Source organism: Tenacibaculum litoreum (assembly GCF_964513915.1).
Taxonomy (GTDB): domain Bacteria; phylum Bacteroidota; class Bacteroidia; order Flavobacteriales; family Flavobacteriaceae; genus Polaribacter; species Polaribacter litoreum.
Genome location: NZ_CAZEQS010000004.1, coordinates 342,672 through 400,342 on the forward strand (window position 1 = coordinate 342,672; position 57,671 = coordinate 400,342).

Genomic DNA, 57,671 nt, shown 5'->3' on the forward strand with positions numbered 1-57,671 from the left:
TTTGTAAATACTCATCTAATGATGATTTGTCTTGTAAAAACACATCACTTACTCCAAAGTCTTTTACTTCTTTATAAACTTGCTCTGATGCTTTAAGTGCTGTGTTTGCCAAATCGTTTAATCCTTCATTATTTGCTTTTAAATCACCTTCAAAAAACTGATCATTTAATGAATCGTAACTATAGGTTGCTAAAGTAGGATTATACGTTTTGGTTTTAATTTGTAGTTCTTTTAAATCTTTACTGTATTCTAGCTCTATTGGTTTTTGACCTTCAGATTCTGGTTTACCAAAAACGACATCTACTCCATCAAAATAAAACCATTCATTATACTGATATGCCAATCTTTGAAGGTATTTATAATCGCTCTCTGCATATTGGCATTGGTAAGGAATTACTGTGGTATATGCTGGATTAACCTTGTTTTTAATTGCAGTAGCATCTATGATTTCTGAAACAATACTTCCTAAGTCTTTTTCTAACCAAGATTTTTGTTGCTTTCCATTTTCTAACAATACTGTTTGAGATAACCCTTTAAGTATTAATTCGCCATGTAATCCTATTTCACTATGACGCATTGATACATCTAACACAACTCCTACAAAAGCTTTACCAGAAACATTGGTAGTAAGCTGTTTACCTAGCCATTCTTTTGACTTATCTAGTGTATAGCTTCCTGCTTCTTCTACAGTTTCTATATCTACTATAACCTCAAAAGTATGATGCTTATATAAAAATTGGTTAATTGTAATTGTTTTGTAGCTCTTTACAAAATCACCATCTATGGTAATTTGCTTATCTAACGCTTCTTCTTTTATCTTGTGCATGGGGGTATTTTTTTCTTTGTTATAATAACTATCAACGCTTTTTTTAAAACAAAAAAAGACCTTCTTTTATAAAAAGAGAAGGTCTTTAATAAATAAATTATATAAAACTAAAAGTTATTTAGTCCTTCTCATTAAGCTACTGGCCAACGGTTATCTAAGTTAGCATTACCAATTAGTAATTCTTCAGCAGAGAAAGTAACTGTTAATTTCATTGGAATTTCGTTGTTTACATCTAAATCTTCTTTGAAGTAAACGATGTAAGCGTTTTTAAATTCCACTTCTTTCATTTTTGAGTCTTCTTCAGTTTTCTTAAAAACAATTTTTCCATCTACAGACTTAAATTGGCTATTTACCATTGCTTCAATTACAGAAGTATCTGATGTTGATTCGATGGTAATAGTAACTCTACCTCCATTTACACTTGAAGATGGTTTACCTTTTGCATCTGTGTTTCTGTTTAAACTGTACTCAGCTTGTAATACGTCGAATTCTTTTCCTCCGAATTCGAAACTTGCTCTAAATGATCCCATAGTTTCTTTTTTTTGGGTTAAATAATTAAATTAAAATACTTTTTAGAGCTTTCTCCATAAAAAAAAGAGAAAGCTTTAAACAATATAAAACCTTCTCTTTTTTTATTTTTTGGCGCCATTCTATAAGAAGAAAGAAGATAACAAATATTGCCTTATGTGATGTAAATGTATATTATAGTTTTCTTACTTCCAAATTTTTATGTAAAAAAATTGTTACTTTTTTAAAATTATTTTTTCAAAAACAACTCACCAATATTATCTAAACAAAGAGTATTACTGGTTAAGTTGCTTTTATGGTATTTAAAAATTATTGGGGCTTTGAAAAGTGTTTTATTTTGAATCCCATATTTTCATACAAAGTAATAAGCTCATCTTTATCATTATGATCTTTAATATCTTTTACTTTCCAACTAACTTTTTCTTTTGTGGTTTCATCAACCAGATTAAATAAATGCATCATTGCAACTTCTTCGAAGCCCTTTTCTTTTCCATTTCTATCTTGCAAAAAAACCTCTTTACTTCTAATTTTATCCCACATCTTCACCCATAACCCAGATTCTTTAACTGAAGGCATGTTCATAGTGTCAATATCAAAAACTTCTATTTCATTTTCTTTGGAATTTATTGCTACTAATACTGCAACCCCTTTATTAGTTGTTTCTATTACACATTTAGCTCCATCTCCTACACGCTCATCTAATAAATACTTAACTTTTTTTAAACGGGTTCTTTCTAGCTCTATTCCTTGTTCTCTCTTTCTTAACTCTTTTAATTTTTTTCTAAATATCAGTTTAAAAATCATATATATAAATTTAATTGAAAAACTGCTATTAACTCGTTTATAGGTTGTAAGAAGAAAGAATTGTATTGTATAAATTAGCAGCTACCATACTATAATTTTATAGGAGCCTTTTTCTTCTTCAAAATATAAGGTTAATCTTTTTTAGCAGCTTCACAAAAGTAGTAAGTTTTTTATATTGACTGACAGTAATTACTAATAATATATATAAAATTAAAGAAGTTAAAGTTTAGTTGCTAATTACAATGGTTCACCTCAGCAAAAACTAATCTTGTAGTATTGTTACCTCAGATTTTTTTTTAATACCTAGAGGTTGAAAATTTATATCTAACTCAATATTATAAATCGGAACTTCTTATGTTTTAGTTATAAATAATCTTATTTTTTTATTTTCTTAAAATAACCTTGGGTATCTATTTTATACTTATTTGTATATATTACTCTTTCAATTTCTTTTTCTTCTTCTATATCGTAACAAGATTGTTCATCAATTGTTGTAATTGTATAATCTTTATCAATTTCAAAGCTCCTATCCCATCCACATTCATAATTCTTTCCTCCTACAACAATCAGTTTATCAACAGTTTTGTTATTACTGTTTATAGTTTGTAACTCAAAATACGGCAGATAATAATCTTGTTCTTTATTTGAATAAATAAATAAAAGCACTTTATACTTATTTTTATCTGGAAACCTCTTATAAAAATATCCTTTTCCTTTATAAGGATAACTATCTTCCTCTTTAGCGTATAAATCCTCTTTTAATTTAAACTCAGTTTTATCAGAAAACAAAAAATTCAACTCCGATTTCTCACTTATTTCATTTTTCTGCTTTAAGCTATCAGTAAGAGCAAATAAAAAATCATTATTATAGTCATACGAATACGTATAAGGTAACTTTTTAATAGAAACAGTATCCCAGTTAAATGCTTGTATACTTTCTACTGAAGGAGCTTGAACAAGCTTTTTTTCGTTATCCTTAGACATTTTACAACTTATTAAAAACAAAGTAGATGTAAAAAATATTATTAAATTGTAGGCTTCGTTTTTTATCATTTTTTTAGTCTCTATTACCATATATCATCATCTCAATTAGCACCATTAAACCTAATAAATCTTATAATCAAAATTTCCACTGCCCAAATAATAACATTAATAGATATATTTCAATTAATTTGAAAGCCTTAAACTTAGCTAAGAGAATTTAACTTTTATATATTCTGAAAAGATATAACTAACTTATTCTTTCTAAGACTTGACTTGGTATTTTACTTTCTTTGTTTTTAGCTTTCATTTGTTCGATATAAATTTTATATGCTTGTTTAGCTTCCTCTTTTTTACCTAAGCCCCAATATGCATCTCCTAAATTAATATATGCAACTGTCCTATTTGGAAACTCTTTTATGATTACTTCAAGAATATAAACAGCTTCTTCATATAGACCCGATTGTTCAAGAAAATAACCTATATCATTATATTTAGATAAATTTCCCTCAGACACATCAATATTGTTTATAATAAAGGCTAAAACTATTTCATTTGATATACTACTCAGAGTGTTTTTTTCATTTCTAGCTTTTTTTATTTTTTCATAGTACTCTTCTATATTTGGAGTCTTATACTCTTGAAAACCTGAAAACTTATAAATTTCGTTATATTCATCTTTTTGTGGTAAAATTCCATTATAATTTGACAAATTTAGGTGTGGAAATGAATAATAAAAAAGCCCTAGCTCATTCCTTGAAGAAGTTTGAATATATACTTTATCTATACTAAATTTTGAAAGTGAATCTTTTTCAAAAAGATGAATTATTTTTTGATAACTATTTCCTATCTCTTCTATAAAAATTACCTTAAAACTTTCTTTGCCACACTCTACATCTATAGTATTTAATTCTCTATATTCATCTAAGTCAATTTTTTTTTCTAAACTAGAATTATCTGTTTTAACACTCAAATATATTTTATCATTATCATCTTCTAATAATGATATTTCAACATTACTCCCACTAACATTACAAATTTTCTTTATTGTTTTTTTTTCTTTTGTTAATACTTTTGTTTCTGAATTACTGTCTCTCTTTTTACATGAAATAACAATAGTAAAAACAATTAAAAACAATTTAATAAACATTCTATTACTCATACCTACTAAAACTTATCTTTCATTTTATTATATCTATTTTTCATATCTGTACCTCTTCTATTAACTCCATAATCATCTAATATTTCTTTTTCATAATCTGAATGACTCTCTCCCCATTCAATAGGATTTTTAGAGATTTTTGTTTTATGTTTAGATTTGTCTTTTTCTTTTTTATTAAATTCTTCGATTTCCTTATTTTTTTTACTAAAAAAATTATCTAAGGCCTTTCCAAAATCTGTTTTTACATAGGCTGGTCTATTTATATGGTGATCCAGGATAGTAGCCTTTCCTAGGTTTGACTTTAAATAGTTATCCAAGCTATAATTATACCCTTTAGGCTTTATAGGTAAAACCTTTTTTTTCAGTCTATCAATAAAATCTTGAACTTGCTTTATTTTGAAATCTTCATCTTTAGAAGCTTTAACTATGGACTCTAATGGTTTACATTTCAACATTTTCTTAAACTCAGTACTCTTGAAGCCTTCTCTAATTTTAAGTTTTAATTTTTTTCCTGTAATCTTAGTTGAGTTTGAATCAGATGGATCTTTATAATACATTATTCCTCCTTCAACTGTCCATCCACAATTTTCAAATAATTCCTTATACTTATTTGGGTTATTTTTCTTAAATTCCTCTACTTGAATAGTAAATTCTCCTTTACCCTTGGAGTTAACAGTCTTTTGCATTGCCCCTACAGTTAAAATCTCACTATCATATGACTGAACAGAGTCTAACTTACCTTCATTTTCCGACATTCCAACTAAAATTTCTTTTTCCTCTTTAGTTACTTTTCTTTCTTTAATTAATTTATCCCAATATTTATAATCTGCTAATTTTTCGCTACCCCAATAAACCGGACCATATGCTGTGCCATACCTAGTACATTCAAATTTTTTATTAAAATCTTCTTCTCCACAATCACATCCTTTCTTCAATTCAAACCACTTACCGTCTATATCTAGCCAATAGTTAGGCGTATTTCGCTTGTCTGGTTCTCCTTCTTTATCTGGATTTTTGCCATTGTATACTACTTTTACATTGTTAGGACTGTGAGCATCTATCAATAAATACATAAATGTCTTTTTCCCTTTTAGTTTATCCAGTGCTTCTCTTTCCTTCTTCGTATCTTTTCCTCCTAACGTAATTTTAAAAATTGCCCAATCTTTAAAATCAGTTTTGTTGGTAATTTTATCATCTTTTGCATAGGCTCCTACAATTGCTTCGGGTCTTGTCAATTCTTTATCTTCTTTCTGTAAAGTCATGGGAGTATCTTTTTCTACAACTCCTTTTTCTTTACCTTGATTAACATTCAACCAAACTTTTTTATTTGCTAAGTTTGATGTTTTTACAACTACATAAACTTCATCGCCCAAATTTGCTGACTTTAAACTCTTAAAAGTCACTTTATCTCCTATTTTTTCTTTTTTAGGTTGTGAACCAATACTTAAAGTTTTTCCTACATAAATAGTATCACTGGTTAAACCGTTATCTGCTTTTATCTTTGCTACTGTAGTACTATACTTCTTTGCTATTTTACTTAGTGTATCACCTGAAACAACTTTATGCTTTACAGGTTCTTTTTCATCACTACTTTTGTATTGAGGTGTATTTATTCTCTCTGCAAAATAAGCATCTAAAACTTTATGATGTCTTATTTTTAATGTATTACTAGGTTTGATAATCATTTTCTTAGCTATTTTTATTCAATATTTATAGGCTCTGGTTGTTGTGCTACAACTTTTAGTTTAAGCTTATGTTCACTACTAGTTACCTTAAAGTCTTTTATAATATCGTTTTCTATAACCTTATCGTTGTATACAAAATCTTTTGTGTGGTTACTTAAATCAATATCTATTGTTTGTCCTATAGCATTTTCTGTTTTCAATACTAAGTATACTTCTTCTCCCGTATATGGTTCTGCTTGTTTATTACCTTCAAGGTCGGTATAATAACAGGTAAAACGTGGTGTTGTATCTTCTTTAGCTTTGTATGGTGCAGATTCTTTTATTGGTATAAAACTTTCTTGCCAGTGTTTTATATAGCGTGTGGTACTTTTTTTACTCCAGCTAGAGTTGTTAAAAAATCGGTAGTCTTGCATGGCTGGAGATATGGTTAAAGTAACCTGCATCCCTAATTGGTTACAAAACTTTTCGTGATAATTTATTAGAGTCGCATCTTTAAAACTATATTCAAAGATTTCTAATCCATCAAAATCATCTTGATAAAAAACAACTTTTCCTTCTCTTAACTGATATAAGTTAAAAGGATATGCTATTTTTTTGTTTTCGGTTCTGTCGGCAATAATCCACTCTAAAAAACTATCGTCATACATTTGCGATTCAAATGTAACCGAGATGGTTCCTCCCATTAAGGCAGAGGTAGGTTTTCCGTTCCAATCAATAAGTCGATCGTAATTTAAATTTGTATTGAAAAGTTCTCGTTCTTCTCCACATACAAATAGCTTTGCTTTAACATTCATTTTTAGGCAATTTTCGGGGTTCTTCCTAACTATTAACTAGGGCAATAGTTCTAAAGGTATAAAGTATACTTCACTTCTATAACCTTCTTCTACTTTTTGCAACTTATTTTTTAAAAATAATTCCTCTAATTTATCTATTTTTTCATATTGTTGAAAATAAAATTTTTCAAAACCATTTTTTCCTACCCTTTTTCTTGGTAGTTTATGTATTCGTAAACAGTAATACCCTTCATGATTTAAGGGGATTCCTGACTTAAAATAAAACAAGTCAGCAATTGTTGCTTTTCTACTTAAAACATATCTATAAGCTGCTTTGTTTAATATTTTTATTTGCTTTTGGTAAAGGCGTTTTATTACTCTTCGTTTTTTTCTTGTTATAGGTTTCGCCATTTGAGGAAATGTACTGCGATAATTTTCAATCAATTCTATGATTTCATCTTTATCAAAAACGTATCCTTTCTTTATAATACTATCGTTAAGTAATGATACTTTTTGGTATAATACTTCGTGTAAATTGTTTCTACTTAATTGGAAGAGTCGTAAACTATCCGTGTTTAACTCTTTATATCTTGTTTTTATCGTAGCACTTGGTTCACTTCTTAAAACTCCTAATTTTTTGTTGAAGTAATTTAAAGAGGATATTAGCTTATTATTGGTTAAAGTAGATCTTTTTAAAACGGTATCTATTGCTCTTTCTAAAGACAAAGGGGTTAAGGAACTTTCTATCCTTGGAAAAATCACTCCTCCATTGAATAAACTATTATCTGGAGCATCATATACATAAATATTATCCTCGTCTGCAGGTATTTTTTTTAGTATATTATTTTCTACTATAATCTCATTATCTACAATAAAGTTTTTAATAAATTCATTATAAAATCTCCCTGTTTTATACAGGAATTCTTTACTCCCTAATATATAGTTTTGAGATCTTACACTTTTATTATTATCTAATTGAGCAAAAATAATTTTAGGTGATTTTTTTGCTATTTTTTCAAAAAAGGCATCTTTTTGTCTCTTAATATCATTTGTATTTTCTTTGCTTGAAGCTATGATAAAAAAGTTATTTTCAAAACGCTTATTCTCATCAGAAAAATTATCTATTGCATAATCAACTGCATTAGGAATAGACATTGTTTTGGCTGTATACTCTAAAGCTAAGTTATTTTGATTACTTTCTATAAAAGATTCAATAAAACTAATCCATTCAGAAAAAGAACTTGTTTTTTCTAATACTACTGTTCCTTTTTTATCAACTAAAATTGCTGAAAAACTGTATTGAGTATCACTAGGCTCTTGAAACAAGGATATATATAAGCTTTGTAAAGAGTTTAGTATTTTTTTTAAATGTTCACTCTCTTCATTTTTAGAAATAAAGTGAAGGTTTACTACCTTCGACTCCTCTTTCATAAACTTTATTTCTTTTGTATAAAAACTGTTTCCTTTTACATTAATCAGTTTGTTTTTATCATGATTCCAAACATGTACTGGAGCTATAAGGTCTTTAGTAACATCTATTTTTAAATTTTTATATCCAGTATATAAGTATTTCGACAACACATCTTCTCCTGTAAGTTGAATTGTATCTTTATTACTTACTGCCAACAAGCTATCGGTATTTTTTACAACGTACACTTGATTTTGTCCTATGCGTGTAATTAAATTTGATGGTATCCAACCTACCGTTTGAGAAATAGAGTCTTTTAAAACAGGCTTATCCGAAACAAATACTGCTTTTCCTTTTTCATCATACTTATAAGGATATACTATTTGATTGGACACTAACTTCTTATTTGACTTTGTTCTAAAAAAAGGGTCTTTAAACACATTTACGGAATCTACTTCCATATAAGGTTTTAAATCAAAAAGCCTTGACGTTTTGTCTGTTCCTACTTTGTATTTTATTGGTTTGTTGTTACAGGTTTCTATAAAAGAATGGTTGTATTCTATCACATTATTGGCTGGTATCCAGCCTAAATATTCTACCTGTTCCGCATCTTTAAAGTTAAATTTATCTCCATAAAACATAGAAAACAATCCTTTAGGTTTCCCTATTTGATCTGGATTAGCTACGACTACTTCATACGAATTTTCTTTTTCATCAATCACATACAACGGAGTTAACATTCCTTTTTTCTTAAACTTTTCTTGAATGTAAGGTCCTTTATAAAAAGAGTTACTTTCTCTATCTGAAAAAACCATTTTTAACGAAGCATCGTGCTTAGTTTTTACTTTTTTAAGATAGTTGAACCTATCTCCTTTTACTTCTTTTACTTTTTCATATTTCCCTATGGTTTGCGATACAATAGGAAAAGAATATAGCGACAGAAAAAAAATAAAAAGTGTTATTTTTTTTTGCATTATTATCTTAATAAACTTTGTGTTACATTTAATCTTTTGAAACATTTAATTGTATCTATTTCAACTTTATTTATAATTATTTTACTTCTTTTCTTATTTTCTAGATAGTGTAAACCTTGACAGTAACTAAAAAAGTCATTATATCTCCCTCCATTAACAATTACAAGTATATCTTCAGCTTGATTACATGTGTAGTTATTCTTTATATAATTTAAGTTCTTATAAAAGGTTCCTCGATCTGTAACCTTACTATCTGCTATTGCTTGAAGTCTTTTTCTAATGTCATTTTGAACAACTCCTAAAGAGTCTACTTTTTCTAATTCTTCAACTTTTTCAAATCTTGGTAAAATTCTAATGTTATGAAATATGGGGTATTTTAGTGTATTTGTTTGAAGCTTTACTCTATAATCACCTGGTTTACTATACCTATAGATCACTTGTTCTTCATAGGCATCAACCGTACCTGTTTCTCCAAACTCCCAATACCAAGTATTTATTCCTTTTCCTTCGGTAAAAAACACTAGTTCTTCCCCCACATAACCTTCATCTACTCCATGTAATGTTACCAAAGAATCTCTAGCTGAAATCTTAGGCAAGGAAACAACTCCTATTTGTTTTGATACAGTGAATTTATCGTTTATTTTAATTGATACAAGATACTTTCCTTCTTTACGATATTTATAATCAATATTACCTGGTTTTACAATAGAATCTCCGTTTCCCATGTGCCATACTACTTTTCTTCCCTCCACTAAACTTGTATCGTTTAAAAGGAAAAATAGCTTTTCACCAACTTCAAACTGATAATTACTATTAGTCTCAGATACGTAAAAATCTAAGTTACTAAGCCTTGATTTATATGGGGCAAATATTGCTAGTATTAAAACCAATAAGGCTATAAAAATTAAAACTGATAATTTAAATCTATTAGACATACTCTTATATTTAAATATTAGCTTTACATTCTTCTAAATTCTCTTTCAAAACTTTATTATTTCTTTTTAAAGCATTGTATTCTTCACTCAAATCGAAAAACATTTTAAGCGTTTTTGATGATTGAACTCCAAAAATGTATCGGTTATTCATATCGTTATCTCTGTATATTTTTTTGTATAGTTGTATTTCTTTATCTAACTCATCTAATACTTGAATTTGAATAACATCAAAAGGTATTTCTTGAATTTTTTTATGTGTTTTTTTTATTCTTTTTGTATACTCTTCTTGAACATCAAAAATTTCTTCTGAAGCATCAATGCTATTCAATAACTCTTTACTTTCTACTACAGGTACTTTAAAAATAAATTTTGTTAGTATTATAAACACTACTGTAGATATTATTATAAACAAAAGAGAGAACCTTATTTTTTCCCAAAAAATTTCATGATTATCCATAGCTTAATCTTTATTTAAATCCTTATTTAAATCTTTATACTTTTCCCTACATTTTTCTAGCTGCTCTTTATTAGCCTCTCTTGTATTAACTTCTTTGTTGTAACTTTCAAGAAGTGATTGTATATTTCTTATTTCCGATAAAAACTCACCGTAAATTTTGTAATAGTTATTTTCTTTTTTTGTACTATCAATACTTTGTCTTATCTCAACTCTAGTTTCGGTAATAATCTTTTGCATTTGCCTATACTCTCCTATATTTCGTCTTTTGTTTTTTAAGCTGTATAAATTTTTAAAAAGTTCTTCCATTTTAAAATTTAACATTGCCTGTTTTTTAAAAACTTCATTATAGTGAGATTGCTTACTCTCAATTAAAACAACTCCTTTTTCTGCAATAATTAAAGTAACGTATAAACAAAAAAATACAACAACTGCTGTTAAAGAAAACGATGCCAAAAACTTAAGTATTTGTTTTTTTCTTTCTTTGTAATTTAAAGCTTTCATAAGAAATTAGTATTAATCAATTATACTCCAAGTACTATTTTTTCCTCTATTTCTATTGAACTGTGAACCTGATTCTTCGTTAATTACGATATTATCTTTTCTTTGTCCTATATACTCTAGCTCGCTCATCTTTTTAAACACTCGCTCTAACATAACTACAAACCTATTTAACACGTCAAAAGTTTCAGCTATTTCTATATGATTGTACTTAACGTTTACAGCATCTACTATAGCATCAAGAAAATCAGAAGGCTTAATATCTGTCCACTGGTAATAATATTGTAACAGCTGTTCTTTTTCTTTATCATCCATAATACTTAAACAAATAGAAAGCTTATTTGCTAACACAACTAACCTATCCACTAAGTACATAGGAGATCTACTAACCGATATATTCTCTAGATTAAAAATATTGTCACTATAATACTCTTGTAGCTTCTCACAAATTGAAAAAGTATTAGCAACTAATTTGTTACTATTCTTTTGCCCATTATTCTTTTTGAAAATTTTAATAGAATAATTTTTAGATTTAATAAGTACTTGTAACAACCCTTTACCAAAACCTTCTAATCTTTCATTTGAGGATAAGTTAACTACAGGAGGAACATAGCCTTCGTCAATTGAAAATAATCCATTAGTCCATAAAACTTTTCCTATAACTAAAAAGTGTTCTTTTAAAAAACTGGTGTTAATTTTTGAAACTGGAAGTGTATGTAACTCTAATTTTGGCAATACATTAGGGTGGTGTAAAGGTATAACCTCAGGATCTGGAACACCTACTGGTAAATACTCAAAAGGAGATAAAGACAACATAATATAAAACTCTTCACTTTCGGTTTTATCAAAATCAGATGTTTTTAAAGTTACAGAAGGTGAATTCGCTCCATACAAATCACGATGATACATAATTCTGTATCCTTTTTCCGTAATTGCATTACACGATTTAAGCTTTATCACTAAAGAATTATCTCCATCACTTAAAACATCTAACTGTAAGTTTTCAAAATCAGCTCCATTTTCAATTAAACCATACTCATAATTTTTAAGAGAAACCGAATTATAATCTTTTATAGTTTCAATTGTATTATTATAATTTTTAAAAAAATGTTCTGCAGATATTTTTACTCCGTCAGTCCAGTTTATAGGTAAATAATCCATTTTGTTATTTTTCTTATTCATCATCAATAGTATTTAGTGCAGTTCTTCTTATGTATATAGTTTGTTTATTTCTTATTCTGTTAAATTTCCCATCTTTTTCAGCATCTAAAACCTTTGTAAATAGTGGGAAGTTAAACCACTTGTTGGTATAGAATATCCATCCAATAGGCTGACCGTCTATGTAAGTGTCAATCATTCTATCAGGAAATCTAAAATTTTGATCTTCAATAAAGCGATTAAACCACATACCAACCGATACTTCCATAGGTAATTTCACTGAAAAAGAGCTGTAGTTTTTATCGTCAGGGTTTCTTTTAATTTTCACTGTAACTTGTATTAGTTTAAAAACATCTACATTATCCCAATACATGTCACTAACTCCGTTATCTGAAACATTCCAAGCTTTATAAAATGGTTTTGATATGTTTAAAAAGTAACCTAAAGACATTGAGTATAATAATGGTAACACAAACCAAATTATTGATAACATAGCCCAAAGTGCATAAGGGAGATCACTTATTTTTTCAAAAATTAAATAATACAACCACCCTGAAAGAACCATTACTATGAAAGCAAAAAACAATGTATGAAATTTGTTATCTAAGCCTATAGACTTGTAAAATTTTGTGTTCTGAAAGAGCATAAAGAATACACCTATGAAGAGATAACACAAAACTGTGAGTATTAATCCTACCCACACAAATTCATACTTTAATAAACTGATTAAAACAGGTGCTATCAAAATAAGGGTAAGTAACAAAACTAAAACAATCGCCTTTTTAATATTAAAAGACTTTTTAGCTTTTACTATATTATTTAACACCATTAAAGAAATAATGGCTATTAATGGTGCTAAAAGAAATTTTAAAAAATATACTATTATTATGTTCATAACTTTTTCTTTTCTTATTTAGTTAAATATGAGTCATATCCTAAAAATCTTTCCGATAAAACAAAGGATTGATCAGAATTTGTTTGATAAGTAATATGAATTTTTCTTGAGGAAATTAAAAAGAAACTTAAGACTTCTTCTATTTGTAAAACACTCTTTTCTAAAACCTTAAAATTTTCAACTTCTTTTTCTAATATTACTACCACCTTCACATCATCTATCTCGCTGTATAGCTCTCCACTTAAACCTAGGTCAACTCCTAAAACTGCATCTCCCAAACTTAAAAAAGGGGACTCATTTATAATACAAGGCACATAGCTAAGTTTTACTTTTAAGCCTAAAACTACTTGTATTAACTTTTCTAATTCAACTAAATTTTCTTTAAAAAATTCAGATTTACATAAATTAAGAAATAGCTTATACAATGACTCATCTGAAACTTGTAAATCAGAGCCTATAATTTGCTTAAAAATATTTAGCAAATTTTGTTTTGATTTTTTATCTGAGAAAAAATTTAAACTTCTGTTATTAATTCTTACCCTTTCTTTAAATATTTCGGTATCAAAAAGAGTAAAAAAGTTAATATCTCCCTTTTCTTTTTCTCTATTCTTACGAATCGTATCAACTACTTCTTTTTTGTTATCTGAATTAACCCCTAAAGAAAGAGGGTAAAATAAAATTTCTGGTAGTTGATGGTATATACTATTTCTACTTAAGTTAACAACTAAGTTCTCTTCAAACCCTGTGTCTTTAGCTATAAAGTTTGAATCTACAGATAAAACATCTTTAGATTGAGCCCTACTATTCATACCGTGATTTTTTACGATTAAGGTCTCAGACACATCTTTATCCAGCAAAAATTCTAGCTCTTCAACAAAAACTTCTCCAATAAAATTAGATGCCATATTACGAACAAGATCGTCAACAACAACATCATTTTCTTTTACACTAGCTCCCATACAAGATTATTATTTTTATAATCTAATAATACATGATCTCCTTTGTTGACTTGTTCAGAAACTATCATTTTAGATATTACTTTTTTCACATATGTTCTTACAACTCCAGCAATAGGTCTAGCTCCATATTTTTGAGAAAAACCTTTTTTCGACAAAAATTCTAAAGCTTCATCAGAAATATCTAACACTATTTGCTTTTGTTGTTCTAATTGCTTTCTTAGTTTATTAAAGTGTATTACTAAAATATCTTGTGCTACTTTTTGATTAATTGGCGCAAAAGGTACTACTTCTGTCAACCTTCCTAAAAATTCAGGTCTAAAGTGTTGTGCCATTACCTCAATTAATTCATTTGAAGTTGGAACTCTTCCTTCTGTTATTTGTTCAGCAATCCATTGACTACCTATGTTAGATGTAAAAATGACAATTGCATTAGAGAAATCTCCTTCTCTACCTAATTTATCATGAATTACACCTTCATCCATTAACTGAAGAAAAACATCGTAAACAGAACTATGTGCTTTTTCAATTTCATCAAATAAAACTACTGAGTATGGGCGTTGTCTTATTTTAGTCACTAACATCCCTCCTTCTTCATAACCCACATAACCTGGAGGCGCTCCATAAAGTAATGCTGCTGAATGTTCCTCTTTAAATTCGGACATATCAAAACGAATCATTGCTGTTTCATCGTCAAACAATAATTCTGCTAATGATTTAGTCAATTCAGTTTTTCCTGTTCCAGTAGGTCCTAAAAAGAAAAAGGAACCAATAGGTTGTTTAGGGTTGCTAAGTCCACTTCGTGATTCTATAATAGCATCAGATAATGTTTGAATAGCATTTGATTGCCCCTTAACTCTTTCTTCTAGTTTTTTATCTATATTTAAAAGACGTTCTTTTTCTTCCGTTTGAATTTTTCCTAAAGGAATACCTGTAATTTCAGAAACAACAGCTTCAATATCTATTTCACTTACGGTATCAATTGGAGTCTTAGCTAGCTCTTTTAACATTGATAAGAATTCATCTACCTTAGATATTTCTTCCTGTAAATCTGGATTATCAGATAATAAACTAAATGACTTGGTTACTTTTGAAGTTTGAATAACACTAACTTTTCTGTAAATAGTATTGTATATCAATTGTAAATCTGAAAAATCAAATTTTTCCGACTCTTTAACTTCATTAAACTCTTTTTCTATTTTTCTAACTTCTCCTAATATCGTAGCATTACTCATCTTTACAGCTGCTACAGTTTTATCTATCAAATCTATTGCTCCATAAGGTAACTTCTTTTCTTTAAAATACCTTTTTGAAAGATGTATAGATTCTTCAATTGCCTTGTCAGAAATTTTAATATCAAAATGTACTTCAAGCCTTTTCTTGTGCCTATGTAAACATTTTAACATTTCTAAACCTCCCAACTCCTCTAGCTTCAATATCTCTAACTTTCCGTCTATCGGATGTCTCTCAAGATTTTTCCTATATGAATCTGAATTAATTGTAAAAATCATATTAATTCGTCCTTCACTTAACTGAGCGTTCAAAATATTAACAATAGCATTTGTTTTGCCAGAAGAATTTTCAAGTAACACATGAAGATCATCTACCACCAGTATAGAAGGGGCGTCTATAGATTCTAGTTTCTCAAATAATTCTGATATTTTCTTATTTACATCATTTTCAGAACTTGCTCCAGCTAATAATTTTGGAACATTGAGTTTAAAAACCAAATGACTTTTCAAATACTCATCTGTACTATTACTCAACTCTCTTACAAAGTAATTTATTGTTCCTGTTTTTCCTATCCCTGAATCTCCTACCAGAATAACACCTTTACTTTCAGACCTTTCAAAATTCTCTAAAATTAATCGTACTTCTTTTTCTCTTCCTAAAATTAAATTCCCTTTTTGAATTACCTCTTGTGTCTGAAGTTCTTCAATATATGAACTTATAGTAGCAATATTTTCTTTGACATTTGACTCTAAAAAAGTAGGAGTATTTGCATTGTAGTGATTAAGAATATCTTGCTCGGTTATTCCTAGTGTTTCTATTTGTTGCCCAGAATACACAACACCTTCTCTTACTACTGCTGTAAAAATACATAGTGCATCAATATTCTCTGTTCCCAATTTAATTTTTGAACGCTCGGATTCTTCAAAAACCTTTGCAACCTCATTATCGGGATTTACATCTCCAGAAGCTTGAAGCGGAGTTGACTTATACATCTCTTTCATTACCTCAAACCATTCGAGAATATAATTAGCATCTTTTCCCATACCGTCAATAATTTCTTCTAAACCTGTAGGCTCATTAATTAATGACGTTATTAAATGGCTAACACCGTAAGTACTTTGGTTTTCTTTGTAAGCAATACTTTTAGCTCTTTTTATGCTTGACAAAGCACTTGAGCTGTAATCTTTTTCTATCATTTTTAAATAAAAAATACTTTATAGGTTATATTTGATATAGATCTCTTTTCCAGTTCCTTCTCTAGATAATAACTGAAAAGGGTTTGTTTCTCTTTAGAAATTAATTCTTCTTTAGTTTTTATATATATATCTGTGGTTCTTATTAACCCTTTTTTCTTTTCTTTTGATATTGTAACTCCATCTTTTATAGAGATTTCATCAACAAAACGCCCTATTTTACTATTTACAAAGCTTTTTACATCTTCTCTTGTTACAATTCTTTCTCTTGTAAGCAATCCATAGCGTAGACCATTTATTTTATCATGTTCTTCTTTTCTAATATAACCCCCAATTGTATCTGTTTTTAGTTTAATCTTACTATCAATAAACTTACCTGTTCTATATTGATTAAAAGTATAATTTGTATTAATACCATTTGCATGATTAGCATTAGTCAACCAATATTGAAACTCGTAATTAAAAGCCTCTTTATGCGGGTAAGTCAACAAAAAAGTTTTATCATTATTTGCATTTACCTCACCAAACTCTAAATGAATTTTCTTGTCTATTTCATCTAGTTTCTCATGCAAATCATCTAAATATGCTTGTATAATATCATAACCAATAGAAGAAAAAGCACTACCTTCTTCTCTAACTGTTTGAGAAGTTTTACTCAACATCATTTTAGCACTTCTGGTATCAAACCTACCTATATCTCCAAAATAAAGAGAATAACCTCCTTCAAGACTTTCAGTTGAGTTTTCTATAACATTTGCATAACTATTTCCTTTATCATCGTTTAAACTTTCAATATTTAAAAAGTAGTCTACACCTTTGCTAAGTACTGATAAAATCCTACCATTTTTCCTAAAATTATGTTGCTTGTACTCTAGCTTTCTATTAACTACTGGAAAGGTGTTTAAACTCACATCTATTCCTTGCAACTTATCTTTAGAAAAAACCTCTGGAAGTTTAACTTTAAACCACAATAATTGTTGGTTTAAATCTTCTGGTTCAATAAAAAAATCATCCTGCTCACCAAACAATTCATTAATTGTTTTTTTTGTTTTACAAGATTCATTCAGACTTAAAGTATAAAAGCAATCTTCATAAAAAGAAACTACATCATCAAAATAGTGAACTTCACTATTCTTATTCACCAATACTTCCTTATCCAAGAACATTTCATTGCCGTCAACGTCATAAACCTTCATTGTTTTTAAAAAAGGTAATAACGAGCTGTCTTTTAAAATAAAACAAAGAGACAAGTTGTTTGTTTCTTTTAGCAATTCATTAGAAATCTCTACTCCAAACCAAAGCTCATAGTCTTTAATTTTATTCTCATTTGGTAAATAAAGAGCATCTTCTATATTTCCAAATTGATTTTCGCATACCAACAACTTATCATCATATCCTAAATATTTAACAGAAGCATTTATAAGTTGTTTTGCTATAATTGGCGTAAAGAAAACATCTAGCTTTTCCTCTCCAAATCTTCTTTTTGAACAATAAAAATGATCTGAAACATAAAGCTGTGTTGTATCATCCTCTGGCTGAGCTTTTAATAAAGCATGCGAAGGTGATGGTAAAGACCATTTATTGCTTACTAAGATTCTAGACAATCTATCTAGTAATTCTTTATCTGAAACATCTACTTGTTGATGTAGCTTTGATATTTCATAAGCAAAAGTATGTAGTAATAAATCTAAAATAGGGTCAACACTTCTCTTGTCTTTAATTCCCCATAATTCCATCGAACGTAAAAGCATTCGATTTTTTATTTTCATAAAATATTCGTCTCTCATTGCATTTTTTTATTTTTTATTGAGATAAAGGGCTGATGTAAAAAAGTGTAGCAAAACTAAATGGAGCTTCAGTTTCAATGATTGTTCCAAATACTTTTATTTCTGCTTTTCTTCTTACATGGACATCAGTAGTCTCTGCATCATCATCTATTTCTGACAATCTTACACTAACTCTAACATCCTTAAGCCTAGGTTCATATTCAATAAAGGCGTAATATAAAGAATCTTTTACTTTTTCTTCCCATTTATTGATTTTAACCAACTGGTTAAACTCTAAGTCCCAAATATCGGAACCATAATTGGGTCTTCCAAAAACTTCGCCCTGTTTTGAAGTAGCAATTATCATGAGGTGCTGGGCTATCGATTCTTCAAGAGTACACCCCAATCTATCATTCTCTTTATTTCTTTTTGTTATGCTGGAAAAGTCTAGGGGGATCTTCAAATAATTCATTTTTCCTTAATTTTTTCCTGTAAAAATAATTTTTTTTATCAAATATTTAATAGATTCGTAGCAGAATAAAAAAAAATTATTATGGCAATGTACAATTACGGAATTGGAGGCAATGAAGTTAAAGTTGATGCTAACGAATCAATTGCAAACATCCCTTCCAACAAAACTTTACTAATTCAAAAACTTACCGACGAAGCTCCAGCAACCCCCGAAGCTATCTATGGTTTAGACACAATCGAAGCTGTATTCGAAAAGTTTTCACCTTCTGTGAAACTTGAACACACCGATGAAAATGGCGCAGACGTTAAAGAATCTTTAAACTTCAACAATTTAAGTGATTTTAACGTTGAGAACATTAAGGCTAATAGCTCTTTTCTAAATAAGCTTGATATAGAAAAAGATCAGTACCTAAGAATTTCAAGACAATTATCTTCTAACAGAGCTCTAATGAAAGCTCTAAGCAACCCCGAAACTAAAGATACATTTATTAAGATTTTAGAAGAATCTATTAAAGAAATCGATCAAGCTGAACAATAAAAACAAAAACATAATTAGCTATGTCTACAAAAGTAAAAACGCAACAGTCGGAAGAAGTAAAACATCAATCCCCTAGTCAAGAAGTAGCTAACGCTATTGACGGTATTAAAGAATACGGAGGTTTCTCTTTTATTGAGAACATCGTTGATGGATATTCAAACTTAAACCCAAAAAGAAAAGCTAGAAAAAGTCTATTTTTAAACGACGAGCAGTGGAAAGGAGAAAGAAAAAACTTAAAAAACAGACTTTCTGTTTGGTTAGAAATTTTAAAAAGTAGTGACAGCATCGAATCAATGTGTGATTCTGCTAAAGAAAAAGCTACCAGTATTGAAGGAGTTCTAAATTATAACTTAAAGAAAACCTTAGAAAAAACTAAAGAGTTAGAAACTTCATACAGATCTGTAGCACTATTCTACAAAAACACTGAAAAAGATAAAGTAAAAAATATTACTATCTTAAATGCAGATTTAAGCCAGCTAAGAGATCTAGAAAACCCTCTTTTCATAGACTATGTGTCAAATGAGCTTAAACAAAACTTCGATAGATTAGACTTAAAAGATAACTACTCTATTTTAGTAGTTCCTGGATACCTTGGGTCTAATGTAGTATTAGACAAATGGTCTAAAATAGCATACGACAATAAAGCTGTTTTATTAACTGACTTCCAAGATTTAGAAACTCCAGATGATATTGTTGACATGTTTTCTAACGCAAACCATTCAGGAGGTGAAGTTCACAAATCAAACACTTTAATGACGTGTAACTGGCTTTTAGGCAGAAAAAAAGAAGACACGGTTGGTGAAGAAGATAATTTATACGTACCACCATCATCTGCTTTAGCCGGTAAGATATACCACACCTTAATGTCTCAAGTAGTGGCAGGTAAAAAGTTTGGTGGTCTTAATGAAGTAGAAAGTGTAAGATTCGATCTTAAAAAGAGTGAAATTTCAGAAATTGAAAAAATGGGTCTTGTTCCTATGGTTAATGAATATAGTAAAGTAATGGCTTTTTCAGCTAAAACTTTATTTAATGGAGACAACCTAGGATTACAAACTTACTCTGTTGTAAGAGTATTTGATCATATAACAAAAGTATTATTTGATTTCTTAAACAGAAGAGCATTTGAAAACTGGAGTTCTAGAACTGAAGCTGACTTACGTCGTCAAATAGTTAAATTCTTAGACGATATTCAAGGACCTACTAAGTTAATTGAACGCTTTAAGGTTATAAAAATAGAACAAGATCAAAATCAAAAAGACCGTGTTTTATTAGATATCCACATCACTCCTTATTTCCCTGCTAAAAGTTTTGTTATCCAATTGGATGGACATAAAGGAGATGGACCTGAAGATGCTGTTTGGCATAGTGAATACGTTCAACAGTAACTTAACCTAGAACACAATCGTTTTCTTTTATAGAAAACGGCAGAAATAAGAGCGAAAGTTTTAAATTAAATTTAAAACTTTCGCTTTCTTTTTATAAGATCTTTTTAAAGAAACCAATCCACAATTATCTTATCTAAATAAACTTCCACATCTTTTTCATAAAAAACTCTTAAAACATCCGTTTTAGACTATAAAAAATAGAATTCAGTTTTTTATCACAATCCTTACAACTATTTTTGTAAGCTTTAAACACTCTTTACGAATAAGATAAAAACACTTTTATGAACATACAAGAACTAAAAAACAATATAGACTTAATAGTTAGTAATAATTCTTCAAAAGAAGAAAAACTACAACAAATCTGCGATTATTTAGCTTCAGAAATTTCTTATTACGACTGGGTTGGTTTTTACTTTAAAAATGGAGATAAAGAAGAATTAAAATTAGCACAGTTTAACGGAGAACCTACAGATCATACAATTATTCCTTTTGGAAAAGGAATTTGTGGTCAAGTTGCTGTTAGTAATGAAAATTTTGTAGTTCAAGATGTTAGCGAGCAAGACAATTACATCTCTTGCGGATGGAAAGTAAAATCTGAAATTGTAATCCCAATTTTTGTTAATGGAGAAAATATTGGTCAAATAGACATTGACTCTCATACAGTTAACCCATTTACTCAAAATGATGAGGCTTTATTAGAGTATATTTGTGAAAAAGTAGCCACTTTTATATAATTTTCACATAATCACTTGATTATTAAGTTTTTTTTTACTTTATTTGATGTGATTTTTTAACAACCCCATTAATCCCCTTAAATATGAGCAGTAGAGAACATCCATCTTATGCAGCATTAGGCAATGCTAATGCTCGTTCAAAATCTCAACAATCTTTAGTAGAAAAATTCACTATCTGGTTTCGTAATTTTTTAGAAACTGCAGAGTAATTTTTCTTTTAAATTTTGTTGTTAGAAAAACACCACCAAAATTATTTTATTTTTGGTGGTGTTTTCAATCTTAAAAACTTAAAAAATTATTGTGTAACGCCTACTGTTTTACTAGCTTTGCAAGCTTAACAACACAACAATAATGAACAATACAAAAACTATTAAATCAGCATTAATTTCCGTTTTTCACAAAGACGGATTAGAGCCTATTGTTAAAAAGCTTAACGAATTGGGTGTTACTATATACTCTACAGGAGGTACCGAAAAATTCATTAAAGACTTAGGAATTGATGTAGTACCAGTAGAAGACGTCACCTCTTACCCTTCTATTTTAGGAGGAAGAGTAAAAACTTTACACCCTAAAGTTTTTGGTGGTATTTTAAACAGGCAAGATCATGAAGGTGATATTGCTGAAATGGAAGAATACAATATTCCTCAATTAGATTTAGTAATTGTAGACTTATACCCTTTTGAAAAAACAGTTGCTTCTGGTGCTTCAGAACAAGATATTATTGAAAAAATTGATATTGGCGGAATTTCTCTAATCCGAGCAGCAGCTAAAAACTTTAAAGACACTGTAATTGTTTCGTCAATGGAGCAGTATGAGGAGTTTTTAAATATTATTTCTGAAAATAACGGAAACACTTCGTTAAACGATAGAAAAAAGTTTGCAGCTAAAGCCTTTAATATCTCCTCTCATTATGATACAGCTATTTTCAACTATTTTAATGAAGATGAAGTTGTATATAAAGCTAGTGAAACTACCTCTAAAGTGTTACGCTATGGAGAAAACCCACATCAAAAAGGTTTTTTCTTTGGTGATTTAGATGCTATGTTTGATAAACTACATGGAAAAGAGTTAAGTTATAATAACCTATTAGATGTTGATGCTGCTGTTAATTTAATAGAAGAATTTAAGGGAGAAGACCCAACATTTGCTATTCTAAAACACAATAATGCATGTGGTTTTGCTCAACGTAAAACAATTCATCAGGCTTATGTAGACGCTTTAGCTGGCGATCCTGTTTCTGCGTTTGGAGGAATCTTAATTTCAAACACAAAAATTGATAAAGCTACTGCTGAAGAAATTCACAAATTATTCTGTGAAGTAGTAATCGCTCCTGCTTATGATGCTGATGCCTTAGAAATTTTAAAAGGTAAAAAGAACAGAGTAATTTTAATTCAAAAAGAAGTTGAATTACCTAAACAAACAGTAAGAACAGCTTTAAACGGAGTATTAGTTCAAGATAAGGACTATATTACCGATAAATTAGATGATTTATCATACCCTACTAACAATAAACCATCAGAAAGTGAGTTAGAGGATTTGTTATTTGCATCTAAACTATGTAAAAACACTAAGTCAAACACTATTATTTTAGTAAAGAACAAACAATTATTAGCCGGGGGAACAGGTCAAACAAGTAGAGTTGATGCTCTAAGACAAGCTATTGAAAAAGCTAATAGCTTCAACTTTGACTTAAATGGAGCTGTTATGGCTAGTGATGCTTTTTTCCCTTTTCCTGACTGTGTAGAAATAGCAGACAAAGCAGGTATAAAAAGTGTAATTCAACCAGGGGGATCTATTAAAGACCAATTAAGCATTGATTATTGTAACAATAATAATGTTTCTATGGTTTTTACTGGAACTAGACATTTTAAACATTAATTATACTAAGTGTAAAATACCCACAGATTTTTATTAGATTTGTGAGAATACATTAAAATTAAATATAAATAACGAAATCTTTATGGGTTTTTTCGATTTCATGACAGAAGATATTGCAGTAGATTTAGGTACTGCAAATACACTTATAATCCACAATGGTAAGGTAGTTATTGACAACCCCTCTATTGTTGCTAGAAATAGGCTTACTGGTAAAATTATTGCTACAGGTCACGAAGCTAGTAGGATGCAAGGAAAAACCCACGAAAACATCAAAACCATACGTCCCTTAAAAGACGGTGTAATTGCTGACTTTCAAGCTTCAGAAGAAATGATCAAGGAATTTGTAAAACAAATTCCTGCTATAAAAAAGAGATTATTTCCACCATCATTACGAATGGTAATTTGTATTCCTTCAGGAATTACCGAAGTTGAAAAACGAGCAGTTATTGATTCTGGTCGTCATATGAACGCTAAAGAAATCTATTTGATTTATGAGCCTATGGCAGCAGCTATTGGTGTAGGTGTTGATATTATGGAGCCTAAAGGAAATATGATTATTGATATAGGTGGAGGTACAACTGAAATCGCTGTTATAGCACTAGCTGGTATTGTTTGTGATCAATCAGTAAAAGTTGCTGGAGATTTATTTACCAGTGATATTATGTATTACATGCGTACTCAACATAACTTGTATGTTGGTGAGACTACTGCTGAAAAAATAAAGTTACAAATAGGTTCTGCTACAGAAGATTTAGACAACCCTCCTGAAGACATGATGGTACAAGGACGTGATTTATTAAGTGGAAAGCCTAAGCAAATACAAGTTTCTTATCGTGAAATTGCAAAAGCATTAGATAAATCAATTTTACGTATTGAAGATGCCGTAATGGAAACGCTATCTAAAACACCTCCTGAATTGGCTGCTGACATTTACAATACTGGTATTTATTTAGCTGGAGGAGGTTCAATGCTTAGAGGTTTAGACAAACGTTTATCAAGAAAAACAGATTTACCTGTTTATGTTGCTGAAGATCCGTTACGTGCTGTAGTTCGCGGAACAGGTATTGCTCTTAAAAACTTAGAAAAGTACAAAACTGTATTAATCAAATAAATTTGAGTGATTATTTATGCAACAGCTTATTTATTTCTTACAGAAGTATAAGTATTTCTTATTTTTTCTATTCTTAGAAGTTATAGCTGTTGCATTAATCATTAACAACCATTCTTTTCATAAAAGTAAATTTATTAGTTCTACTAATTTCATTACAGGCGGACTATATCAAAAATCATCTAACATATCGGAGTATCTTGACTTAAAAGAAACAAACTCTATACTTGTTGAAGAAAACTTAGCATTAAAAAATAAATTAGAAAAAATCAATACTTATCTTGATAGTGTTTCTGCTAATCAGGTAGTAGACACAGTAAATCTCAGTCAAAATTTTAATTACATTTCTGGAAAAATAATTAAAAACTCTTTTCATAAAGCTGATAACTTTTTAACGATTAACAGAGGTAAAAGTTATAATGTTTTTAAAGAAATGGGAGTAATAAATAATAAAGGTATTATTGGTATTACTGACAATGTCTCTAATAAGTTTGCTAGAGTACAATCTATTTTAAATTCAAAAAGTAGTATTAACGCGAAATTTAAAAACAACAATCATTACGGTACACTAACTTGGGATGGTAAAGATTATAATATTGTGCAACTAACTGACATTCCACGTCAAGCTGTTTTTAAAGAAGGAGATACTGTAGTTACTGGAGGAAGATCAACTATTTTTCCTAATGGAATCCCAATAGGAACAGTCGTAAAAGTACCTGAAGAGCTATCTGCTGTAAATAGCATAAATATTCAGCTCTTCAATGACATGTCTAACCTAGGTAATGTTTATATCATAACCAATCTAAACAAAGAAGAAATAAAAACTGTAGAAAACAATAATGAATAAGACACTATACTTAATATTTTTATTCGTTTTCCTCTTGTTACTACAAGTGTTGGTTCTAAATAATATTTTATTTTTAGGGTATGTAAACCCCTACATTTATATCGTTTTTATTTTCTTGTATCCTATTAAAGAAAATAGATTTTCTCTTTTGTTAGTTGCCTTCTTATTAGGTTTATGTGTAGATGCTTTTTCTAACTCTGGTGGAATCCATGCTTTTTCTACTGTATTCATGGCTTATATACGCTTATTTGTTTTTAAAACTATTTTCAAAAAAACATCATCAGATTACCTACTTTTTAATCTAAGACATGAATCTTTTGATAAAGTATTTAATTATACAGCAATTTTAACATTAGTTCATCACTTCATTTTATTTAGTTTAACTAACTTTAGCTTTTATAACATTTCAAATGTGCTTATCAACACACTATTTTCTAGTGTTTTTACGTTACTGTTGTATTTTTTAGGAAGTTTTATATTTAGGAAAAAGCTAACATGAAACGAAGTTTCTTACTCATATTTTTAATTACTCTTATTGGAATTGTTTATATCTCTCGATTATTTCAATTACAAGTAGTACGTGGTGGAGAACAAAGCTTAACCAATAGTGCTACCATAAAAATTGAATACGACTACCCCGAACGTGGTTATATTTATGATCGTAATGGAAAGTTATTAGTCGCTAACCAATTGTCTTACGATGTAATGATCATTCCTAAAGAAGTAGAACCTTTAGATACTTTAGAATTCTGCTCTCTTTTAAAAATCGATAAAGAAGATTTTATAAAACGTTTTAAAAAAGCTGAAAATTATGCCCGATGGCTTCCTTCGGTATTTCTAAAGCAACTAGCAAAAGAAGACTATGCTTTTTTACAAGAAAAACTACCTAAATACAAAGGTTTCTATATACAAAAACGTATTATTAGAAACTATCCTGTAAAATCCGCAGCTAATGTATTAGGATTTATTAGTGAGGTTAACGAATATGTAGCTAAGAATAGTGATTACTACGAACAAGGAGAATTAATTGGTAAGCTTGGTGTTGAAAAACAATATGAGAAAGAATTAAGAGGTATTAAAGGGAGAAAATACTTTAAAAGAAACAACTTAAATAAAATTACTGGTTCTTATAAGAACGGTAAATATGACACACTTGCTGTAGCTGGTAAAGACTTAACATTAACTATCGATAGTGAATTACAGCAATATGGAGAATTATTAATGTCTGGAAAAAGAGGAGGTATTGTTGCTATAGAGCCTCAAACTGGTGAGATTTTAGCATTAGTTACCGCTCCTTCTTATGACCCTAACTTATTAGTTGGAAGACAACGTTCTCCTAATTCTGTAAGACTTTTCAACGACAGCATTAACATGCCAACTTTTGACAGAGGCTTACAAGCAATGTATGCTCCTGGTTCACCTTTCAAAATCCTCACTGGTTTAATTGGTTTACAAGAAGGAGTTATTGATGAAAACACTGGTTTTTACTGTCAACACGGATATCGTTATGGTAAACGACCTAATGCTTTTATGGGGTGCCATTGTAGGATTGTTGGTAGACCCGTTCGTTTAAAAACAGCTATTGCTAAATCTTGTAACACTTATTTTGCTAATACTTACAGAAGAATTATTGACAATTACGAAAATCCTACTATAGGAACTGACGCTTGGAGTGAACATGCAAAGAGTTTTGGCTTAGGTAATTATTTAGGATATGATCTTCCTTCCGGTCAAAAAGGAAGGATTCCAAGTGGAAACTTTTACGACAGAAATTATAATTTTAGATGGGGAGCAACAACAACAATTTCTAATGCTATTGGACAAGGTGAAGTGGAGACGACACCTATTCAGTTGGCAAATATGACAGCTGCTATTGCTAACAAGGGGTATTTTTACACCCCACATATTGTTAAGAAAATTGAAGGTAAATCTAACCTTGATTCTATATATGTAACTCGTAGAAATACGACTGTTTCTCCTGAACATTTCCCTATTGCAATTGAGGCGATGTATGAAACATTTACCAGAGGTACAGCTAGATATAGTCAAGTTAAAGGAATAGACATTTGTGGAAAAACTGGAACAGTTGAAAACTTTATTAGAGTAAATAAGAAAAAAGTTCAATTAACAGACCACTCTATTTTTATAGCTTTTGCTCCAAAAGATAACCCCAAAATAGCCATAGCTATTTTTGTAGAAAATGGAGGATATGGGGCTACAATTGCTGCTCCTATTACAAGTTTACTGATTGAAAAATATTTAAACAAGTCAATCACTAGAAAATATCTTGAAGATCGTATGGTTAATCTGAGTCTTCAAGAAAGGTATGATAATCAATTATTAATTCAAAAAGGCGATACTATTGCGACAGGAACGAAATAATATTTTTGCAGGAATTGATTGGCTACTTGTTCTACTCTACGTAATATTAGTTGGTTTTGGATGGGTGAATATTTATGCAGCATCCTCTACAGAAGAATCAAGAGAAATTTTTGACTTCTCAACAAAATATGGCAAGCAATTAATTTTCATAGGACTCAGTATACCAGTTATCATATTCATTCTTTTTTTTAATTCGAAGTTTTACGAGCAATTTTCCAGTGTTATGTATATTTTTTCTCTGGTTTTATTGGCTGGAGTGCTTGTATTCGGTAAAAAAATTAATGGAGCTACCTCTTGGTATAATTTTGGTGGAATAGGATTACAGCCGTCTGAATTTGCAAAAGCTTTTACTGCTTTAGCTTTAGCTAAATTAATGAGTGATCGGCAATACAACCTTAAACTAATAAAAAATCAGGCAAAAGCTTTTATAATTATCTTTTTACCTGCATTTTTTATAGCACTACAACCTGACATGGGGTCTGTCTTAATATACTTTGCATTCTTTTTTGTTTTAAACAGAGAAGGCTTAACACTAGCTTATATCTTATTTGGCACAATCTCTATTATTCTATTTCTATTAACAGTATATTTTGGGGCAAAGTGGGTACTCATTTCATGTTTACTTATAATCACATTAATTGTTCTTTATGGTGTTTATAAAGACAAGCGATTCTTTCGTTTTAACGTTATAAAAATAATAGGTTCTTATCTTTTTGCTATTTTCTTTGTTTTAGGAATCAGCTATACTTATAATAACATATTAGGGCAGCATCAAAAAGACCGATTCGATATTTTATTAGGAAAAATACAAGACAATAAAGGTATTGGCTACAACTCTTATCAATCTGAAAAAACAATTAGCTCTGGTGGATTTTCTGGAAAAGGTTTTTTACAAGGAGATAGAACACAAGGAAATTTTGTTCCTGAACAACATACAGATTATATATATAGTACAGTAGGTGAAGAATGGGGCTTTTTAGGTAGTTCTTTTGTTATTATTATGTTTATGTTTCTACTCTACAGGGTTATTTATTTATCAGAAACACAAACCAACAAGTTTGCAAGAATATACGGTTATAGCGTAGCTTCTATTTTCTTTTTCCATATTATTGTTAATATTGGAATGGTAATAGGCTTATTACCTACTGTAGGAATACCTCTACCCTTTTTCAGCTACGGAGGATCATCTCTATGGGGTTTCACCTTACTTCTTTTCATATTCATTCGTTTAGACGCTCATAAAAAATACGATTGGTAAAGTAACGTTATTCTAGACTTATTCTATTTAGAATTTTAAAACTGCATAATAGTAGTCAGTTAATTAGCCCTATATACATCTACTTAAGGTTCCCCCCTACTAATCTTTACAAATAATTCTACTTATTTCTTTTAATGATCTAGTATAAAACAAGCCCTTTCAATTTTAAACAAAATAAAAACGCTTCGATATAATATATCGAAGCGTTTAACTATTAACTAACCTTAAAACTCTTATAAAGCTGCAACGTGTTTAGCCAATTTAGACTTTAAATTTGCTGCTTTATTCTTATGAATAATGTTGTTCTTTGCTAATTTATCTAACATAGATACAACAGTCGAAAACATTCCTTCTGCTTCCTTCTTATCTTCTGTAGCTCTTAATTTTCTAACAGCATTACGAGTTGTCTTATGCTGATATTTATTTCTTAAGCGCTTTGCTTCGTTACTTCTAATTCTCTTTAATGCTGACTTATGATTTGCCATTGTACTTATGCGTTAATTGTTTATAAAAAACTTGTAGTCCGTACGGGAATCGAACCCGTGTTACCAGGATGAAAACCTGGCGTCCTAACCCCTAGACGAACGGACCAAAACAATCGTTCTGATTGCGGGTGCAAATATACAATTCTTTTTGTTATTTGCAATTAAAATTTATTTTTTCTTTCTTTATTTTTCCTTCTAAAATAAAGAAAAAGAACTTGTAGTCCGTACGGGAATCGAACCCGTGTTACCAGGATGAAAACCTGGCGTCCTAACCCCTAGACGAACGGACCAAAACAATCTTTTTTGCGATTGCGGGTGCAAATATAAAAACTGTTTTTTATTACACAAAGCTTTTTTTTATTTTTTTAATAAGCTTTTGCAAAAAGCACTCTTTTTGTTGATGGTTTCCCTGTTAAAACACATACACCTGCCTCTTCCTGTGCATCGTTAGGAATACATCTTATTGTAGCTTTTGTTAACTCTTTAATCTTATCTTCAGTCTCAATGGTACCATCCCAATGCGCAGAAACAAATCCTCCTTTGTTTTCTATCACATCTTTAAACTCTTCGAAAGAATTTACTTCGGTGATATGATCGTTTCTATATGCTAAAGCTTTATTAAAAATATTTTCTTGAATTTCCTCTAATAAATTTGATACTATATCAACTACTTCGTCTCTAGAAACAGTTTGCTTTTCAAAAGTATCTCGACGAGCAACCTCAACAGTCCCGTTTTCTAAATCACGAGCTCCCATAGCAATTCGTACAGGTACTCCTTTTAATTCGTATTCAGCAAACTTAGCTCCTGGTCTGAATGTGTCTCTGTCATCAAACTTTACAGAAATTCCTTTAGCTCGTAATTCTTTTACAATGACATCAACCTTTTCAGAAATAGCATTTAATTGTTCTTCTCCTTTATATATAGGTACAATTACAACTTGAATTGGTGCTAACTTTGGAGGTAATACTAAACCAGCATCGTCAGAGTGCGTCATAATCAATCCACCTATTAAACGAGTTGATACCCCCCAAGATGTTGCCCAAACATATTCTTGTTTTCCTTCTTTCGAGGTATACTTTACATCAAATGCCTTTGCAAAATTTTGCCCTAAGAAATGTGACGTACCAGCTTGTAAAGCTTTACCATCTTGCATTAACGCTTCTATTGTTAAGGTATCATCTGCTCCTGCAAAACGCTCACTTTCACTTTTTGCTCCTTTTACTACTGGCATTGCCATAAAGTCTTCTGCAAAAGTTGCATATACTTCTTGCATTTGCTTTGCTTCCGCTACCGCTTCAGCTTTTGTAGCATGTGCTGTATGCCCTTCTTGCCATAAAAACTCAGCAGTACGTAAAAACAAACGTGTACGCATTTCCCAACGTACCACATTTGCCCATTGGTTAATTAATAATGGTAAATCTCTATGTGATTGTATCCATCCTTTATATGTATTCCAAATAATTGCTTCAGAAGTAGGGCGAACAACTAATTCTTCTTCAAGTTTAGCTTCAGGATCTACACGTAATTTCCCTTCATTATCTGGATCGTTTTGTAATCGATAATGTGTAACTACCGCACATTCTTTTGCAAAACCCTCTGCATTTTTTTCTTCTGCTTCAAACAAACTTTTGGGCACAAAAAGAGGAAAGTAAGCATTTTGATGTCCTGTTTCTTTAAACATTCTATCTAATTCTTTTTGCATGTTCTCCCAGATTGCAAACCCGTAAGGCTTAATTACCATACAACCTCTTACTGCTGAATTTTCAGCTAAATCGGCTTTTACAATCAGTTCGTTATACCATTTCGAGTAATCTTCGGCTCTTTTTGTTAAATGTTTGCTCATAATCAAAAGTTTGGCATAAATATTGTTATTTTTTATGCGTAAATTGTGTCTGCAAAACTACATTAAAAAGGTAACAAGCCCAACAAAGAACTAATTTTTTGCAGCTCGTTAAAAAACAATTTGCTATAACCTAAAATAAAAAAGTCATGAAGCTACATTACACCAAAACCAAACTCCCTTTCTATATCCTATCATTTTTGATGGCAGCTACATTTATATCTTGTGGTTCTGCACAAACGGTTACTGGTAGTGATGACGGTATTTATGCTGATGAAGTAGAACAACCTCAACGTAGAGTAATCGTTACAGATGATCGTGCATATGATGAATATCAAGAAAATTATTTTACTAAAGAAGTGGAACGTTTAGACGCTTTAAATGGGACTGATATTTTTACTGATATAGAAAATTATAAGTCTGAAAATGATGGTTCATATAATGGTGAAGACATTATATATGAAGAGGAGCCTGAAACAAGAATTACGTACAATGGTAATGAACCTTGGGGTTATACTGATAATAATGATGTTGTTATTAATATTAACACCTACCCAAGATGGGGCTACTATAATGATTGGGATTATGGTTATGGTTATAACTATTACAGATCTTGGTGGAGGTCTCGATACTATAACTACTGGGGTTACAATCATTGGCACCCTTACCACTGGAATTCTGGATTTTATGTTGGTTTAGGTGGGCTTTATTATAATTCTTACTGGAACTCTCCCTATTACGGATACAATTACTACAGACCATATAGATACTATAACAACCATTATTACAGACGTCCATACAGAGGAGCTAACTATTACAGAGGTAATAGAACCGCAACAACCTCTAGAAGAGGTTACACTACTGGTCGCAGAGAAACTACAACTTCTAGACGTTCTTCTGATGTTTACAGAAGAAGTAATAGTAGAACCTATCGTAATGACAGAAATACTCGTTCTACAAGAAGTACACGAGGGTATAATACAAGAAGGGGCAGCAACTCTAACAACAGAAGTATTAAACGATCAACTAGAACAAGAAGTTATAATTCTAACGGCAGTAGATCTACCCGTAACTATAGAGGTACACCTCGCTCAACAAGAAGTTCAAGAGGATATTCTACCAGAAACTATAGAGCTTCCAATAATAATGATGTTCGTAAATCTTCATCAGTTCGAAACTCTAGAAGTTATACTAAGAAAAACCAAAGTTCTAATAGAGCTGTTAAAAAATCATATTCTCCAAGAAACTCTAAAAGCTATTCAAAATCAACTAGAAATAACAGAGGAAACTACGCTTCTCGTAAGAGTAGCAATTCAAGAAAATCTAGAAGTTATTCGAAACCATCTAGAAGTTCTCGTAGTTACTCTTCTCCATCAAGAAGCAGCTCTTCATCTAGAAGTAGCTCGGGAGGAAGTAGCAGAAGTTCATCAAGAAGCTCTAGAAGATAATCTTTAAACCAGATTTCAAGATAAGTTTTTAACGAATTAATGAAAAAATGAAAAGAATTTTAACCTTCGCGATAATTATCGCAAGCACGTATACTGCCTATTCACAATCTTTAGGCTATAATGATTTAGGAATTTTATTTTCAAAAGACGATAATTACGGAACTGCTCGCTTTGAAGGAATGAGCGGAGCTTTTGGAGCCTTGGGAGGAGATATTTCTGCCTTTGGAATTAACCCAGCTGGTAGTGCCGTTGCTATTAAAAGTACTTTTGGTGTAACTTTAGGAAACAGAAACACTACATACACTACTAATTATTACGGAAACACAACAGAAACAGAAGACGATTTTTTTAATATTACTCAAGCTGGTGGTATTTTATCTTTTGACTCTGCTCTTAACTCTGACTGGAATCGTTTTGCTTTAACTTTTAATTATAGATTGAAAAGCGATTTTGATGGATTTTATTCATCTCAAGGAAATAGTGGTTTCCTATTTTACCCTGAACACTTTGCTGATGAAAGTGCAACACCGACTCAATTTGATAGAAGTATTGATCAATTTATTTCTAGAGAAACCTTTGGACAATCTAGCGTGTTTAATATTGGATTTTCAGCGGTTTATCAAAATAAGTTATTTGTTGGAGGATCATTAAAATTCCATAGTTTAGAGTTTAATCAATATTCTTATTTAAATGAGATAAATGATGATGTAGACGGAAATATATTAGACACAGAAGATATAGAAAATATTTATTACGACGGAAGCGGGTTTTCATTAAGCTTAGGTTTTATCTACAAATTAAATCAAAATATCCGTTTAGGTTTAGCCTATGAAACTCCAACTTGGTATCAAGAAGTATTTGAAGATTTTTCTTATTCTTTAGACATGGCACCAATAGAAGATTTAAATATTTCTAATTATTACGAGGAACTTAACCACGAACTGTTTACTTACAAATTTAAATCACCTAGTAGAGTTACAGCAAGTGGAGCCTATGTTTTTGGAAAACTAGGATTAATTAGTGTAGATTACACCTATAAAGATTATAAAAACATAAGGTTTAACAGCAATGGCTTTGAAAATGAGAATCGATCATTTGCAAATGATTATAGAAACACTCATTCTCTAAACATTGGTACTGAATGGCGCTTTGATGATTTTAGTATTAGAGGAGGTTATCATTATGAAAAAAATCCAAACTTACTGGCTGCATTGGGTGGGAACACCAATAAAGATAATTTAAGAGGATTTAGTCTTGGTCTAGGCTATAAATTTGGGAATACTAAATTTGATTTAGCTTATCAAAACTCAGAAAGTATTAATTATAACTCTTCATATAATCTGGGAGATATCCCAACAACTAACAATACCTCAAGAATTTCTGGAACAATTACTTTTAGTTTATAATTCATAGAAACATATAATAAAGGTCCTGCTATATGCAGGACTTTTTATATATCCATTTCTCAGTTTTTTACCGTAATTTTGCTTCTTATTTACAACTTATGAGTTCAATAAAAATAAACATACAAGAAACTAATAACGAAACCATTCTAAAGTTTGTTAGCAACAAAATTTTAGTCAACGGGGGCAGTTATGAATACAATAATATAGACGAGGCTAAAAATTCTCCGTTAGCACAACAACTTTTTTATCTTCCTTTTGTAAAAAAGGTATTAGTTACAGCTAACTTTATCGCTATTCAACGATACGATATTGTTGAGTGGAATGACGTTGAAGAAGAAGTTCGTGAGCAAATAGAAGCTTATATACAAGATGGCAACTCAGTAGTAAAAGAAGAGACTACAAAAAAAGATGCTGTTGAAGTATATGCCGAAGTTACTCCAAACCCGGCTGTAATGAAATTTGGAACCAACAAAGCTTTAACGCAAACTGATGTTGAGTTCAAAAACATTGAAGAAGCTAGCAAATCTTCTCCTTTAGCTCAAGCATTATTTAGCTTTCCTTTTGTAAAAGAGATTTTTATTTCTGAAAACTACATTTCAATCACTAAATACGATATGATTGATTGGAATGAAGTATACCAAGAGGTACGTACTTTTATTCGTAGCTATATTCAAGAAGGTAAAAAAATCATATCTGAATTACCAAAACAACAAACTACACAAAATGTTGAAGTTCCTAAAGAGAATTTAACAGATACTGAAACTAAGATTGTTGATATTTTAGATGAATATATAAAACCTGCTGTAGCTTCTGATGGTGGTAATATCGCTTTTCAATCATACGATGCTGATAGCAAAAGAGTAAGTGTTATTTTACAAGGAGCTTGTAGTGGCTGCCCATCATCAACAGTAACATTAAAAAATGGTATTGAAACCATGCTTAAAGAAATGTTACCTAATCAAATTAATGAAGTAGTTGCCATTAACGGGTAATTCCAAACCAAACAAAATATATGTCTGAAAAGATCAAACCATATAAAGATTCTGAATTAGGAAAGAAAGAACAAGTTGCTCAAATGTTTGACAACATCTCTGAAGATTATGACGGATTAAACCGTGTTATTTCTTTAGGAATAGATGTAAGCTGGCGTAAAAAAGTAGTAAAACTAGTAGGGGAAAACAATCCACAACAAATTTTAGATATCGCTACTGGTACAGGTGATTTAGCTTTAATGATGTCTGAATTAAATCCTGAAAAAATTGTAGGCCTTGATATTTCTGAAGGAATGCTACAAGTTGGAAGACAAAAAATAGCTAAAGCTAACTTGTCTAATAAAATTAAGATGATTGTTGGCGATAGTGAAAACATTCCTTTTCCTGATAATACCTTTGATGCGATTACTGTTTCTTTTGGAGTTCGAAACTTTGAAAACTTAGACAAAGGCTTAACCGAAATATTACGCGTATTAAAACCTGGAGGTAAGTTTGTAGTATTAGAAACCTCAAACCCAACAAAATTCCCTTTTAAACAAGGGTACAAATTGTATACTAATTATATTTTACCTATTATTGGTAAACTCTTTTCAAAAGACAAAGTTGCTTACTCGTATTTATCGGAAACGGCAAATTCTTTTCCTTTTGGAAAGGCTTTCAACAATATTTTACAAAAAAACGGGTTTAAGAATGCAAAGAATATACCTGTAACATTTGGTGTTGCATCAATTTATACCGCTTTAAAATAGTATGTTAAAAAAGCTTTTACTTTTCGGAATTTTAGTAGCGTCGTTATCTACACAAGCGCAAAAAGAAAAAATATTGAAACTTCCTAGTTTTGACAAACCTCTTTTTCACTACGGGTTTTACCTGGGGGCTAATAATAATGGTTACAAAATTTCTTATGCTCCAAGTGATTTTGACAATGCTGAAATCGAAGTAGAATCCTCTATTGGTTTTAATGTAGGTTTAATTGCTGACTTAAGATTACATAACAATATTAACCTGCGTTTTGAACCTGGATTAATGTCTAACACCAAAACATTGCGCTTTAAACATATAGCTGGAGCGGATAATGTAAACACTCGTGAAGTAGGTGCCACCTACTTACATTTACCTCTCCTTTTAAAATTTAGCACAAACAGACTTAATAATATGAGACCTTATGTTATTGGAGGGATTTCATACGATCATAACTTTTCAAGTAATGAAAGAAACAGTGATGATAATTTTGCTGGAGAATTTAGAACGACAACCAATAATTTCATGTATGAAGTAGGTATTGGTGTTGATTTTTACTTAAGTTATTTTAAGTTCTCCCCTTCTATAAGAGGTGTTTTTGCTATTAATAATGAAGCTATATACGATAACAAATCTCCTAGTCAGTGGACAGACCCTATTAATTTCTTAGGAACTAGAGGAGTGTTTTTGCACTTAGCTTTTGAATAAGATTTATCAAACAAACACACTTACAATAAAAAAAGGCTTTCTAATTAGAAAGCCTTTTTAAGTTTAAAAATAATATGAAGTCCCCCGAATTCTTATTACTCTATACTTGTTAGACACACTTTATTTTTTTAGGTCACATTTTTTTATAAAAAAAAGACCGCAAAAAATGCGGCCTTATTTCATAAAGATTTCTCTTTATTAGTTGGATAGAAGTCCCCCGAAATCTATCGTACTGTTAAAAACATTGTTTTTAGCGTTTTCAAAGATATAAAAAATTGTTAATTTTTGTTATTTTTTTATAACTATTTTACTGTCAACTACATCTTTAATTGGTAAAATAACCTTACCTCCTTCTGTATTGATTGTAATACATATATTATCTATGGCAACTACTACTCCTTCTACATCGTCTATTACAACCTTTTCTCCTATTGAAATGTTCTTTCTTGAATAATAACCAAAAAGCAATCTAGAAACTGCATCTCTAGCACCAAAACCAAAAGCTAAAGTAAAAGCTAATAATACAGATCCTATTAAAAGAGTTAGATTACTTTTAATTACTGATGTATCTACACCTGCTTGGTCTAATGCTGTTATAGATAAAAACACAACGATTAGGTAAAAAGCAATATTACCTACTAAATTTCCTCCAGATACTTCAAGAGATTTGAACATGGATTGAATTGCTTTTTTCACCATCGTTCCTAAGTAAGCTCCTCCTACAAAAATACCCACAGCTGTTAATAGTTTTGGTAAATACGCAAAAAAGCTTCTAATCCCTTCAGATACTACAGTTAAGCCAAACATTTCGGCCCCAACCATAACAAAAACAAAAATCAAAAACCATTTTAACACAGCCAAAATAACATTAGTAAGTACAATATTTATTGTGCTACTACCAAAAATTTCTGTTTTCCTAAGCTTCTTAGACCATTCATCTATTTTAGTTTTGGCTAATGCTTTTCTAACAAGGTATAAAAAGATTTTTATAACGAGCCAAGAAATAATTACAAAAGCTAAAAATCCTACTATAGTTGGTAATGAATCAACTATATCTTGAAAAATATCCTTAAAAGGGGTTAAAAAATCTATATTTAAAAAACTCATAACTTTTATGTATATATAGTATGTATTTGGTTAGTTTAAACTAGTTAGTATCATTTCTTTTTTCCGTTTGGTTCAGTAGCTCCTCCTATCAAATCAACAATAGCATTAGGATACTTAACCACGAATAAATCAGCCATATCTATTGATAGCTTAATCATTGCCACATCATTAAGTACTTTTTCTTTTAGTACTTCTGGCAATTCTTCGTTATGTAATATTTTTTTAAATGGATTATCCATAATTTATTACAATTCGTTATACGCTTTCACCACTTTTTCTTTAGCCCTTTTTAAACGCATTTTTACTGCGCTTTCCCCCAAATCTAACCCCACTGAAATATCTTTTATACTCATTTCATCTTGGTACTTCATTAATAAAATCATTTTCTCTGAAGGAGAAATCATTTCGAGTGCTTTAGCTAGTTTATCTGACTTTAACTCGAATAGTGTTGCGTCATCAATATCATTGATATTACTTTCCTCTTTTATTTCGTCTGTTACTACTGTTACTTTTTCTTTTTTCTTTTCTTTATTTCTCTGTACATAATTAACACAAAAATTGTAAGTAAAAGAATATAACCAAGTAGAAAACTTAGATTTTCCTTTAAAAGTTCTCAATTTAACAAATAAACGAATAAATACATCATGTGTTAAATCTTGAGCCTCTTCTTTATTTTTGGAAAATCCATAGCACTTGTTATACACCACGCCAGCATAACGATCGTATAAAACAGCGAATAAATGAGTATCATTTTTTTCTACTATTTTACGAACTAAATCTTCGTCGCTTATTTTTTTTACATCAATACTCTCCAAGGGGCAGTATAGTTAGTTTCCTTCTTAGTTATACAATAATTAGACACTTGCTTCCCTACGTGGTCACCTAATTATTGCTTAAATAACAAACTTTAACATTTCTTTAACAAATAGACGAAAATTTTTAAGAAATACAAAAAACTTTGTAACATTATTCTAATTGCATACGTATAAGATAATGTAGACTGATTGATAAATTAAAAATATACTTGAAGTAGATGAGACAACTAAAAATTACAAAACAGGTTACCAACAGAGAAACCGCGTCTTTAGATAAATATTTGCAAGAAATAGGAAAGGTAGATTTAATTACTGCCGATGAAGAAGTTGAATTAGCACAAAGAATTAAAGCAGGTGACCAAAGAGCTCTTGAAAAACTTACCAAGGCTAACTTACGTTTTGTGGTATCGGTTGCTAAGCAATACCAAAACCAAGGGTTAACATTACCTGATTTAATTAACGAAGGAAATTTAGGATTAATTAAAGCTGCGAAACGTTTTGATGAAACTCGTGGTTTTAAATTTATCTCGTATGCGGTATGGTGGATTCGTCAGTCTATCTTACAAGCACTAGCTGAACAATCTCGTATTGTTCGTTTACCTTTAAACAAAATTGGTTCTATTAACAAGATTAATAAAATGTATGCTTTCTTAGAGCAAGAAAATGAGCGCCCACCAAGTGCTGAAGAAATTGCTAAGAAATTAGACATGACTGTTAACGATGTTAAAGAGTCAATGAAAAACTCTGGACGTCACGTATCAATGGATGCTCCTCTAATTGAGGGTGAAGATTCTAATTTATATGATGTATTAAACTCAGGTGAATCACCAAACCCTGATAAAACTTTATTACACGAATCTTTACGTATTGAAATTAATCGTGCATTAGAAACATTAACTCCACGTGAGGCTGATGTTGTAAAATTATACTTTGGCTTAGGAGAGCACCAACCAATGACTTTAGAAGAAATTGGCGAAACATTTGACTTAACTCGTGAACGTGTACGTCAAATTAAAGAAAAAGCCATCAGAAGATTAAAACATACATCTCGTAGTAAGATTTTAATGACTTACTTAGGATAATAATACAAACAACAACAAATAGTTATCGTAACTATTCGTTTTTTGATTAATGAATGGAAGCTCTCAAATTTGAGAGCTTTCTTTTTGGTTTTAATGCTCTTAGTTTTAACTATATTTGCACTTAATAACAACACAACAACTTATATATTAATGGAAAAACTTGTAGCCCCATCAATTTTAGCGGCTGATTTTGGTAACCTTCAACGTGATGTTGAAATGGTTAATGATAGTAAAGCAGATTGGTTTCATATTGACATTATGGACGGTGTTTTTGTTCCAAATATTTCTTTTGGAATGCCTGTTTTAAAATCAATTGCAAAACATGCTAATAAAACTATTGATGTACACTTAATGATTGTTGACCCTGATCGTTATATTCAAACTTTTGCTGATTTAGGTGCCGACGTTTTAACAGTACACTATGAAGCTTGCACACATTTACACAGAACTGTTCAAGCAATAAAAGCTGCTGGTATGAAAGCAGGTGTCTCTTTAAATCCACATACACCAATCGCTGTTTTAGAAGATATTATTAAAGATTTAGACTTAGTTTGTATTATGAGTGTTAATCCTGGATTTGGAGGACAATCATTCATTGAAAATACTTACAAAAAAATTCAACAGTTAAAAAATTTGATTGAATTTAGTGAAGCTTCTACTCTAATTGAAATTGACGGTGGTGTAACTGATCAAAACGCTAATAAACTTGTAGAAGTTGGCGCAAATGTATTGGTTGCTGGTAGTTTTGTTTTCAAAAGTGACAACCCAACCGAAACAATTGAAAATTTAAAATCTATTATAAACTAAAAGTCAAAGCGTATTTAGAAACAAATCTAAATACGCTTTTAGTTTAACAGCCCTATAATCCCTTAAAAGGGTTACTAAATATTAATGTAATCTTGTTTAAGATAGTTTTATACTCCTCCACAATATACCTCATTCATACAAATATAACCTGGAGGAAGAGGTTCACACTTAGTACACATTACATATGTCCATCCTCCCTGAATAATTTTTTGTTCCGATTTATTTAAAACTGAACCTAAATTTGAAATGTTTTTTAACATGATAAAGTATTTTGAGTTTATCAAAAATAAATTCTACAAAACAATTAAACTCAAAAAAAACCATAATAAAAGTAAGGTTTTACCATAAATTTTAACTTCCCATATTCTTTTATATTAAAGAAAGGACTAAAACTGCTCTAATAGGTAATAAATTAAATCAGTGGTAGTTACAATCCCTACTAATTCATTATTATCTACAACTGGTAAAGCATGAAACTCCTTTTTAGCTAAAATTTCTGCAACTTCTTTTATTGTAGTACTAGAACTTACTGTTTCTAAGTTTTTAGCCATTACTTGATCTATTGTAAACATGTTATAAACTACGGTATCAACATCGGTCTCACTTTCATCAACAGCATCTGCGAAACTTATTCGCAATAAATCTGTATAACTTAACATTCCTTTTATTTCATTTCCACTAACTACTGGAATATGCCTTATATGTTCTTTCTTAAATATCTTTTCTGCAGTTATTAAATCATCTGTACTACTTAATGTAATTACATCTTTAGTCATTATAACTGAAACTGGTGTTCTTTTTTTCATTCTTGTAAGGTTTTTTGTTTTTATCTACTTCAAATTTCAGCAATAAAAACAAGTATAAACCTGATTAAAATCATAGATTATCATCTATTTTATTTCTATCTAAAATGTAATTATTTAAGTACTTTTACAAAAAACATTTTATCTTGATAGAAGATTTACAGAAATACTACGGTTATTTATTTGAAAAAGCACTGTTACAAGAAATAGCTGATGTTGCTATAGCTAAGGAAGCTAAAGCTAATGAAGTTATTATTGATATTGGAAGTTACATTACCTCTATTCCTTTATTATTAAGTGGTGCCATAAAAATCTTACGTGAAGATAAAGAAGGAGACGACTTAGTTTTATATTATATAGAAAAGGGAGATACTTGTGCTATGACACTTTCATGTTGTATGGGACAAACTAAAAGTAAAATTAAAGCTATAGCTGAAACTGATGTAAAGCTATTAATGATTCCAAAACAGAAAATGAGTGAATGGCTTAGTAAATATAAAAGCTGGCAAGAATTCATCTTACATAGTTATCATAGCAGGTTACAAGAGTTTATTGATGCTATCGATACTATTGCTTTTCTAAATATGGATCAACGTTTATTAAAGTACCTAAAAGACAAAGCTTTGGTAAATCAAAACGAAACAATTAGTGTAACACATCAACAAATCGCCAATGATTTACATACTTCTAGAGTAGTTGTTTCAAGGCTTTTAAAAGCTCTAGAAAAACAAGATAAAATAGAACTACATAGAAATCAGATTAAAGTGTTAGAACTTTAACCTTGTAACTTAAGTTACATTTTTTACAAGAGAATCGTTCTACCTTTATGATAAATATTAGAACGATGAAAAAATTAATAGCCTTACTTGCAGTTTTATCTATTTTTAGTTGTAACCAAGCCAAAAAAAATGATTCTTCTAAAAAGAATATTAAAATCACTTCAGCTGAAAAAGTAACTATTCCTCCTGGTAAAAAATTATTAGAAACAAAATGTTTTGTATGCCACAACTCCTCTACTCCAAACGACGAGAGAGTTGCTCCTCCAATGATTGCTATTAAAGCTCATTATATTGGTGAAAATACTTCAGAAGAAGAGTTCACTAATAACTTTCTCAATTTTGTATTAAACCCTACGAAAGAAAATGCAGTAATGAGAGGAGCTGTTAAACGATATGGAATAATGCCTTATCAAAAATTTGAAGAACAAGACCTTAAAAAAATAGCAAACTACCTCTATAATTATAAGATTGAAGAACCTAGTTGGTTTAAGGAGCATTGGGAGTCTAAACAAGGTAAAAATTATATTAATACTGGTAAAAAAGTAAGCGACATTCAATCTAACAAAACTTCTGAAGAAATTGGATTAGAATACGCCATGAAAACTAAAAAAACATTAGGTAAAAACTTAATGGGAGCAATTCAAAAGAAAGGAACTTTACATGCTTTACAATTTTGTAATGAAAAAGCCTACAAGTTAACTGATAGTATGGCTACAAAATTCAATGCTTCCATTAAAAGAGTTTCAGACAAACCAAGAAACCCCAACAATACTGCAAACACTGAAGAACTAAACATTATTGAAGGATACAAAAGAATTGTAAGTAACAAAGAAGAAATTAAACCTGTTACAAAACAAGCAGATAACAAAACCAAATTCTATTACCCAATTATAACAAATAGTATGTGCTTACAATGCCATGGAACCCCCAATTCACAAATAAAACCTGAAACTTTAAAAGAATTAACTCTCCTATATCCTACCGATAAAGCTCAAGGTTATGATGTAAATCAGGTACGAGGAATTTGGAGCATAACATTTAAAAATTAAAATTATGGGAAAATTTTCTGAAATAATCAAAGGAAACAAACCTGTTTTGGTTGATTTCTTTGCCGAATGGTGTGGTCCATGTAAAATGATGGCTCCTATTTTAAAAGAGGTAAAAGAAGATTTAGGAGAAAATGTTATTATTTTAAAAATAGACATTGATAAAAATCAACAAATAGCAAATACCTACCAAATTAGAGGTGTTCCTACGTTTATGCTTTTTAAAGAAGGTAAGTTATTATGGAGACAATCAGGAATGTTATATAAGAACGATTTGATTGGTATTATTAATAGCCATGTGAAATAATATCATTATTTTTATTCCTCCTTATTGCTACTAAAAAAACGTTCTTATTTAATAACCTCCTAAACTATCTTTAGTATGGAAGACATGCTCTTTTATGATAGAATGCAGTTTGCTTTCACAATTACTTTTCATTATTTATTTCCACAGTTAACCATGGGGCTATCGTTGATGATAGTTTTCTTTAAATGGAAGTTTTTAAGAACTAAAATTGAAAAATACAACGATGCAGCAAAATTTTGGATGAAAATTTTTGCTTTAAATTTTGCTATGGGAGTTGTTACTGGAATCCCAATGGAATTTCAATTTGGAACTAACTGGGCAAAATTCTCTGAACTTACTGGAGGCATTATTGGACAAACTTTAGCTATGGAAGGAATGTTCTCTTTCTTTTTAGAATCTTCCTTTTTAGGACTGTTTTTATTTGGAGAGAAAAAACTAGGACACAAACTTCATTTTTTAACTGGTTTTTTAGTCTTTTTAGGCTCTTGGGCAAGTGGTTTTCTAATTATAGCTACACATTCTTGGATGCAAAATCCTGTAGGCTATGAAATATTGGCCAACGGCAAGTTTGTGTTAAATAATTTTTCTGCATTATTTTCTAACCCTTGGTTATGGCCTTCTTATTTACACAATCAAGCAGCTTCCTTGGTTACTAGTTCTTTTGTAGTAGCTGGTATAGGAGCTCTTTATCTCTTGAATAAAAAACACTTAGAGTTTGGAAAACTATTTTTAAAAACTGGGGTTATTTTTGGAGTTATAGCGTCTATTTTAGTCGCTTTCCCTACTGGTGATTTAGCGGCCAAAAATGTTGTCAAATATCAACCTATAACCTTTGCCGCTATGGAGGGTATATTTGAAACAGAAAAAGGAGGCTCTGAAATAGTGCTAATTGGACAACCAAATATGCTGGAGAAAAAATTAGATAATAAAATAGCAGTCCCTAACATCTTAAGTTTTTTAACCTACCAAGAATGGAATGCAGAGATTAAAGGGCTTAATGAATTTGATGAAAAAAACTATCCAACAAATATACCTGGACTATATTATGCATATCATATAATGGTAGGTTTAGGAACTATTTTTATTGCATTAATGTTAGCTAGCATTGTACAATTATTCAGAAAAAAATTATACCAAACAAAATGGATCTTATGGTCTTTACTCTTCATGATTCCATTTCCTTACATTGCCAACACTACTGGCTGGTATACCGCTGAATTAGGACGCCAACCTTGGTTGGTTTATAACTTATTACGAACATCTGCTGGGGCATCTCCTACAGTATCCTCAGGAAACACTTTATTTACTCTTTTAGGGTTTATAGGTTTATATCTACTGTTAGGAATGTTATTTCTAATTTTAGTTGGAAAAATTATTAATAAAGGACCTCAAACAACACATTAAATTATGGAGCTTTTTTGGTATATAGTATTAGTTACGATGTTAGCCGTTTATGTTATTTTAGATGGTTATGATTTTGGTGCAGGAATTATTCACTTATTCTTCGCAAAAAAAGAAGAAGATAAAAAGAAAGTCGTAAAAGCTATAGGTCCTTTTTGGGATGCGAACGAAGTATGGTTAATCGCTGCAGGTGGTGTTTTATTTTTTGCTTTTCCAACTTTATACGCTTCTTCTTTTAGTGGTTTTTATCTCCCTTTAATGATGGTTTTATGGTTACTAATTTTTAGAGCTATTGGTTTAGAACTTAGAGGACAAATACACAATAGAATATGGGAAAGTATTTGGGACAAAGCTTTTGGAGTTGCAAGTTTACTTCTTGCCTTATTTTTTGGGGTGGCACTAGGTAATGTTGTACGTGGTGTTAACCTAGGAAACGTTGTAGATGGTGTTTCTACTCATGAGGCACATTATTTTTTCCTCCCTTTATGGAATTCGGAATTTTCTCCTCATTCCGAAACACTTGGAGTTATAGATTGGTTTACTTTACTTCTGGGAATTATTGCAGTAGTATCACTAACAATTCACGGTGCTAATTGGGTCATTTTTAAAACCAATGCTAGTATTAATAACCAACTAAAAAAGGTTGTTTTTGCTCTTTCTTTTGTTTTATTGGGGCTAGTTATTATTTCATTAATCGCTTGGCATGTTATAGAGCCTAAACCATTTCATAATTTCATAGAGCATCCTTTCCTTTGGATATTTCCTTTACTAACGTTTGTAGGATTGTTTGGTTTATTCAACGTAAAAAAATATACAAAGCACATCACAGGTTTTTTATATTCTTCTTTGTTTTTATTAGGAGGTTTGGCAACTACAGTCGCTTCAATTTTCCCTAAAGTTTTGCCTTCAACTAATAACATAAATCCTGATTTAACAATTTATAATGTAGCTACTAATGAGTATGGGTTGTCTGTAGGCTTGAATTGGTTTTTTATAGCTGCAATACTGGTAGTTGTTTATTTTGTTATTCAGTATAAAGTTTTTAAAGGAAAAATGGATGATGTAGACTATGGCGAGCATTAGTCTACTTCTTTATACTTAACTAAAATACATTCCATTAAAACCTTACTCCTATGTAACTAAAGTTGCAGACAACAGCCTTTACAATATTTAAATTAGTATGTAATTTAAAAGCTGTTATCATGAAAACTTTAAACACAATAGGCTTGCTATTCTTATTACTTTTTTCAAGTATTAGTAGCTCTTGCCAGAATACAGACAACACAAAACTTACTCTTTTTCAAGAAGAAAAAAACGAAATGCTCTTTATGCTAGAAGAAGAAAAACTAGCATTTGATATATATAATGTTCTTAATGAAAAATGGAACCTACGTATTTTTGAAAACATCAATCAAAGTGAAAAGCGACATATGAACGCTATGAAAAACTTACTACAAGTCAATCATATCACTTTTATCTTAAATAAAGAAAGAGGTGTTTTTAAAAATTCTGAACTTCAAAAGTTATATGATGAGTTAATAAGTAAAGGACAAAAATCTAAACTAGATGCACTTGAAGTAGGTAAGTTAATTGAAGAAAAAGATATTAAAGATCTACAGTTAGCTATTAAGAGCACTAATGACGAATACAGTATAAATGTATATACCAATTTATTAAACGCTTCATACAATCACCTAAGTGCATTTAACAGAAACATTTCCAAGTATTAGTTGATTTTTAATTGTTAGTGAAGAACGCCTAGACTTTTGTTTAGGCGTTTTTTCATTGTAACATTAGTTACTGACTACTGTGTTTTATGCCACTAAATTTGCTATAACAAAATAGTTAAGATGAAAAAATCATATGTTAGTTTATTTATAGTGGCCTTTTTAATGGCTACTACTATAAAAGCTCAAACTAAAACTTCAATTTCCAAAAGTGAGGTTTTAAAAAGAGTTCAGGAAAATAACACCTCATTAAAAATATTCGAGCAAAATTATGAAGAAGCGCGTGCTGATTACAAGCAAACCAATGCTGTTTTCTTGCCAAATATTACCGCTTCTCATACAGGAATTGTAACTACGAATCCGCTAATGGCATTTGGTAGCAAATTGAATCAAGAAATTTTAACGCAAGCTGATTTTAATCCAGATTTATTGAACAACCCAAAGCGAACACAAAATTTTGCCACTAAAATTGAAGTACAGCAACCTTTAGTGAATTTAGATGGTATTTACCAACGTAAAGCCGCTAAAACTAAAATGGAGGCGATCAACTTGCAAACGCAACGTACTCAAGAATACTTATTACTTGAAGTAGAAAAAGCATACATGCAATTGCAATTAGCTCACAAGGGAATTTCAGTATTAGAAAAAGCCTTAAAAGCTGCAGAAGCAAACCAACAAATGGCAGAAAATAGCTTTAAGCAAGGATATTTACAACGTGCTGATGTACTAGCCGTTGAAGTTAGAGTTACCGAAGTAAAAAATCAATTACAAGCAGCAAAAAGCAATGTGCTAAATGCTTCTAACTACTTGTCTTTTTTAATGAATGAAGAACAAAACAACATTTATGAACCTTCAGATAGCTTACAAGTAAACCTAACCAATCAGTTAGTAGATATTACGATTTCAGAAAATCGTTCCGATATTAAAGCAATGGAGTTAGCTTCTGAGGCTTATCAAAAAATGCACAAAGCCGATAAAATGGATTTTCTTCCTCGTTTAAATGCTTTTGGTAGTTACGAATTATACGATGATAAAATTTTCAATGCAGATGCTAGTGGATATGTAGTTGGAGCACAATTAACTTGGGATATTTTCAAAGGTTCTAAACGCTACGGAAAAGCGCAAAAAAGTAAAGCTCAGTATGAAAAATCAAGATTAGAATACGAGCAGTACAAATCTAAAAGTCAATTAGAATTAAACAATACTAAACGATTGTTAACTGATGCTGAGGAACAGTTAAAACTAACCGAATTGGCTTTACAACAATCGGAAGAAGCCTTACGAATCAGAAAAAACAGATTTAAAGAAGGACTAGAAAAAACATCCGATTTATTAACCGCTGAAACGCAATACGCGCAAAAACAATTAGAATATTACCAAACTGTATATCAATATAATTATACCAAAGCTTATTTAGATTTTTTAACTAAAGAATAATCAACAGTAAAAACGAACAAATGAAGACTATATATACAATCGCTCTTGCCACATCACTCTTAGCAATAAGTTGTGGTAAAAAAGAAACAACAAACAATAGCAACAAACCAACAGTAGCTGTAAAAGTTACTAAAGTAACCGAAAATGATAACAATCCGTTTATAACCGTAAGTGGAAAAGTAGCAGCTACCAACAGTGCTGAATTAAGTACTCGTATGATGGGCTATGTAACCAACATACACGTAAAAGTTGGTGATAAGGTAAATAAAGGTCAATTATTATTATCAATCAACAACAGTGATTTACAAGCCAAAAAAGCACAAGTAGAAGCCAATATTATTAAAGCGAAAGCAGGATTTTCAAGTGCTGAAAAAGATTACAATCGTTTTAAAAACTTATTTGAGCAGAACAGTGCTTCTCAAAAAGAATTTGACGATATCACTGTTCATTACAATGTTGCCAAAGCGAATTTAGAAGCTGCAAAACAGATGAGAAATGAAATCAATTCTCAGTTTGCTTACACGAATATCAGAGCCCCATTTTCAGGAGTAGTAACAAACAAATTTATCGATAAAGGTGCGATGGCGAATCCTGGAATGCCTTTAATTTCTGTAGAAGGAAAAGGCGGGTTTGAAGTAACTGCGTTAGTGCCTGAAAGTGAAATTTCTCAAATTAAAAAAGACACAAAGGTTGATGTAGCTATCAAATCAATCAACAAAACAGTTACAGGAAAAGTATCGGAAGTAAGTACCTCAGCAAAAAACACAGGAGGACAATACTTAGTTAAAATTAACCTAGATAAAACCGATGTGAAATTGTTATCAGGAATGTTTGCTACTGTTCAGTTTCCTGTTGAAAAAACACAAAAAAGCACTAACATGGTTTTAATTCCGTCAGAAGCTTTAGTACACAAAGGACAACTATCAGGAATTTATACGGTAAGTCAAAGTAATACTGCTGTGTTGCGCTGGTTACGCTTAGGAAGAACTTTTGGAGATCAAGTAGAAGTTTTATCAGGTTTATCTGCCAATGAAAGTTATATCGTTTCTTCTGAAGGTAAACTTTACAACGGAGCGAACATTACAATTCAATAAAATCAATTTGAAAATTTGAAAATGAACCAATCATCCCATTTTCAAATCATCAAATCAACAAATTTTCAAATTATATAAAATGAAAGAAGGTTTAGCAGGAAAAATAGCCAAAGGGTTTATAGGCTCTAAACTTACCATATTATTAATGGTAGTGTTTATGGTAATTGGTGTGTACAGTTCTTTTTTAATTCCGAGAGAAGAAGAACCACAGATTGATGTCCCTATGGCTGATATTTTTGTAGGATATCCAGGAGCGAGCCCTACAGAAGTAGAATCGAGAGTTATCAAACCCTTAGAAAAAATAATTTCTAACATCAAAGGAATAGAGTATGTATACTCTACTTCGATGAAAGAACAAGGAATGGTCATTGTTCAGTTTTATGTGGGAGAAGACATCGAGCGCTCGTTTGTAAAGCTGTACAATGAAATTAACAAACATATGGATCAAATGCCGAAAGGTGTTACGATGCCTTTGGTAAAAACACGTGCAATTGATGATGTACCTATGTTAGGGTTGACATTATGGAGTGAAAACTATGATGACTATCAATTAAAACAAATGGCACAAGAACTTACCAACGAAATCGAAAAGGTAAACGATGTAGCGATTACTCAAAAAATTGGAGGTAGAAATCGTGAAGTACGTGTGGTCGTAGATAAAGATAAGTTAGCCGCTAGTGGACTAGACTTTTTATCGATTACTGAAATGCTAAAAGCTAGCAATCAGCAACTAAGTGCAGGAAGTTATGATAAGAATGATAAAGAGTTTTTAGTGACTACAGGAAAATTTTTACAATCGGCAGAAGATGTAAAAAACTTAGTGGTTGGTGTACAACAAAATCAACCTATTTATTTAAAACAAGTTGCAAAGGTACTAGACGGACCAGAAATTCCTAAAAACTATGTAAGTTTTGGGTACGGACAAGCGAGTAGTAATGCTTCGACGTATCAATCAGAATATCCGGCTGTAACTATTTCGGTAGCTAAACGAAAAGGGGCTGATGCAATGCAAATTGCCGATGTTATTTTAGCTAAGGTTGATCATTTACGTACCAACTTAATTCCTGATGATGTACATGTTGAAGTTACACGTAACTATGGTGAAACAGCCTCTCAAAAAGTATCAGAATTATTATTACACTTAATCGGTGCAATTATCGCAGTAACGTTAGTGGTAATGTTAGCCATGGGTTGGCGTGGTGGATTGGTCGTTTTCTTATCGGTTCCCATCACCTTTGCACTTACCTTACTAAGTTACTACATGTTAGATTATACCTTAAACCGAATTACCTTGTTCGCCTTGGTATTTGTGACGGGTATTGTGGTAGATGATTCCATTATTATTGCCGAAAATATGCACAGGCATTTTAAAATGAAGCGACTACCATTTAAACAAGCTGCCTTGTATGCTATTAACGAAGTAGGAAACCCAACCATATTAGCAACCTTTACCGTAATTGCTTCGGTGTTACCAATGGCGTTTGTATCTGGATTAATGGGACCTTACATGAGTCCGATGCCTATTGGGGCTTCTATCGCTATGATATTATCACTGTTTGTTGCATTAACGATTACTCCGTATTTAGGATATATTTTCTTACGCGAAAAAGACAAGCATGGTGCGGAGGATAAGGTAGAAGAAGATGAAGCTAAAGCAATGCAAAGTACATTGATTTATAAGTTGTATGATAAATTCGAGCGCCCACTTATTGAAAACAAGACCAAACGTTGGACATTCTTAGGAATCACTATTCTTTTATTGCTAGGTTCTATGTCTTTATTCTTTACCAAATCGGTAGCTGTAAAAATGCTGCCTTTTGACAACAAGAACGAATTCCAGGTAGTAATTGACATGCCTGAAGGTACCACATTGGAGCGTACCGACGCTGTAACCAAAGAAATTGCACAGTACTTAGCTACACGACCAGAAGTCGTAAACTACCAAAGTTATGTGGGTACTTCTGCACCAATTACCTTTAATGGATTAGTTCGTCATTACGATTTACGTGGTGGTAGTAATATGGCAGATATTCAGGTAAACTTAGTTGACAAAAAAGATAGAAGTATACAAAGTCATGATATAGCTAAGTTGATGCGTGGTGATATTCAAAAGATCGCCAAGAAGTTCAAAGCAAATGTAAAATTAGTCGAAGTTCCACCAGGACCTCCTGTATTATCAACTATTGTTGCGGAAGTATACGGACCAGATTATGACAAGCAAATTGAAATTGCCAACGAAGTTCAAAACATCTTACACAATACCAACGATGTCGTAGATATTGATTGGATGGTAGAGGACAATCAAACGGAATATGAATTTGTAATCGACAAAGAAAAAGCAATGTTATACGGTGTGGCTCCTCAGCAAATTGCTTACACGTTAAACATGGCATTGTCTAACAGAGCGGTTTCAACTTTATATGATGAAGATGCTTCTAATCAAGTAGGAATTGTGTTTGCTTTGGATGAAAAAGAGAAATCTTCTGTTCAAGATATTGCTCAATTGCAGATTAAATCGCAACATGGTAACATGGTTTCGATAAGTGATTTGGTTACTATTGAAGAAAAGAACAGTGCAAAAAGTATTTACAGAAAGAATCAAAAGCGTGTAGTGTATGTAATGGCTGATATGGCCGGGGAATTAGAGAGTCCTGCCTATGCTATTTTAGGAATGGAAGAAAAGTTGAAAGAAATTCCACTTCCGAAGGGATATGAATTGAACGAATTATACATTAAACAACCCGATTTTGAAGATGATTACACCGTAAAGTGGGATGGTGAATGGCAAATTACTTTAGAAGTGTTTAGAGATTTAGGAATTGCCTTTTTAGGAGTCATCATTATCATCTATATGTTAATTGTAGGATGGTTTCAAAACTTTAAAGCTCCAATTGTAATGATGGTTGCAATTCCATTATCAATGGTAGGAATTATTTTAGGGCACTGGATGATGGGTGCTTACTTTACTGCAACTTCATTTATTGGAATGATTGCTCTCGCAGGAATTATGGTTCGAAACTCCGTTTTATTGATTGACTTTGTCAATTTACGTTTAGCAGAAGGAGTTCCGTTAAAACAAGCCGTGATTGAAGCTGGTGCTGTTCGTACCACTCCTATCCTATTGACAGCAGGTACGGTAGTTATTGGTGCGTTTGTAATCTTATTTGATCCTATTTTCCAAGGATTGGCTATCTCTTTAATGGGAGGAACAATTACAGCAACCATATTAACCTTGTTAGTAGTACCATTAGTATACTATTTAATCGAACGTAAAAACTATAAGTAAAATGAAACTATTAATCATAACCGTAGTTGAAGGGCTTCAAAATGAAGTAATGAAACTCTTAAAAGAAGCAGCTATAGATAATTTTAGTGCTTCAGACATTGAAGGTTTTCGGAATTCTTTTCCTGTAATTTCTGTAAATAATTGGTTTTCTGGAAATGAAAAAGCAACAGAATCATATATGTATTTTTCATTTACTGAAAACGATAAAATAGACAAACTTTTTAATTCAATTGAAACCTTTAATAAAAACTTAGAAACAAATAATCCGATACGAGCTGTAGTAGTTCCTATTGATAAATATATTTAATTATGAAAAATAGAATTGTACGTGGTATTGCTGGTAGTTTTATACTTATCAGTTTAATCTTAGCCATCAAAGTAAACATAAACTGGTTATGGTTTACTGCTTTTGTAGGAGCCAACTTATTACAATCATCATTAACCAAATGGTGTTTACTAGATGATATTTTAACCAAGGTTTTTAAAGTAAAAGATTAATTTATTCTATGGAATAATTCAACATGAGTTGAATCTTTTTATACAATTGTGGAAATTGTTGCTGTAAATCTTCTGGAGTTTCAAAAAAGTGCTCCATAATTACAGCAACAAATTCCAATTTATTTGTCAGCGCATATTCTCTAAAATATCTAGAAGTTTTAATTCTTTCTACATTAGCTTCATCTTTCATGAAACTTGTTATTTCTTCAAACAATCTGTAATAAATGCGTGCGCTTACGTCTTTTGATTTTCTTCCGTGAAAGGTTAAGGCATGCGAAAACTCATGAATACCTAAGTTTAAATTATCGTTTAAAACAATATCTCCCAGTAAAAAATCTTCCCAAGAAAATACAATAGATTTTAGTCTTGGATTAAACTCTCCTTTATGATATTGTTTAGTTATTGTTGAATAAAAACTAGTGGGATATATTATAATTTTATCGAAAGTTGTTGTAAGGTATTTACGCATTCCAAAAGTTAATTTAATATACGATGCTGCTATTAAAACTTTTGCTTCTGGAGTTAACTCAAAGTCATCTCTTTCAACAAAATCATAGGTTCTGATAAACTTGGTCAATCGATGTTCAAAATATACTTTTTGTTTTTCGTCTAGTTTTTTATAGAACCTTACATTTTCAACTAAAAATTCTTTCTTTTTCTTAGGCAATTTCTTCTTTATTGGGTAAAAATGCACGAAAATAGGTTTGTTAAATATGTACACATAAATAGACTCTACAACATTAACTCCAACCCCTATAAAGCCTAGAAAAAAAGCGGTATATTTTATAAGAAAAACAGGTTTCATACTAATTTTAAAAAAGCTCTAATATAAGCCTATATAACTTATAATTACATTTTACAATATAACCTCTATATAAAAACTACCTAATAGACATTAAACTACTACTTTTTTGCCATTGTAAAATGTCCAGTTTAGTTGTGTTTTTTTAATGATTGGTTTTTGGTGAGCTACACCACATATGAATATTCCTGTATTATAACAAATAATTAAGTTTTCGTATTCTTCTATACTCACTTTTGCTTTTTATTATAGAGTTTTATTATTACATTAAAGTTTAGGTCTATTTAAGAGTTTTTCTTTTTACAAAATCCTTATAAAATTATTAAATTTATAATTATACTTAAAAAAAAGTTGTAATAAAAAACTAATAATCATAAATTTACAGCGAAAAGAAAACAAATTGCTAATTTAAACACTATTCTTTTTTATGAAAAAAACTATGTTAAGCATTGTAATGATGCTGTTTTGTGTATGGGGATACGCACAAGAGTTACCTACAATTATTCCACCTTCTCCAACAAGTTATGAATTAGGCAAATATGGAGATGTTAATGTAGGTTATTTTAATGGAACTATACAACCATCTATACCTGCCTTTGAATATAAAACAAGTAACTTAAAGGTTCCTATATCTTTAAGTTATAGTTCAAATGGTATCAAAGTAGACCAACTTGCTACAAATGTTGGTTTAGGATGGAATTTAAATATTGGGGGAGTGATTTCAAGAGTTGTAAGAGGAACACCTGATGAAGATAGAAATACACAAATACCACAAAGTATAATTGGTAATTACAATAGTGATGAAGCAATTCAATATTTTGAAAGTTATTCAATTGGAAATAGTGATGTAGATACTTCAGTAGATGTATTTAACTATAATTTTCTAGGAAAATCAGGGAAGTTTGTTCTCGATGAAAATAAAAACATAGTTCAGTTAGAACCTAATGGTTTGAAAATAGAAATGATAAATGGTTTTACAATAACTGATGAATTGGGAGTGAAATATTATTTTTCTGCTTATGAAAGTACAATGAATAGAAGTTATGGCGCTGGACATAACTTATGGACGCTCGAAGCAAAGACAGCATGGTATTTAACCAAGATTAGTCATCCGAAAGGAGATGAGATATATTTTAGCTATGCATCTGATAGTAGTCATACCTATGATTCAGGAAAGAGCCAATCTTTAAAAGGCTTATCAACTCTTTTTCAAGAGTCTTGTCCAGAACAAGGAGTTTCTAGCGGTTTTTCTCCTACTCAGGTTTCAACTTACATGACTAGAATAGTTGGAGCAAAAAAAATTACAGAAATAACTAATAACCTAACATCTGACAAAATAGTTGTAAACTATAAATCAAATCCAGAAGTTAATATAGATAATTTAATACAAAAAATAAGCCTTTACAATGAAGAAGGTTTGGAAATAGAATCTTTAAATTTAAGCTACTTAACAACTCCAGTAAACAGAGTTTTTCTAAACGACGTTACTTTTAAGGATATAAATAAAAGATATTCTTTTAAATATATAAGTCCTGAACTTTTACCTGAAAGGTTGTCTTTTAGCCAAGACCATTGGGGGTACTATAACGGGAAAAACAATTCTTATTTTTTTCCTAATCCTTCTAAAATAGATATTATAGGGGGGATTTTAGGAAATCAAAACATTGGAGCTGATAAAGAAATTAGTACTATACATTCTCAGTATGGTATTTTAGAAGAAATCACATATCCTACTAAAGGTAAAACGATGTTTGAATATGAGAATAATTCTTATTGGGGAACAGAAGAAATAATGCCAGAGAAAGAACAAAAAAGTTTAGTTGTAGGAACTAATCCAAGTGAATTCAGTAAAACTGATTTTTTAACCATAACAGATGTCAAAATATCACAAGAAGTTGACTTAAATAAAAATATATCTTATAATAGTTATGACTGTGACCCTAATAATGAAATTCCCCATCATACCCAAGCTACTATTACAATAGAAAATTTAACAGAATCACAAAGTGCTATTATCTTTCATAGAACTACTACAGGAAATTATTCATTAGGGAATTCTATAAATATATCTCCTTCTAACACTTATCCAAATACTTATTTAAACCTAAAAGAAAACTGTGATTATAAAATAACATTATCTGTCACAAAGCCTTGCCTTTCCTCTAATTTAAATTTCAGTTATTACAAAGGAGCTTCTACTATAATTAATAAAAACATCCTTTTAGGTGGATTAAGAATAAAAAAACAAGAAAACGTATCTACTACAGGTCAGACAGAAATAAAAGCTTTTTTTTATGGTAGTAAAGAAACCCCAGAGGTATCTTCAGGAAAAAAAGGAAATACGCCTTGGTATATTTCTAATGTAACCACAAGAACATTGTGTGATGGTAGTAGTGAAACTGGTTCTTGTCAATATGTCGATAATTATTATCAGTATTTAAATTCCTCAAGTTTGAATAATTTATATAATTCTTCTTCTTTCAATACGGATTATCGAAATGTTACAATAAGTTATGGAGGTGTTAATTTTGAAAACGGAGGAGAAGAGCATGAATACATAATAAACCCTGATAGTCCGGGATATATTGTACGTGGTAACCATATCCATGAAACACCACTTAATAATTCAGGATGGAGTAATGGTCTTTTAAAAAGACAAACATTATTTAAAAAAAATAATTCAACAATCCTTAAAATAAACGAAAAAGAAAACCTCTATACTAAAGACAGTAGGTTAGATAAGGTAGTGTATGGTTTAAATATAAAAAAACAATTTAATATCATTTGTCAATTTGCAAGCCCTAACATAAGTAATTTAGAAAACCTTGATGTTATGGAAACAAGGAACTATGAAAACTGGCATTATTTATCACAAACTACAGAAAAGCAATATGATAATAATGGATTAAACCCAATAACTACTACTACCAATTATTTTTATGATAACCCTAATCATTTACAACAAACCAGAACAGAAGTTATAAACAGCAAAGGTGAGGTTATAAAAACAGAAACTAAATATGCACATGATGTAAATGATACCAGGTTGATAGATGAACATCGTATCGGAGAACCTTTAGAAGTAATAACCTATAAGGATGCTTATTTATTAAATCATCAAAGAACAATTTACGATAGTAGCCATAATACATCAAACTTATACTTACCAAATAAAATTCAAATAGCTAAAGAAGGACAAATATTAGAAGACAGAATTATATATCATACCTATAATGATAAAGGTAATCCTGTAGAGGTAAGTAAAAAAGATGGTACCCATATTGTATATATCTGGGGGTATAATCAAACTCAGCCTATCGCTAAAATTGAGAATGCTACTTTGTCAGACATTTCAACAACTATTATTTCCGATATACAAACTAAGTCAAATGCAGACAATGACAGAACGATGGGAAGTATAGGAAATGAAGGAGCTTTACGTACAGCCTTAAATACCTTAAGAACCTCTCTTCCAAATGCTCAAGTAACCACTTTTACTTACGACCCATTAATAGGAGTTACGAGTATTACTGACCCAAGAGGACAAACCATATACTATCAATACGATGATTTTAACCGATTAGAATTTATAAAAGATGCCGACGGGAATCTTTTAAAAGAACATAAGTATAACTACAAAAACTAATTTTGGCTATGAAAAATATACAATTAAATTATGTATTAGGAATTATATGTTTTCTTTTTACTGTTTCTACTATCCATGCACAGAAAAAAGAAAACACAAAAAAAGATAAGAAAGAAAAATCTTCTAATGTAGAAGTATTTAAAGCTCCTCCCCCTCCAGATGATCCAGATGAGCCAACCTATCCTTGGAACAGAGATGCCGATGGGGATGGTTATGGAGACCCCAATGTTCAAATAGAATACCCTACAAAACCTACTGGCTATGTAGCTAATAAAAGTGATTGTGATGATGGCGACCGAAATATTCATCCAGGAGCTCTTGAAATATGTGATGGTATTGATAATGATTGTGATGGACAGATAGATGAAGCACCTAAACCAAGTACTCCATCAACACCAACAATTACTAAAAATTGTGGAAACACAGTACTAACAAGAGGAACTCCACCTAGTGGAATCACTTGGTATTGGCAAAGTAGTAGCTCTGGAACCAGTACCTCTAACTCTAGTTCAAGCATAACCAGAACTAGCGGAACTGTTTATTATCTAAGAGCTAGAAATAACACTACAAGGTGTTGGAG

General features: G+C 30.6%; 55 protein-coding genes and 2 tRNA genes (2 of these 57 cut by a window edge). 30 read left to right on the plus strand and 27 right to left on the minus strand.

What is annotated here, in order from left to right:
• The 17 genes from ACKTTR_RS13070 to ACKTTR_RS13150 all read right to left on the minus strand — a co-directional run.
• On the minus strand, window positions 1–826 hold the 5' end (the start) of the coding sequence (locus tag ACKTTR_RS13070) for a type VI secretion system Vgr family protein (protein WP_408028261.1). 1,019 nt of this gene lie to the left of the window's left edge; 826 of the gene's 1,845 nt are visible here — the first part of the coding sequence; the start codon lies at window positions 824–826; its stop codon lies off the left edge, out of view.
• A gap of 131 nt (window positions 827–957) precedes the next feature.
• On the minus strand, window positions 958–1,356 hold the full coding sequence (tssD, locus tag ACKTTR_RS13075; protein WP_408028262.1) for a type VI secretion system tube protein TssD: 399 nt from the start codon (window positions 1,354–1,356) through the stop codon (window positions 958–960).
• Window positions 1,357–1,663: 307 nt separating this feature from the next.
• Window positions 1,664–2,158 (minus strand): hypothetical protein, encoded by a 495-nt coding sequence (locus tag ACKTTR_RS13080; protein ID WP_408028263.1) that lies wholly within the window; start codon window positions 2,156–2,158, stop codon window positions 1,664–1,666.
• Between the two features lie 375 nt (window positions 2,159–2,533).
• Complete coding sequence (locus tag ACKTTR_RS13085; protein ID WP_408028264.1) at window positions 2,534–3,142, minus strand: hypothetical protein; 609 nt, start codon at window positions 3,140–3,142, stop codon at window positions 2,534–2,536.
• Window positions 3,143–3,389: 247 nt separating this feature from the next.
• Window positions 3,390–4,301, minus strand: a complete 912-nt coding sequence (locus tag ACKTTR_RS13090; protein ID WP_408028265.1) for a tetratricopeptide repeat protein — start codon at window positions 4,299–4,301, stop codon at window positions 3,390–3,392.
• 5 nt (window positions 4,302–4,306) lie between these two features.
• Complete coding sequence (locus ACKTTR_RS13095; protein WP_408028266.1) at window positions 4,307–5,986, minus strand: LysM peptidoglycan-binding domain-containing protein; 1,680 nt, start codon at window positions 5,984–5,986, stop codon at window positions 4,307–4,309.
• 14 nt (window positions 5,987–6,000) lie between these two features.
• Window positions 6,001–6,780, minus strand: coding sequence for a type VI secretion system tube protein TssD (tssD, locus tag ACKTTR_RS13100; RefSeq protein ID WP_408028267.1), 780 nt, complete (start codon window positions 6,778–6,780; stop codon window positions 6,001–6,003).
• Window positions 6,781–6,816: 36 nt separating this feature from the next.
• Window positions 6,817–9,141 (minus strand): type VI secretion system protein TssR domain-containing protein, encoded by a 2,325-nt coding sequence (gene tssR / locus ACKTTR_RS13105; protein ID WP_408028268.1) that lies wholly within the window; start codon window positions 9,139–9,141, stop codon window positions 6,817–6,819.
• A 2-nt stretch (window positions 9,142–9,143) separates the two neighbouring features.
• Entirely contained in the window at window positions 9,144–10,076 is a 933-nt protein-coding gene (locus ACKTTR_RS13110; RefSeq protein WP_408028269.1) for a PKD domain-containing protein, read from the minus strand.
• A 10-nt stretch (window positions 10,077–10,086) separates the two neighbouring features.
• Window positions 10,087–10,533: a type VI secretion system TssO gene (tssO, locus tag ACKTTR_RS13115; RefSeq protein WP_408028270.1), complete on the minus strand. Its 447-nt coding sequence runs from the start codon at window positions 10,531–10,533 to the stop codon at window positions 10,087–10,089.
• A 3-nt stretch (window positions 10,534–10,536) separates the two neighbouring features.
• Window positions 10,537–11,034 carry a type VI secretion system TssO gene (gene tssO / locus ACKTTR_RS13120; protein ID WP_408028271.1) on the minus strand — a complete coding sequence of 166 codons (498 nt, stop codon included), beginning with the start codon at window positions 11,032–11,034 and terminating at the stop codon, window positions 10,537–10,539.
• Between the two features lie 12 nt (window positions 11,035–11,046).
• Window positions 11,047–12,213, minus strand: coding sequence for a hypothetical protein (locus tag ACKTTR_RS13125; protein WP_408028272.1), 1,167 nt, complete (start codon window positions 12,211–12,213; stop codon window positions 11,047–11,049).
• Complete coding sequence (locus tag ACKTTR_RS13130; RefSeq protein ID WP_408028273.1) at window positions 12,206–13,084, minus strand: TssN family type VI secretion system protein; 879 nt, start codon at window positions 13,082–13,084, stop codon at window positions 12,206–12,208. Before ACKTTR_RS13130 ends, ACKTTR_RS13125 begins: the two co-directional genes overlap by 8 nt.
• Window positions 13,085–13,098: 14 nt before the next feature.
• Window positions 13,099–14,043: a hypothetical protein gene (locus ACKTTR_RS13135; protein WP_408028274.1), complete on the minus strand. Its 945-nt coding sequence runs from the start codon at window positions 14,041–14,043 to the stop codon at window positions 13,099–13,101.
• The gene (locus ACKTTR_RS13140) at window positions 14,028–16,469 is read right to left on the minus strand and encodes an AAA family ATPase (RefSeq protein WP_408028275.1); all 2,442 of its coding nucleotides are present in this window, start codon (window positions 16,467–16,469) and stop codon (window positions 14,028–14,030) included. The genes ACKTTR_RS13135 and ACKTTR_RS13140 overlap by 16 nt, the downstream gene beginning before the upstream one ends.
• A 2-nt stretch (window positions 16,470–16,471) precedes the next feature.
• On the minus strand, window positions 16,472–18,235 hold the full coding sequence (locus ACKTTR_RS13145; protein ID WP_408028276.1) for a hypothetical protein: 1,764 nt from the start codon (window positions 18,233–18,235) through the stop codon (window positions 16,472–16,474).
• Window positions 18,236–18,269: 34 nt separating this feature from the next.
• Window positions 18,270–18,704, minus strand: coding sequence for a GPW/gp25 family protein (locus ACKTTR_RS13150; RefSeq protein WP_408028277.1), 435 nt, complete (start codon window positions 18,702–18,704; stop codon window positions 18,270–18,272).
• 81 nt (window positions 18,705–18,785) lie between these two features.
• Between ACKTTR_RS13150 and ACKTTR_RS13155 the strand changes: the two genes are divergently transcribed.
• From ACKTTR_RS13155 to rodA, 10 genes are all read left to right on the plus strand, one after another.
• Window positions 18,786–19,241 (plus strand): hypothetical protein, encoded by a 456-nt coding sequence (locus ACKTTR_RS13155; RefSeq protein ID WP_408028278.1) that lies wholly within the window; start codon window positions 18,786–18,788, stop codon window positions 19,239–19,241.
• A gap of 20 nt (window positions 19,242–19,261) precedes the next feature.
• The gene (locus ACKTTR_RS13160; protein ID WP_408028279.1) at window positions 19,262–20,626 is read left to right on the plus strand and encodes a DUF5458 family protein; all 1,365 of its coding nucleotides are present in this window, start codon (window positions 19,262–19,264) and stop codon (window positions 20,624–20,626) included.
• Window positions 20,627–20,907: 281 nt separating this feature from the next.
• A complete protein-coding gene (locus ACKTTR_RS13165) occupies window positions 20,908–21,360 on the plus strand; it encodes a GAF domain-containing protein (protein ID WP_408028280.1) in 453 nt (150 codons plus the stop codon).
• An 83-nt stretch (window positions 21,361–21,443) separates the two neighbouring features.
• Window positions 21,444–21,569 (plus strand): hypothetical protein, encoded by a 126-nt coding sequence (locus ACKTTR_RS13170; protein ID WP_262510991.1) that lies wholly within the window; start codon window positions 21,444–21,446, stop codon window positions 21,567–21,569.
• A gap of 142 nt (window positions 21,570–21,711) precedes the next feature.
• Window positions 21,712–23,238 (plus strand): bifunctional phosphoribosylaminoimidazolecarboxamide formyltransferase/IMP cyclohydrolase, encoded by a 1,527-nt coding sequence (purH, locus tag ACKTTR_RS13175; protein ID WP_408028281.1) that lies wholly within the window; start codon window positions 21,712–21,714, stop codon window positions 23,236–23,238.
• A gap of 82 nt (window positions 23,239–23,320) precedes the next feature.
• Window positions 23,321–24,349: a rod shape-determining protein gene (locus ACKTTR_RS13180; RefSeq protein WP_408028282.1), complete on the plus strand. Its 1,029-nt coding sequence runs from the start codon at window positions 23,321–23,323 to the stop codon at window positions 24,347–24,349.
• A 16-nt stretch (window positions 24,350–24,365) separates the two neighbouring features.
• On the plus strand, window positions 24,366–25,193 hold the full coding sequence (gene mreC, locus ACKTTR_RS13185) for a rod shape-determining protein MreC (protein ID WP_408028283.1): 828 nt from the start codon (window positions 24,366–24,368) through the stop codon (window positions 25,191–25,193).
• The gene (mreD, locus tag ACKTTR_RS13190; RefSeq protein ID WP_408028284.1) at window positions 25,186–25,692 is read left to right on the plus strand and encodes a rod shape-determining protein MreD; all 507 of its coding nucleotides are present in this window, start codon (window positions 25,186–25,188) and stop codon (window positions 25,690–25,692) included. The genes mreC and mreD overlap by 8 nt, the downstream gene beginning before the upstream one ends.
• Window positions 25,689–27,575 (plus strand): penicillin-binding protein 2, encoded by a 1,887-nt coding sequence (gene mrdA / locus ACKTTR_RS13195; RefSeq protein WP_408028285.1) that lies wholly within the window; start codon window positions 25,689–25,691, stop codon window positions 27,573–27,575. Before mreD ends, mrdA begins: the two co-directional genes overlap by 4 nt.
• Window positions 27,556–28,833: a rod shape-determining protein RodA gene (gene rodA, locus ACKTTR_RS13200; protein ID WP_408028286.1), complete on the plus strand. Its 1,278-nt coding sequence runs from the start codon at window positions 27,556–27,558 to the stop codon at window positions 28,831–28,833. Before mrdA ends, rodA begins: the two co-directional genes overlap by 20 nt.
• Window positions 28,834–29,066: 233 nt before the next feature.
• Here the strand turns inward: rodA and rpsT are convergent, their stop codons facing one another.
• The 4 genes from rpsT to proS form a co-directional block, all read right to left on the minus strand.
• Window positions 29,067–29,318, minus strand: a complete 252-nt coding sequence (rpsT, locus tag ACKTTR_RS13205; protein ID WP_028891217.1) for a 30S ribosomal protein S20 — start codon at window positions 29,316–29,318, stop codon at window positions 29,067–29,069.
• 34 nt (window positions 29,319–29,352) lie between these two features.
• Window positions 29,353–29,424 (minus strand) — tRNA-Glu (locus ACKTTR_RS13210).
• Between the two features lie 112 nt (window positions 29,425–29,536).
• Window positions 29,537–29,608 (minus strand) — tRNA-Glu (locus ACKTTR_RS13215).
• A 75-nt stretch (window positions 29,609–29,683) separates the two neighbouring features.
• Window positions 29,684–31,162, minus strand: a complete 1,479-nt coding sequence (proS, locus tag ACKTTR_RS13220; protein WP_408028287.1) for a proline--tRNA ligase — start codon at window positions 31,160–31,162, stop codon at window positions 29,684–29,686.
• 146 nt (window positions 31,163–31,308) lie between these two features.
• Between proS and ACKTTR_RS13225 the strand changes: the two genes are divergently transcribed.
• From ACKTTR_RS13225 to porT, 5 genes are all read left to right on the plus strand, one after another.
• Window positions 31,309–32,607, plus strand: coding sequence for a splicing factor U2AF large subunit (locus tag ACKTTR_RS13225; protein WP_408028288.1), 1,299 nt, complete (start codon window positions 31,309–31,311; stop codon window positions 32,605–32,607).
• A gap of 47 nt (window positions 32,608–32,654) precedes the next feature.
• Window positions 32,655–34,013, plus strand: a complete 1,359-nt coding sequence (locus ACKTTR_RS13230) for an OmpP1/FadL family transporter (protein ID WP_408028289.1) — start codon at window positions 32,655–32,657, stop codon at window positions 34,011–34,013.
• Between the two features lie 98 nt (window positions 34,014–34,111).
• A complete protein-coding gene (locus ACKTTR_RS13235) occupies window positions 34,112–35,005 on the plus strand; it encodes a NifU family protein (RefSeq protein ID WP_408028290.1) in 894 nt (297 codons plus the stop codon).
• Window positions 35,006–35,025: 20 nt separating this feature from the next.
• The gene (ubiE, locus tag ACKTTR_RS13240) at window positions 35,026–35,754 is read left to right on the plus strand and encodes a bifunctional demethylmenaquinone methyltransferase/2-methoxy-6-polyprenyl-1,4-benzoquinol methylase UbiE (protein WP_408028291.1); all 729 of its coding nucleotides are present in this window, start codon (window positions 35,026–35,028) and stop codon (window positions 35,752–35,754) included.
• Between the two features lies 1 nt (window position 35,755).
• A complete protein-coding gene (gene porT / locus ACKTTR_RS13245; protein ID WP_408028292.1) occupies window positions 35,756–36,454 on the plus strand; it encodes a type IX secretion/gliding motility protein PorT/SprT in 699 nt (232 codons plus the stop codon).
• A 288-nt stretch (window positions 36,455–36,742) separates the two neighbouring features.
• On the opposite strand, the gene ACKTTR_RS13250 is transcribed toward porT, so the two are convergent.
• From ACKTTR_RS13250 to ACKTTR_RS13260, 3 genes are read right to left on the minus strand one after another with little or no spacing between them, the layout of a single operon-like run.
• Window positions 36,743–37,561 (minus strand): mechanosensitive ion channel family protein, encoded by an 819-nt coding sequence (locus ACKTTR_RS13250; RefSeq protein ID WP_408028293.1) that lies wholly within the window; start codon window positions 37,559–37,561, stop codon window positions 36,743–36,745.
• 50 nt (window positions 37,562–37,611) lie between these two features.
• Entirely contained in the window at window positions 37,612–37,800 is a 189-nt protein-coding gene (locus tag ACKTTR_RS13255; RefSeq protein WP_408028294.1) for a hypothetical protein, read from the minus strand.
• A 6-nt stretch (window positions 37,801–37,806) separates the two neighbouring features.
• A complete protein-coding gene (locus tag ACKTTR_RS13260; RefSeq protein WP_408028295.1) occupies window positions 37,807–38,376 on the minus strand; it encodes an RNA polymerase sigma factor in 570 nt (189 codons plus the stop codon).
• A 218-nt stretch (window positions 38,377–38,594) separates the two neighbouring features.
• Between ACKTTR_RS13260 and ACKTTR_RS13265 the strand changes: the two genes are divergently transcribed.
• Together ACKTTR_RS13265 and rpe are read left to right on the plus strand one after the other, a co-directional pair.
• Window positions 38,595–39,458 carry a sigma-70 family RNA polymerase sigma factor gene (locus tag ACKTTR_RS13265; RefSeq protein WP_028891227.1) on the plus strand — a complete coding sequence of 288 codons (864 nt, stop codon included), beginning with the start codon at window positions 38,595–38,597 and terminating at the stop codon, window positions 39,456–39,458.
• A gap of 150 nt (window positions 39,459–39,608) precedes the next feature.
• Window positions 39,609–40,265: a ribulose-phosphate 3-epimerase gene (gene rpe, locus ACKTTR_RS13270; protein ID WP_408028296.1), complete on the plus strand. Its 657-nt coding sequence runs from the start codon at window positions 39,609–39,611 to the stop codon at window positions 40,263–40,265.
• A 107-nt stretch (window positions 40,266–40,372) separates the two neighbouring features.
• Here the strand turns inward: rpe and ACKTTR_RS13275 are convergent, their stop codons facing one another.
• Window positions 40,373–40,525 carry a hypothetical protein gene (locus ACKTTR_RS13275; protein WP_408028297.1) on the minus strand — a complete coding sequence of 51 codons (153 nt, stop codon included), beginning with the start codon at window positions 40,523–40,525 and terminating at the stop codon, window positions 40,373–40,375.
• 126 nt (window positions 40,526–40,651) lie between these two features.
• Window positions 40,652–41,071, minus strand: a complete 420-nt coding sequence (locus ACKTTR_RS13280; RefSeq protein ID WP_408028298.1) for a CBS domain-containing protein — start codon at window positions 41,069–41,071, stop codon at window positions 40,652–40,654.
• Window positions 41,072–41,214: 143 nt separating this feature from the next.
• On the opposite strand from ACKTTR_RS13280, the gene ACKTTR_RS13285 reads away from it, so the two are divergent.
• The 11 genes from ACKTTR_RS13285 to ACKTTR_RS13335 all read left to right on the plus strand — a co-directional run bounded on the left by ACKTTR_RS13285 (window position 41,215) and on the right by ACKTTR_RS13335 (window position 52,643).
• Window positions 41,215–41,847, plus strand: coding sequence for a Crp/Fnr family transcriptional regulator (locus tag ACKTTR_RS13285; RefSeq protein ID WP_408028299.1), 633 nt, complete (start codon window positions 41,215–41,217; stop codon window positions 41,845–41,847).
• 65 nt (window positions 41,848–41,912) lie between these two features.
• Entirely contained in the window at window positions 41,913–42,896 is a 984-nt protein-coding gene (locus ACKTTR_RS13290; protein WP_408028300.1) for a c-type heme family protein, read from the plus strand.
• Window positions 42,897–42,900: 4 nt separating this feature from the next.
• Window positions 42,901–43,200 carry a thioredoxin gene (gene trxA / locus ACKTTR_RS13295; protein ID WP_408028301.1) on the plus strand — a complete coding sequence of 100 codons (300 nt, stop codon included), beginning with the start codon at window positions 42,901–42,903 and terminating at the stop codon, window positions 43,198–43,200.
• 75 nt (window positions 43,201–43,275) lie between these two features.
• Window positions 43,276–44,604: a cytochrome ubiquinol oxidase subunit I gene (locus ACKTTR_RS13300; protein ID WP_408028302.1), complete on the plus strand. Its 1,329-nt coding sequence runs from the start codon at window positions 43,276–43,278 to the stop codon at window positions 44,602–44,604.
• 3 nt (window positions 44,605–44,607) lie between these two features.
• Window positions 44,608–45,684: a cytochrome d ubiquinol oxidase subunit II gene (cydB, locus tag ACKTTR_RS13305; protein WP_408028303.1), complete on the plus strand. Its 1,077-nt coding sequence runs from the start codon at window positions 44,608–44,610 to the stop codon at window positions 45,682–45,684.
• 119 nt (window positions 45,685–45,803) lie between these two features.
• Window positions 45,804–46,331, plus strand: coding sequence for a DUF2202 domain-containing protein (locus ACKTTR_RS13310; RefSeq protein WP_408028304.1), 528 nt, complete (start codon window positions 45,804–45,806; stop codon window positions 46,329–46,331).
• Between the two features lie 120 nt (window positions 46,332–46,451).
• Window positions 46,452–47,765, plus strand: a complete 1,314-nt coding sequence (locus tag ACKTTR_RS13315) for a TolC family protein (RefSeq protein ID WP_408028305.1) — start codon at window positions 46,452–46,454, stop codon at window positions 47,763–47,765.
• Between the two features lie 20 nt (window positions 47,766–47,785).
• Window positions 47,786–48,859: an efflux RND transporter periplasmic adaptor subunit gene (locus ACKTTR_RS13320; RefSeq protein WP_408028306.1), complete on the plus strand. Its 1,074-nt coding sequence runs from the start codon at window positions 47,786–47,788 to the stop codon at window positions 48,857–48,859.
• A 79-nt stretch (window positions 48,860–48,938) separates the two neighbouring features.
• Window positions 48,939–52,145 (plus strand): efflux RND transporter permease subunit, encoded by a 3,207-nt coding sequence (locus ACKTTR_RS13325; protein WP_408028307.1) that lies wholly within the window; start codon window positions 48,939–48,941, stop codon window positions 52,143–52,145.
• 1 nt (window position 52,146) lies between these two features.
• Complete coding sequence (locus tag ACKTTR_RS13330) at window positions 52,147–52,452, plus strand: hypothetical protein (protein WP_408028308.1); 306 nt, start codon at window positions 52,147–52,149, stop codon at window positions 52,450–52,452.
• 2 nt (window positions 52,453–52,454) lie between these two features.
• Window positions 52,455–52,643 carry a YgaP family membrane protein gene (locus ACKTTR_RS13335; RefSeq protein WP_408028309.1) on the plus strand — a complete coding sequence of 63 codons (189 nt, stop codon included), beginning with the start codon at window positions 52,455–52,457 and terminating at the stop codon, window positions 52,641–52,643.
• 1 nt (window position 52,644) lies between these two features.
• Here ACKTTR_RS13335 and ACKTTR_RS13340 read toward each other — a convergent pair whose 3' ends face one another.
• Window positions 52,645–53,448, minus strand: coding sequence for a zinc-dependent peptidase (locus ACKTTR_RS13340; protein ID WP_408028310.1), 804 nt, complete (start codon window positions 53,446–53,448; stop codon window positions 52,645–52,647).
• 424 nt (window positions 53,449–53,872) lie between these two features.
• Between ACKTTR_RS13340 and ACKTTR_RS13345 the strand changes: the two genes are divergently transcribed.
• Together ACKTTR_RS13345 and ACKTTR_RS13350 are read left to right on the plus strand one after the other, a co-directional pair.
• Complete coding sequence (locus ACKTTR_RS13345; RefSeq protein ID WP_408028311.1) at window positions 53,873–57,091, plus strand: RHS repeat protein; 3,219 nt, start codon at window positions 53,873–53,875, stop codon at window positions 57,089–57,091.
• A gap of 8 nt (window positions 57,092–57,099) precedes the next feature.
• Window positions 57,100–57,671 carry the start of a DUF6443 domain-containing protein gene (locus tag ACKTTR_RS13350; RefSeq protein ID WP_408028312.1) on the plus strand. The gene runs 5,623 nt beyond the window's last position, so only the first 572 of its 6,195 coding nucleotides appear in the window; it begins with the start codon at window positions 57,100–57,102; its stop codon lies off the right edge, out of view.

Excerpts from the sequence above, each read along its gene's own strand:
- ACKTTR_RS13165 (WP_408028280.1), top strand. The coding sequence starts at position 20,908 with ATGAACATACAAGAACTAAAAAACAATATAGACTTAATAGTTAGTAAT.
- ACKTTR_RS13080 (WP_408028263.1), bottom strand. The coding sequence starts at position 2,158 with ATGATTTTTAAACTGATATTTAGAAAAAAATTAAAAGAGTTAAGAAAG.
- ACKTTR_RS13135 (WP_408028274.1), bottom strand. The coding sequence starts at position 14,043 with ATGGGAGCTAGTGTAAAAGAAAATGATGTTGTTGTTGACGATCTTGTT.
- cydB (WP_408028303.1), top strand. The coding sequence starts at position 44,608 with ATGGAGCTTTTTTGGTATATAGTATTAGTTACGATGTTAGCCGTTTAT.
- ACKTTR_RS13330 (WP_408028308.1), top strand. The coding sequence starts at position 52,147 with ATGAAACTATTAATCATAACCGTAGTTGAAGGGCTTCAAAATGAAGTA.
- rpsT (WP_028891217.1), bottom strand. The coding sequence starts at position 29,318 with ATGGCAAATCATAAGTCAGCATTAAAGAGAATTAGAAGTAACGAAGCA.
- tssO (WP_408028270.1), bottom strand. The coding sequence starts at position 10,533 with ATGGATAATCATGAAATTTTTTGGGAAAAAATAAGGTTCTCTCTTTTG.
- ACKTTR_RS13315 (WP_408028305.1), top strand. The coding sequence starts at position 46,452 with ATGAAAAAATCATATGTTAGTTTATTTATAGTGGCCTTTTTAATGGCT.
- trxA (WP_408028301.1), top strand. The coding sequence starts at position 42,901 with ATGGGAAAATTTTCTGAAATAATCAAAGGAAACAAACCTGTTTTGGTT.
- ACKTTR_RS13085 (WP_408028264.1), bottom strand. The coding sequence starts at position 3,142 with ATGTCTAAGGATAACGAAAAAAAGCTTGTTCAAGCTCCTTCAGTAGAA.
- ACKTTR_RS13145 (WP_408028276.1), bottom strand. The coding sequence starts at position 18,235 with ATGAAAATAAAAAATCGAATGCTTTTACGTTCGATGGAATTATGGGGA.
- tssR (WP_408028268.1), bottom strand. The coding sequence starts at position 9,141 with ATGCAAAAAAAAATAACACTTTTTATTTTTTTTCTGTCGCTATATTCT.
- ACKTTR_RS13290 (WP_408028300.1), top strand. The coding sequence starts at position 41,913 with ATGAAAAAATTAATAGCCTTACTTGCAGTTTTATCTATTTTTAGTTGT.
- ACKTTR_RS13255 (WP_408028294.1), bottom strand. The coding sequence starts at position 37,800 with ATGGATAATCCATTTAAAAAAATATTACATAACGAAGAATTGCCAGAA.
- ACKTTR_RS13160 (WP_408028279.1), top strand. The coding sequence starts at position 19,262 with ATGTCTACAAAAGTAAAAACGCAACAGTCGGAAGAAGTAAAACATCAA.
- tssD (WP_408028267.1), bottom strand. The coding sequence starts at position 6,780 with ATGAATGTTAAAGCAAAGCTATTTGTATGTGGAGAAGAACGAGAACTT.
- ACKTTR_RS13155 (WP_408028278.1), top strand. The coding sequence starts at position 18,786 with ATGGCAATGTACAATTACGGAATTGGAGGCAATGAAGTTAAAGTTGAT.
- ACKTTR_RS13235 (WP_408028290.1), top strand. The coding sequence starts at position 34,112 with ATGAGTTCAATAAAAATAAACATACAAGAAACTAATAACGAAACCATT.
- ACKTTR_RS13230 (WP_408028289.1), top strand. The coding sequence starts at position 32,655 with ATGAAAAGAATTTTAACCTTCGCGATAATTATCGCAAGCACGTATACT.
- tssO (WP_408028271.1), bottom strand. The coding sequence starts at position 11,034 with ATGAAAGCTTTAAATTACAAAGAAAGAAAAAAACAAATACTTAAGTTT.
- mreC (WP_408028283.1), top strand. The coding sequence starts at position 24,366 with ATGCAACAGCTTATTTATTTCTTACAGAAGTATAAGTATTTCTTATTT.
- ACKTTR_RS13140 (WP_408028275.1), bottom strand. The coding sequence starts at position 16,469 with ATGATAGAAAAAGATTACAGCTCAAGTGCTTTGTCAAGCATAAAAAGA.
- rpe (WP_408028296.1), top strand. The coding sequence starts at position 39,609 with ATGGAAAAACTTGTAGCCCCATCAATTTTAGCGGCTGATTTTGGTAAC.
- ACKTTR_RS13110 (WP_408028269.1), bottom strand. The coding sequence starts at position 10,076 with ATGTCTAATAGATTTAAATTATCAGTTTTAATTTTTATAGCCTTATTG.
- ACKTTR_RS13310 (WP_408028304.1), top strand. The coding sequence starts at position 45,804 with ATGAAAACTTTAAACACAATAGGCTTGCTATTCTTATTACTTTTTTCA.
- ACKTTR_RS13095 (WP_408028266.1), bottom strand. The coding sequence starts at position 5,986 with ATGATTATCAAACCTAGTAATACATTAAAAATAAGACATCATAAAGTT.
- ACKTTR_RS13300 (WP_408028302.1), top strand. The coding sequence starts at position 43,276 with ATGGAAGACATGCTCTTTTATGATAGAATGCAGTTTGCTTTCACAATT.
- ACKTTR_RS13345 (WP_408028311.1), top strand. The coding sequence starts at position 53,873 with ATGAAAAAAACTATGTTAAGCATTGTAATGATGCTGTTTTGTGTATGG.
- ACKTTR_RS13180 (WP_408028282.1), top strand. The coding sequence starts at position 23,321 with ATGGGTTTTTTCGATTTCATGACAGAAGATATTGCAGTAGATTTAGGT.
- ACKTTR_RS13275 (WP_408028297.1), bottom strand. The coding sequence starts at position 40,525 with ATGTTAAAAAACATTTCAAATTTAGGTTCAGTTTTAAATAAATCGGAA.
- ACKTTR_RS13250 (WP_408028293.1), bottom strand. The coding sequence starts at position 37,561 with ATGAGTTTTTTAAATATAGATTTTTTAACCCCTTTTAAGGATATTTTT.
- porT (WP_408028292.1), top strand. The coding sequence starts at position 35,756 with ATGTTAAAAAAGCTTTTACTTTTCGGAATTTTAGTAGCGTCGTTATCT.
- tssD (WP_408028262.1), bottom strand. The coding sequence starts at position 1,356 with ATGGGATCATTTAGAGCAAGTTTCGAATTCGGAGGAAAAGAATTCGAC.
- ACKTTR_RS13335 (WP_408028309.1), top strand. The coding sequence starts at position 52,455 with ATGAAAAATAGAATTGTACGTGGTATTGCTGGTAGTTTTATACTTATC.
- ACKTTR_RS13340 (WP_408028310.1), bottom strand. The coding sequence starts at position 53,448 with ATGAAACCTGTTTTTCTTATAAAATATACCGCTTTTTTTCTAGGCTTT.
- proS (WP_408028287.1), bottom strand. The coding sequence starts at position 31,162 with ATGAGCAAACATTTAACAAAAAGAGCCGAAGATTACTCGAAATGGTAT.
- ACKTTR_RS13150 (WP_408028277.1), bottom strand. The coding sequence starts at position 18,704 with ATGAATTATTTGAAGATCCCCCTAGACTTTTCCAGCATAACAAAAAGA.
- ACKTTR_RS13265 (WP_028891227.1), top strand. The coding sequence starts at position 38,595 with ATGAGACAACTAAAAATTACAAAACAGGTTACCAACAGAGAAACCGCG.
- mreD (WP_408028284.1), top strand. The coding sequence starts at position 25,186 with ATGAATAAGACACTATACTTAATATTTTTATTCGTTTTCCTCTTGTTA.
- ACKTTR_RS13320 (WP_408028306.1), top strand. The coding sequence starts at position 47,786 with ATGAAGACTATATATACAATCGCTCTTGCCACATCACTCTTAGCAATA.
- ACKTTR_RS13130 (WP_408028273.1), bottom strand. The coding sequence starts at position 13,084 with ATGAACATAATAATAGTATATTTTTTAAAATTTCTTTTAGCACCATTA.
- purH (WP_408028281.1), top strand. The coding sequence starts at position 21,712 with ATGAACAATACAAAAACTATTAAATCAGCATTAATTTCCGTTTTTCAC.
- ACKTTR_RS13090 (WP_408028265.1), bottom strand. The coding sequence starts at position 4,301 with ATGAGTAATAGAATGTTTATTAAATTGTTTTTAATTGTTTTTACTATT.
- ACKTTR_RS13125 (WP_408028272.1), bottom strand. The coding sequence starts at position 12,213 with ATGAATAAGAAAAATAACAAAATGGATTATTTACCTATAAACTGGACT.
- ACKTTR_RS13325 (WP_408028307.1), top strand. The coding sequence starts at position 48,939 with ATGAAAGAAGGTTTAGCAGGAAAAATAGCCAAAGGGTTTATAGGCTCT.
- ACKTTR_RS13170 (WP_262510991.1), top strand. The coding sequence starts at position 21,444 with ATGAGCAGTAGAGAACATCCATCTTATGCAGCATTAGGCAATGCTAAT.
- ACKTTR_RS13280 (WP_408028298.1), bottom strand. The coding sequence starts at position 41,071 with ATGAAAAAAAGAACACCAGTTTCAGTTATAATGACTAAAGATGTAATT.
- ubiE (WP_408028291.1), top strand. The coding sequence starts at position 35,026 with ATGTCTGAAAAGATCAAACCATATAAAGATTCTGAATTAGGAAAGAAA.
- ACKTTR_RS13225 (WP_408028288.1), top strand. The coding sequence starts at position 31,309 with ATGAAGCTACATTACACCAAAACCAAACTCCCTTTCTATATCCTATCA.
- mrdA (WP_408028285.1), top strand. The coding sequence starts at position 25,689 with ATGAAACGAAGTTTCTTACTCATATTTTTAATTACTCTTATTGGAATT.